This is a genomic window from Pseudomonas sp. MYb185 (assembly GCF_002979975.1).
In the GTDB taxonomy this organism is placed as follows: domain Bacteria; phylum Pseudomonadota; class Gammaproteobacteria; order Pseudomonadales; family Pseudomonadaceae; genus Halopseudomonas.
In genome coordinates this window covers 1-43,073 of the sequence record NZ_PCQD01000018.1, presented here as the reverse complement: position 1 = coordinate 43,073, position 43,073 = coordinate 1, and the positions used below count along the sequence as shown (strand labels likewise).

The window sequence follows — 43,073 nt, the reverse complement described above, 5'->3', positions numbered from 1 at the left end:
CCCGACAAACAGATTTGCCGGAAACATTGATCCACACTGAAGCTCAAGAGCCGGGTCAGGTACCGCCTGGGGCGGACCGTCGGTTGCCAGGGATGGCAACCGCGAGCTACATGGATGTACCTGTGCGTGTCCGCCCCAGGCGGTACCTGACCCGGCCACTTCACAAGCCAACAAGATCAATGTTTCCTTGCACGACAACGAGCAACGAGCAACGAGCAACGAGCAACGAGCAACGAGCAACGAGCAGAACGTGGCGGCAAACAGCACAACAGGGAGCACCGCATGGCGGTAAAACAGAGCGAGCAATACCAACTGGTCATTCGCAGCCTGTCCGACCGGATCGTCGAGGCCCAGGCGCCGATTCGGGTGCTGGATGCGATCAAGTGGGATGACAGCATCCGCGATCAGTTCTTCCGCGATGGTTGCAAGAAGCTCCCGGATGTCGGCCCGGATTATTACAAGCGCCGCCCGATGGCCTTCGACCCGGCCGAGCGCCTTCAGCTGTTTCAGGACATAGAACGCGATATCACCCGTCAGCTCGGCACCTTCAACCCGGTGGGCCAGATCATGCGGCGTATGTGCCGCGAGTACCGCATGGTCATCCGCATGCTCGAAGCCCGTGGCACCCCGGAGATGGGGCGGATTTCCCAGGAACTGTACGGCTCGGCCTCCGATGCTTTCCATGCTGGCGACCCGACCATCACCGACCTGGGCATCATGCTCAGCGAGTCGCTGAGCAATATCGGCAACGATCTGGGGCGCGAGCCCAAGACCATCGCTGCGCCCGAGGCGGTAGCCATCCTGCAGGAACAGATGAACCGGGTGTTTCCGGACGATCAGGCGGTGCGGGTGTTCGAGTCCGACGGTATCGTCGCCGATGCCGCTGCCGGTGCCGACTACATCAAGATCCGCAGCGATGCGATGTTCAACCAGCGGGATCTGAAGATACTCGCGGTGCACGAGGGCATGGTGCATGTGGCCACCAGCCTCAACGGCCAGCACCAGCCGATCTGTACCTTCCTGGCCAAGGGGCCGCCGTCCTCCACCGTGACCCAGGAGGGGCTGGCGATCCTGATGGAAGTGATCACCTTCGCTTCCTACCCCTCGCGCCTGCGCAAGCTGACCAATCGCACCCGGGCGATTCAGCTGGCCGAATCCGGTGGTGATTTTCTCGATGTGTTCGGCTTCTACCAGGGCGAAGGCTACAGCGAGGAAGACAGCTACAACAACGCCAGCCGCGTATTCCGCGGTTCCAGCAGCGACGGGTTGCCGTTCACCAAGGACCTGGCCTACCTCAAGGGTTTCATCCTGACCTACAACTACATCCAGTTGGCGGTGCGCCAGGGCAAGCTGCAGCAGATTCCCCTGCTGTTCTGCGGCAAGACCACCCTGGAGGACATGCGCACCCTCGGCCAACTGGTGGAGGAGGGGCTGGTGGTGCCGCCGCGCTATCTGCCGGAACCCTTCGCCGATCTCAATGCCCTGAGTGCCTGGATGTGCTTTTCCGGGTTCCTGACCAATCTCAGCCTCGACCGTATCGAGGCTGACTATGCCAATATCCTCTAGGCTACTATTCTGTAAGGAGTTTTTTGCATGAGCGAGAAGCAGGAAGTCAACAAGCTACCATTTATCTTCACTGCCCTGGGCACCCTGTTCCTGACCATGGCCGTGCTGCATTTCTACGGCTACCTGAATTTTGCGCGGGAGGAAGAGGGCCTGCTGGTGGCGGAGTTCAGCCTGGTGACCATTGGTTCGACCGAAGCCGGTCAACTGCAGGCCAAGGCGGCCAATCATGTTGCCGAGTGCGTGGATGGGGTGATGATCCTGCATGATACGCGGCACAACGGCCTGTCCGGCCTGCTGGTGGATAATCGCCAGCGTGTGGTGCGCTGCAGCGCCCAGTCCGTTCCGCTGGCGCAATGATCATGGGCAGTCGCACCGTACAGTTGGCCGAGGACTGGAAACAGGCGCTGGGCGATGAGTTCGAGCAGCCTTACATGCAGCAACTGCGTGAATTCCTGCTGGCCGAGAAGGCCGCCGGCAAGGTGGTCTATCCGCCCGGACCCTTGATCTTCAATGCGTTGAACAGCACGCCGCTGCACAGCGTCAAGGTGGTCATCATCGGCCAGGACCCCTACCACGGGCCAGGACAGGCGCATGGGTTGAGCTTTTCCGTGCAGCCGGGCGTGCGCACGCCGCCGTCACTGCAGAACATCTTCAAGGAAATCCAGCGCGATCTGGGCTACCCGATACCCTCGCACGGTGACCTGCAGCATTGGGCCGATCAGGGTGTGCTGCTGCTCAATGCGGTGCTGACGGTGACCCAGGGGCAGGCCGGTGCCCATGCCAACCGGGGCTGGGAGCGTTTCACCTCGAAGATCATCGATATTCTCAATACCCAGTGCGAGCACCTGGTGTTCATGCTCTGGGGCAGCTATGCGCAGAAGAAGGGCCAGCAGATCGACCGCTCCCGCCATCTGATACTCAAGAGCGTGCATCCATCGCCGCTGTCGGCGCATCGCGGCTTCATCGGCTCCGGGCATTTCTCGGCGGCCAATGCCTACCTGATCGAGCAGGGCCGTCAGCCCATCGATTGGAGCCTGCCGGAACCCTAGGGCCTGTGGAGGTCCATCTTCCCGCCCTGCTTGTGCGCCCGGATATTCGTAGGCTCGAACTTTGTGCGGGGAGGGGCGGGCGTGACTCAAAACAAGGCACTAACTGGCATAAAAGGCACTGAATTCAACGCCTGAAGCCTGGCACGCATCCTGCTTTAGAGAATGTATACATGATTGAACACATGAATACATACTCAACAGGAACGTGCCCATGTCGGATTTTGATCGTCGTAAGTTTCTCAAACTGGCTGGTCTGATCGGCGTCACTGCAGCCATGCCATTCAGCTTTGCCCGCGCAGCGGACAAGCCGCTGGTGGTCGGCTTCGTCTACGTTGGCGCGCGCGATGACTTCGGTTACAACCAGGCCCACGCCCAGGCCGCGCGCATCATCCGCAGCATGCCCAACGTCAAGGTGATCGAGGAAGAGAACGTTCCGGAAACCTCTGCGGTGCAGCAGGCGATGGAAGCGATGATTCGCCAGGATGGTGCGGAGCTGATTTTTGCCACGTCCTTCGGTTATTTCGATCCCCATGTGCTGCGCGTGGCCCAGCGCTATCCGGATGTGCGCTTCGCGCATTGCGGTGGCCTGTGGGACGAGAGCAAGCACCCGAAGAATGTCGGCAGCTTCTTTGGCTATATCGATGAGGGCCAGTACCTCAATGGTGTGGTCGCCGGCCACATGAGCAAGACCAAGCGCATCGGCTTTATCGCGGCCAAACCGGTGGCCCAGGTGCTGCGCAATATCAACGCCTTTACCTTGGGTGCACGTTCGGTGGATCCGGAGATCACCACCACCGTGATTTTCACCGGTGACTGGTCGCTGCCGGTGCGCGAAGCAGAAGCTGCCAATGGGCTGATCGACCAGGGCTGTGACGTGCTGACCTGCCATGTGGACGGCCCCAAGGTCATTGTCGAAACGGCTGAGCGCCGTGGTGCGATGAGTTGCGGCTACCACGCCAGCCAGGCGGCACTGGCCCCCAAGGGTTACCTGACCGGTGCCGAGTGGAACTGGGAGACGCCTTACCGCGCTCACGTCGAAGCGGCTCAGCAAGGTCAGGCCATGAACAACTTCCTGCGTGGCGGTCTGGCCGAAGGCTTCGTCAAGACCTCGGATTACGGCAGTAACGTCAGTGCGGCGGCGCGTGAGCAGGCGGATGCGGTCAAGGCGGCGATGATTGCCGGCGAGTTCACCCTGTTCAAGGGCCCGCTCAACGACAACAAGGGCAATATGGTGCTGGCCGAGGGTGAGTCGCTGGGTCAGACCGATGTGGTGCTGGAGCAGATGAACTACCTCGTCGAAGGCGTGCGCGGCGATATCTGATCAATGAATCCACATTATCTCGCAAGCAGGTTGGCCAGGCTGGCATTGCCAGGCCTGCCTACCGTGCTGTCAATCATCAGCTCCTTCGCGTTGTTCGTGCTGTTCCTCGCTTTCCAGGGTAAACCGGCATTCGAGGCGGTGCGGCTGGTGTTCGAAGGTGCCTTCGGCTCGTCCTTCGCCTGGGAAAATACATTGCAACGCGCCGCGCCGTTGATGCTGACGGCGCTGTGCGTGGCGCTACCGGCGCGTGCGGGGCTGATCATCATCGGCGGCGAAGGGGCGCTGGTGCTGGGTGGGCTGGCGGCCGCGACGCTACCGCTGTGGCTGACCGGGTTGCCGCCACTGGCGACGCTGATTGCCATGGGCATGGCGGCGATGCTCGTCGGCGGGTTCTGGATCGGTCTCAACGGCTGGTTGCGGCAGAAACGTGGGCTGAACGAGACCATCGGCAGTCTGCTGCTGTCCTATATTGCCATTGCGCTGTTCAATCATCTGGTCGAAGGACCGCTGCGTGATCCTTCCAGCCTGAACAAACCCTCCACCGTGGGGCTGGACTATTCGCTGATGATCGGTGTGATCAGTGAAGACGCCTTCCGCGTTCACTGGGGGCTGGTCGCCGGCCTCATTACCTGCCTGATGGCCTACGTGCTGGTGCGTCACAGCGTCAAGGGTTTTGCACTGGACGTGGTCGGCGGCAACGTACGGACCGCGCGCATGCTCGGCCTGCCGGTCAACCGACTGGTGATTCTCACCTGTGTGCTGGGTGGTGCGGCAGCCGGGCTGGCGGGTATGTACGAGGTCAGTGCGGTGCAGGGCAGCGCCAATGCTTCGCTGATCGTCGGCTATGGCATCAGCGGCATTCTGGTGTCCTTTGCCGCCCGGCATAACCCGCTGGCGATCATCGTCTGCGCGACCCTGGTCGGCGGCATCGAGGCCAGTGGCAGCCTGCTGCAACGGCGGCTGGATCTGCCCGATGCCACCACATTGATTCTGCAGGGTCTGCTGTTCACCAATCTGCTCGCCTGGGAGGCGTTGGTGGGCAGGATCACGCGATGGCGCATCGCGTTGGAGGAGCATGCCAGCAAGGTGAAGGGGATCGAGGTGCAACATGGGTGATCTGGATTTCGTGACCTTCCTGCTGGCCCTGCTGGCGGGCGCGGTACGGGTCGGCACACCGTTCCTGTTCGTCAGCCTCGGCGAGTGCCTGACCGAGAAGAGTGGCCGCATCAACCTGGGCCTGGAAGGCATTCTGGTGGCCGGCGCGATGACCGGTTACGCGGTGGCCTACCTGTCCGGCTCGGCCTGGAACGGGGTGCTGGCGGCAGGTGGCGCGGGGCTGTTGCTCGGTCTGCTGCACGGCATCGTCTGCTCGCTACCGCGGGTCAATGACATTGCCTTCGGTATAGCACTGATGCTGCTCGGTACCGGCTTGGCGTTCTTTCTCGGCAAGGCCTTCATCCAACCACAGGCGCCGATGCTGCCGTCGATCTCCCTCGGTGCCTGGAGTGACGACGGGCGTATTCGTTCGGCTCTGAACATCAACATGCTGTTCTTCATCGGTGTGGCGCTGGCGGTCTTCCTGCACTGGGGCTTGCGCAGCACGCGCTGGGGATTGGTGCTGCGGCTGGTCGGGGACCACTCCGAGTCGGCTCAGGCGCTGGGCTACCGGCCACTGCGGGTGCGCGTCATGGCCACGGCGGTGGGCGGTTTTCTGGCGGGTATAGGCGGCTCCTACCTGTCGCTCTATTACCCAGGCAGTTGGAACGAAGGTCTGTCCAGCGGTCAGGGCCTGATGGCCGTGGCGCTGGTGATCTTTGCCCGCTGGCAACCGCTGAACTGCCTATGGGCCTCGATGGTTTTCGGCGCGGCTGGCGCCATCGGCCCGGCACTGCAATCGGTAGGCATCAGCTCCGGTTACTACCTGTACAGCGCCGCACCCTACATCCTGACGATGGCCGTGATGCTTGCGACCTGTCGTCCGAATCGCACACTGACAGGGGCTCCCGGCGAGCTCAGTCTCAACCGATAGAGGAAATGACCATGGCAAGTGGACTTGGTGGGCTGAACAAATCACCCAATGGCGTCGTGATCGGATTGGCACAGCTGAAGCTGCCGGACCCGCATACCCGCGATGAGCTCTGGACCCAGACGCAGAAGGTCGTGTCGATGATCGGCAAGGCGCGGCGCAGCATGCCGAGCATGGACCTGATTGTGTTTCCGGAGTACTCGCTGCACGGTCTGTCGATGGATACCTCGCCGGATATCATGTGCACGCTGGACGGGCCCGAAGTGGCCGCGTTGAAGCAGGCCTGCATCGACCACACCATCTGGGGCTGCTTCTCGATCATGGAAGCCAACCCGCACGGCAACCCCTACAACAGCGGCATCATCGTCGATGACACCGGCGAAGTGCGCCTCTATTACCGCAAGCTGCACCCCTGGGTGCCGGTCGAGCCCTGGGAGCCGGGCAACCTCGGTATTCCGGTCTGCGATGGGCCACGCGGCAGCAAACTGGCCCTGATCATCTGCCATGACGGCATGTTTCCGGAAATGGCTCGTGAGTGCGCCTACAAGGGAGCGGAAATCATGATTCGCACCGCAGGCTATACCGCGCCGATCCGCCACTCATGGAGGATCACCAATCAGGTCAATTCCTTCACCAACCTGATGCAGACCGCCAGTGTGTGCATGTGCGGTTCCGACGGCACTTTCGATTCCATGGGCGAAGCCATGTTCGTCGATTTCGATGGCATACCGATGGCCGAGGGCGGCGGGCGCGCGGATGAGATCGTGTCCTGCGAGCTGCGTCCGGACCTGGTGCGCGAGGCGCGCAAGCACTGGGGCGTGGAAAACAACATCTATCAGTTTGGTCACCGTGGTTACGTGGCGGTCAAGGGTGGAGCACAGGATTGCCCCTACACCTACATGCATGATCTCGCTGCCGGCCAGTACCGCCTGCCCTGGGAAGACGAGGTCGTGCATACCGACGGCAGCGCCTGCGGCTTTGCCGCGCCCGAGCGACTCTACAATCCGGACAGTCAGGAGTAACCACAGTGAGCGAACGTTTTCTTGCTTCCAGCCCTTACCCCTGGCCGTACAACGGTCAGCTGCACCCGGCCAATACCGCGCTGATCATCATCGACATGCAGATCGACTTCTGTGGTGAAGGCGGCTACGTCGATACCATGGGTTATGATCTGGCGGCCGTGCGTGCACCCATCGAGCCGATCAGCCGGGTGCTGCAGGTCATGCGTAAACAGGGCTTTCACATCATCCACACCCGCGAGGGACATCGTCCAGACCTATCTGACCTGCCGGTGAACAAGCGCTGGCGGTCCCAGCGCATCGGTGCCGGTATCGGTGATGCGGGCCCCTGTGGTCGCATTCTGGTGCGTGGTGAGCCGGGCTGGGAGTTGATCCCGGAACTGCAACCGCTGGACGGCGAAATAATCATCGACAAACCCGGCAAGGGCTCGTTCTGCGCCACTGACCTGGAACTGATCCTGCGTACCCGAGGCATCGAGAATCTGATTCTGTGCGGCATTACCACTGACGTCTGCGTGCATACCACCATGCGTGAGGCCAACGATCGCGGCTTCGAGTGCCTGTTGCTGGAAGACTGCTGCGGCGCCACCGACCCGGGCAACCATCTGGCAGCACTGCACATGGTCAAGATGCAGGGCGGTGTGTTCGGCGCGGTGTCCGACTCGGTGTCGCTCGTCGAGCTGTTGAGCGAGTCTTGAACATGCGTGCAATCAGCCTGGAAATCATCAGTGCGAGCAAATCCTTCGGCAGCTTTCAGGCATTGGCGGAGGTGTCGCTGACCGTGCGTGCCGGTACCGTGCATGCGCTGCTGGGCGAGAACGGCGCGGGCAAGAGCACGCTGGTCAAGGGCATCGTCGGTTACGGGCCCCTGGACGATGGCGAGTTGCTGGTCAACAACCGTCAGCAGCAGATCCGCACACCTCGCGATTCCCATGCGTTGGGTATCGGCATGGTCTACCAGCACTTTACTGTGGCGCCGGGTCTGAGCGTGGCGGAGAATCTGGTGCTGTCGCGTGGCGACCTCGGCTGGCGCATCGACTGGCCACTGGAGCGCAGGCGGCTCAACGACTTCATGCAGCGCATGCCGTTCCGGCTGGATATCGAGCGCTCGGTCAGTTCGCTGGCGGCGGGCGAGAAGCAGAAGCTGGAAATCCTCAAGCAGCTGTATCTGGACCGACACCTGATCATTCTCGACGAGCCCACCTCGGTGCTGACGCCGCAGGAAGCCGAAGAGGTGCTGGGCCTGATGCGCGACATGGCCCATAGGGGCGATATTTCGGTACTGATGATTACCCACAAGTTCGGCGAGGTGTCGCGCTTCGCCGACGACGTCAGTGTGCTGCGCAAGGGCCGTCTGGTCGGCAGCACCCAGGTCAGCGCTACCTCCCAGGAGGAACTGGCGACCTGGATGATGGGCGCCTCCGGATTGGCTGCCGAGCCGGTCATCCAGCAACCGGTCGACCGCGGTGCCGTACCGCGGCTGGAGGTGCGGGAGCTAAGCGTGGCCAACGACAAGGGTACGCTGGCAGTCAGCAATCTGTCGCTGGATGTGCGCCCTGGTGAAATAGTCGGCATTGCCGGCATTTCCGGTAACGGCCAGCGTGAACTGACCGAGGCACTGCTCGGTCAGCGGCAGTCGGTCAGTGGCGAGATTCGCATCAACGGTAGTCGTTATGGGGCTAGCCGCCGGGAGATGCAACGGGAGAAGGTCTTCAGTCTGCCGGAAGAGCCGTTGCGCAATGCCTGTATCGCTGGGATGAGCGTGGCGGACAACCTGGCGCTGCGCAATTTCGACCAGCCGCCGCTGTGCCGCCAGGGCTGGCTGATTAATCGTCGGGCGATCCAGACGCAGGCCGCAGCGCTGATTCAGCAGTTCAATGTACGCCCGGCGGACCCGTTGCGGCCGATAGGCACGCTGTCCGGTGGTAACGTGCAGCGCGCGGTACTGGCCCGGGAGCTGACCCATGACGTGCGCACGTTGATCGTCTCCAACCCGGTATTCGGGCTGGATTTCGCCTCGGTGGCGATCATCCACCAGCGTCTGCGTGACGCCCGGGCGCAGGGCGCCGCAGTCCTGCTACTGAGCGAGGATCTGGACGAACTGCTGGAAATGTCCGACCGCATCCTGGTGATTCATGAGGGGGAAATCAACTTCGAGGTGGCCGCCGAACAGGCAGACCGCGCCACGCTCGGCCACTACATGGCCGGCGGTGACCATGTGGCAGGTGCGGCATGATTGCCGTGGTGGCCAGACCTGCGGTTTTCAGCTTCGATCCGGCGCGCGCTGCGCTGGTCATCATCGATATGCAGCGAGACTTCCTCGAACCTGGTGGCTTTGGGGCTGCTCTGGGCAATGATGTGAGCCTGCTGCGGGCCATCATCCCGGCGGTGGAGTCGTTGCTGGCTCTGGCTCGGGAGAAGGGCATGCTGGTCATCCATACCCGCGAGTCTCACCTGCCGGACCTGTCGGACTGTCCTGCGGCCAAGCGGGAAGGTAGCGCCACCGGATTGCGCATCGGCGACCCGGGTCCGATGGGGCGGATTCTGGTGCGCGGCGAGCCGGGTAATCAGATCATCGCGCCACTGGCGCCGATCAGTGGCGAATGGGAGATCGACAAGCCGGGCAAGGGGATGTTCTACGCGACCGGTCTGCAGGACAAATTGGCTGCACAGGGTATTGAGTCTCTGATCTTCGCCGGCGTGACCACCGAAGTCTGCGTGCAGACCAGCATGCGTGAGGCGAATGATCGGGGTTACCGCTGCCTGCTGATCGAAGAGGCGACCGAAAGCTATTTCCCGGCCTACAAGCAGGCGACTCTCGATATGGTCGTCGCCCAGGGCGGGATCGTCGGGTATACCGCCAGCCTGACAGCGCTGCGGGCCGCAATGAATGAGGAGGGGCTGTGAGCAAGGATCCGCTGATCAATCTGCCTCATGTGGTCGAGGCCGTGCGCCTGGCCTTCGAGGATTATGAGTGTGCCCTGCTGGCAAACCAGCTGGAGGTGCTGGACGACTACTTCTGGAGCACCGAACATACCGTGCGTTACGGCATTGCGGAGAATCTCTACGGTGCCCGGGATATCGCCGCCTACCGGCGGGTCTGTGTACCGGTAGGGCCAGGGCGGAAGTTGCGCAATACGGTCATCTGCACCTTTGATGAAAACTATGCCACCGTCAGCACGGAATTCAGCGACGCTGAAACCCGGCGTACTGGTCGACAGATGCAGACCTGGGTACGTTTTGCCGATGGCTGGAAAGTGGTCGCGGCGCATGTGAGTGTCGACCTCAGTACGCTTTGACAAATGCGATACCGAAGGCTGAGGTGCGCAACAGCGTTCAACAGACCTCAGGGTCGGCTTGAAGCCGGCGCCGGGATGTTCAATGATGAGGGCTTCGTCATCTGAAGGAGTTCGTCATGGAGCACGCCCTGCAGCCTTATACCGCACTGGTTCCGCGTACCGACAAGCTGGTGGTGCAGAAGGCCGGTCACACGGCCCTGCTGACCATCGACAATCCACCGGCCAATACCTGGGATACCGATACGCTTCATGGCCTGTATGAGCTGATCGGCCATTTGAGCGATGATCCGGATATCTACGCGCTGGTCATCACCGGGCGTGGCGAACGGTTCTTTTCCGCTGGTGCCGACCTGCAGATGTTCGCCGAGGGCGACAAGGCCCATGCCCGTCTGGTGGCCCGGCTGTTCGGCCAGGCATTCGAGGCGTTACGGGATTTTTCCGGTGTGACCATCGCAGCGTTGAATGGATACGCCCTGGGCGGCGGGCTGGAATGTGCGTTGGCCTGCGATATCCGTATCGCTGAGCGCCAGGTGCAACTGGGCCTGCCGGAAGCCGGTGTCGGGCTGCTGCCCTGTGCCGGCGGCACCCAGGCGCTGGCCTGGCTGGTGGGTGAGGGCTGGGCCAAGCGCATGATTCTCTGCGGTGAACGTATCGACGGGGTCAAGGCCGAGCGCATCGGTCTGGTCGAGGAAGTGGTCGAACAGGATCAGGCGCTGGCCACCGCGTTGCGCCTGGCGGCCCAGGTGAGTCGCCAGAGCCCGCAGGCGGTCAAGGCCTGCAAGCAACTGATCCATGGCGCCCGCAGCCAGCCGCTGAACAGCCTGCTGGCCGCCGAGCGCGAACGCTTCGTCGATCTGTTCGATCTGGAAGATACCCGTGAGGGTGTCAGCGCCTTCCTGGAAAAACGCCCGCCGCAGTGGACCAACCGCTGAACCGGGCAAGCCGCGGTGCCGTTCAGGCGCCGCGCCATTCCGCGACCAGTTGCTGTACCAGTTCGGTTGCCGGCAGCTCACGGGCCAGCGGTGCTCCCTGACCGGCCCATTGTGCGGCGAACTCATGGTTGCCGCGCTGGCTGGCGGCAGCGTTCAGCTGTTTGGCCGCATCGTAGGCGATGGGATAGTCAGCCGGGGGCGGGCTGCCAGCGGCCTCGCCGTGGCGGATCAGGTCATTGAGCATGCCCCGTGCCGGACGGCCCGAGATGCAGGCGGTCAACCGCGTGCTGGCTGCCCGTTCGCTTTGCAGCGCCTGTCGATAGGCGGCATTGGCTGAGGATTCGGGGCAGAGAATGAAGGCAGTACCGAGCTGGGCGGCAGCGGCGCCCAGGTCCAGGGCAGCGCGGATGCCGGCACCATCCATGATGCCGCCGGCGGCTATGACCGGAAGCCTGGTGTGCTGCACCAGCAGCCGTACCAGCACCGAGGTGCTCAATTGCTCATCATCCGCCTCGGGGTCGAACATGCCCCGGTGGCCACCAGCCTCGATACCCTGGGCAACGATGGCGTCAATGCCGGCCTGCTCGATCAGTCTGGCTTCATGCAGATTGGTGGCGGTGGCCAGCAGGCAGATACCGGCCTGTTGCAGCGCCTCGATACGGTCGGCGCTGGGCAGGCCGAAATGGAAGCTGACTATCGGTGGGCACAGCTCCAGCAGCATGTCGAATGTCTGGTCATCTTCGATGAAGCTCTGGTAACCGGCGTTGATCGCGCTGGGTGGTGCCATCCCGGCTGCGGTGAACAGCGGTGCCAGATGCTGCAACCAGGCGGCTTCTCGGGCCGTGTCTGGTTGCGCCGCTGCGTGGCAGAACAGGTTGATGTTGAAGGGTCGCGAGGTCAGGGCGCGGGTCTGTTCGATCATCTGCCGGGCCTGTGCTACCGGGCTTGGCCCTATGCCCAGCGAGCCGAGCCCGCCGGCATTGGATACCGCCGCTGCCAGTTGCGGTGTGGCTACGCCGGCCATCGGCGCCTGGATGATGGGTAGCTGGATGCCGAGGCGGGTCAGGAAAGGGGGAATGCCGTGCATGAGGTCTCCTTGCGCTGCGGGGATGGTGGCCGGGCGGATGCCGAGCCTGGCCATTCTACTCCCTCAGCCGAGCAGTAGCATGGCGGCTTCCATTTCCGCGGACAGATCCTCCTGCTCCTGGTCGCCGGCCGGATCGAGTCCGAGGCGGGTGAATGAGGAGATCTGGCTCCAGTCCATCTGCGCATGGGGATGCTCGCTGCCATCCAGGCTCTGCAACATGGCCACCTGCACTATGTCGGCATAATCCACCTGGCCTGGGTCGCGCTGGAAGTCCAGATGCTGGCTGGGGACGTGGCGCAGCGGCTGGGGGAAATCCCAGGCGGCCAGGATGCGATCGCCGAGCAGCGGATGAATACGCTCGATGATGATGCCCAGGCTGATGGAGTCATTCAGCAACTGGCTATGTTCCTCGGCGTAGCTGAGAATCGGCAGCACGCCGATCTGGTGTACCAGCCCGGCGAGGGTCGCCTGGTCCGGCTTGAGCCGGGTGTAATGCTGACACAGTACATGGCTGATGCCGGCCACCTCGGTACTGCGTGCCCAGACCTCGCGCATCTTCTGATCGATGATGTCGGTGGTAGCCTGGAACAGCTGGGACATCGCCAGGCCGGTGGCCAGGTTGGCGGTATAGACGATGCCCAGGCGGTTGACCGCCATGGTCAGGTCGGTGATTTCCTGACGAGAGCGCAGCAGCGGGCTGTTCACCACCTTGATCAGGCGCGCGCTCAGCGCGGTATCGGTGCTGATCTGGCGGACCAGCTCGCCGATGCTGATATCCGGGTCCTCAGCGGCCTCGCGGATGCGCAGGGCGACCTCGGGCAGGGTCGGCAGCACCAGTTGGTCGCGGTCGATCGCCTGAAGCAATTCTTCCTGTACTCGCAGGGCCAGATCAGTCATGACATTCTTCCTTGATTATTCCCCGGCGGCCTCGGCGGCCATTTGTTCTTCATAGGGTAATGTAGCCAATTCCAATGATGGCTCAGTGACATTGGAGAGGCTCAATGTAGCCAATTGTGCCGCTTCGTTCTGCAGTACCGCAAGCAATTCGACGCGCTCCTCGCCGTGAGCGGCCATCACGACCTCGCCCAGGGTCTGGCCGCTGTTGCTATCGAGGATCGGCGTCGCCGGTTCCGGCAGGCTGTCGCCGGCCCAGGTCAGGCGATACATGCGTCGCTTGAGCTTGCCCAGATACTGCATCCGCGCCACGATCTCCTGCCCGGTATAGCAGCCTTTCTTGAAACTGACGCCGCCCAGCTGCTGCAGATTGAGCATCTGCGGGATGAAGCTGTCCCGGGTCTGGCTGCAGACCTGACCGATCCCGGCGCGTATCTGCTGCAGCCGCCAGTCGTTCAGGGCAGCCGGCTGGGCGGATTGCGCCAGTGCGGAGACGGCTTCCGCGGCGCGATTGGCTGGCAGCCAGATCTCCAGTGCCGCCTCGCTCACCGGCAGGGCCAGTCCCTGTGCGGGGTCAGACGCATCCCGGTCGATACCCGCTGCCGCCAGGCTGGCATCGCGCTGTTCGCCCCACAGACCCAGGCGCAGCCACTGGTCGCTGGCCTCGCCCAGTTGCACTTTGAAAAACACTGCATACTTGGTCAGGTCAGCCTGCTGCGACTCCAGCAGCTCAGCGTCCATGGCCAGCAGGTAGTGCTCCTCGCTGAGCTTGAGCAGGCGGAAGCTCGACTGCATGCGGCCCTTGGGGTTGCAGCGCGCACCCAGGGTGCTGGCGCCCGGCGGCAGGGCGACGACATCACAGGTCAGCTGACCCTGCAGGAAGCGGGTGGCATCCGCGCCGCTGACGCTGAGAATGCGCTCCTGATCGAGCAGGGCCAGTGCCGTGGCGGGGAAGGGCGAAGGCGACTGCTGTGGAAACAGCGCGGACAGATCGTTGGTCTCGTGCATGGTTCTGACAGACTCCCGGTAGCTAGGTTGGACTGAATGCATTCTGCCACAGATGGGGCTTGTCCGTGCCGGCTGGCGCGGTAACGGTTATACTGCAGCTTGTGCCTGGAGGCGTTTCAATTGACTGGAGATGGTGATGTCGGCAGAGGTGGAAAAGAAGCGATTGTACTGGCATAGCCGGCGCGGCATGCTCGAGCTGGATGTTCTGCTGCTGCCTTTTCTGGAAGAGGTCTATTCATCGCTGGATGAGGCGGACCAGGCCCGCTACCGTCGTTTGCTGGAATGCGAGGACCAGGACATGTTCGTCTGGTTCATGCAGCGCGGCGAGCCGGAAGACCCCGATCTCAAACGCATTGTGAGGATGATACTGGATCGTGTCCAACCCGACTGATTCACTGCTGCTCAAGCGCCAGCCTTCGCGCTGGCTGGGCGGCCTGATCATATTCATGACCATGCTTGGTTGCATGGCGCTGTACCGTAGCGCGCTGCCGCCGGTGCCGGCGGCGCTGTGCGCGGTGCTGCTGTGGGCGTATTGCTTCTGGGTGTGGCCGCGTCAGGTGAGCCTGCGGCATGCCGATTCGGTAACCGGATTGCGCTTTGACAGCCAGGGTTGGCATATCCTGCGTCGCGACGGTACGGAGATGGGCGCCTGGCTGCTGGCCGATACCTATGTCAGCGCCCTGCTGACGGTGGTGCGCCTGCGCCAGCCGGGGCGCTGGTTGCCGATATCGGTGATCCTGCCGGCGGATGCTGCCACCGAGGACTCGCTACGCCGGCTGCGTCTGCGCCTGCGTTTCAGTCGCCAGCGCTGGGCGGCTGCAGAATAGTATCCAGCGGCTGCTCCAGCTGCTGCGGATAATCCAGGGTGTAATGCAGACCACGACTTTCCTGGCGCTGCATGGCCGAGCGAATGATCAGGTCGGCCACCAGCGCCAGGTTGCGCAGCTCCAGCAGGTCGCGGGAGACGGTGTAGTTGCTGTAGAACTCATGGATTTCGGCCAGCAGCATGTCGACCCGATGCTTGGCCCGTTGCAGCCGCTTGGTGGTACGCACTATGCCCACGTAATCCCACATGAAGCGGCGCAGCTCCTCCCAGTTGTGCGAGATGATCACATCCTCATCCGAGTCGGTGACCAGGCTCTCGTCCCAGGTGGGCAGGTCGGTGGGCAGGGCGGAGCCGGGCAGCTTGCTCAGGATGTCGCGGCTGGCGGCACGACCATAGACGATGCATTCGAGCAGGGAGTTGCTGGCCATGCGGTTGGCGCCGTGCAGGCCGGTGAAGCTGGTCTCGCCGATGGCATAGAGACCCTCGACATCGGTCAGGCCGGCCTTGTCCACCATCACCCCGCCACAGGTGTAATGCGCCGCCGGCACCACCGGGATGGGTTCGCGGGTGATATCGATGCCGAAGCTCAGGCAGCGTTCATATACGGTAGGAAAATGTTCGCGGATGAATGCGGCCGGCTTGTGACTGATGTCCAGATAGACGCAGTCCAGGCCCAGGCGCTTCATTTCATGGTCGATGGCCCGGGCGACGATATCACGGGGTGCCAGCTCGGCGCGCTCATCGAAGCGTGGCATGAAGCGGCTGCCGTCCGGCAGCTTGAGCAGCGCACCTTCGCCGCGCAGGGCTTCGGTGATCAGGAAGCTCTTGGCTCTGGGGTGATAGAGGCAGGTGGGGTGGAACTGGTTGAATTCCATGTTGGCCACCCGGCAGCCGGCGCGCCAGGCCATGGCAATGCCGTCGCCCGACGCGCTGTCCGGGTTGCTGGTATACAGGTAGACCTTGCTCGCTCCGCCAGTGGCCAGCACGGTAAAGCGGGCACCGAAGGTGTCCACGTGGCCGGTATCACGGTCCAGGATATAGGCACCCAGGCAGTGGTTACCCGGTTGACCCAGTTTGGCACTGGTGATCAGGTCGATGGCGACCCGGTTCTCCAGCAGTTCGATGTTGCTGTGCGCCTGGGCCTGCAGGAGCAGGGTGTTGAATATTGCTGCACCGGTGGCATCGGCAGCGTGAATGATGCGCCTGTGGCTGTGACCCCCTTCGCGGGTGAGGTGAAAGTCATCGGTTTCGCTGCCGTCTTCCCGCCGTTCGCGGGTAAAGGGTACGCCCTGTTCCACCAGCCAGCCGATCGCATCGCGGCTGTCGCCGACGATCTGACGCACGGCATCCTCATGGCACAGCCCGGCGCCGGCAATCAGCGTATCCTGCACGTGGGCATCGACCGTGTCGGCGTCATCCAGCACCGCCGCCACGCCACCCTGGGCCCAGAACGTCGATCCCTCCGAGAGTCGCCCCTTGCTGAGCACGGCAACACGCAGATTTTCCGCCAGATGCAAGGCTAGCGTCAGTCCCGCTGCACCACTGCCGATTACCAGTACATCGTATTGCTGTTGTCGGGTCATTGGGGTCTCATCTGTCCGGGTTGGTCGGCACGAGCTGGCCGCGCGGGGCGGTCAGGCATCAGGTAGTATATAGAAGGCAGGTGATTCACAATACTGCCAGATCCAGTTGGCATTGCCGCGCTGCCGGGTGCTGAAATATGATCATCGTGCCATCCTGCCGCGGAACTTTTCTTCGGCCAGAGGCTCTTAGAGCTGAACCTGAGTGAGGGGAGAACTTTTGGTTACATCGCGGGTCTATCGCAATAGATTGAGTCCGGCAGGTCAGTGCGGCGGTGCCAGCACATGACTGAACAAACCGACCAGCAGCTGGTCGAACGGGTGCAACAGGGAGATAAGCGTGCCTTCGACTTGCTGGTGCTCAAGTATCAGCACAAGATTCTGGCCCTGGTGACGCGTTTTGTGCACGACTCGCATGAGGCACAGGATGTTGCCCAGGAAGCTTTCATCAAGGCTTACCGAGCCTTGGCAAATTTCAGAGGTGACAGCGCCTTTTATACCTGGTTGTACCGGATTGCGATCAATACCGCCAAGAACTATCTGGTAGCCAGAGGGCGGCGTCCACCTGACTCTGACATAGCGGCCGAAGATGCCGAATATTACGACGGCGATAGTGCTCTCAAGGATATCCACTCACCCGAGCGGGATCTGCTGCGAGACGAGATCGAGCAGGTAGTCAATCGAACCCTGCAGCTGTTGCCCGGTGATTTGCGAATGGCTCTGACCCTGCGGGAGTTCGAGGGCCTGAGCTACGAAGACATAGCCAATGTGATGGAGTGCCCGGTGGGGACTGTGCGGTCAAGGATCTTCAGAGCGCGGGAAGCCATCGACAAAGCCCTGAAACCGCTGCTTGAAGCGTGATCTCGGGGAAACCGTGATGCCCTGTGGGGCCAATATGATAGAGGTAGTGCAATGAGAAGCGAATCCTTGCGGGAGACTCTCTCCGCGCTCATGGATGACGAGGCAGAGCAATTGGAACTGCGCCGCGTCCTTCATGCCGGTGATCAGGACCCTGACGTCCGTCGCAGCTGGGAGCGTTACCAGCTTGCGCGGTCTGTCATGCACAAGGAGCCGTGGCAAACGGGTATCGATCTGTCTGCCGGCATTGCTGCGGCGCTGGCTGATGAGCCAACCCCGTCAGCCGCCTCGACCAGCCCCTCGCCTCGCTGGAAATTGCAGCTTGGCCGGGTCGCCGTAGCCGCTTCGGTCACTGTGGCGGTGCTGGTGGGCGTGCGCATGGTCAATCAGGACCCTACCTCCGACAACACCATGGCTGCGGTCGAGCGTAGCGCACCGGCAACCGCCAGTGTGCCGGCAATGGCAGCGGCCCCGGCGCGTTCGGGTGCGGTACTGGCAGGCTTCTCGTCACTGGCCGATCAGGACAAGCAGGCTCAGCCGAGTGGCCCTTCCGCCTGGCAGGAGCAGCGGATTGGCAACTACCTGCGCCGGCATGCAGAGAACAACGCGCAGGCAGCGCCGCAACTGGTTCCCTACGCCCGCGCAGCGAGCCTGGAAAATAATTAGTGTCGCGATTGAAAGGCGTGTTGGGGTGGTCCGGACTGGCTGCCCTGCTGGTTGCCCCCAGCCTCTGGGCCGAGGAAAGCAGCCATTGGCTGGAGCGTATGGCACAGGCAGTGCGGGAACAGAGTTATCACGGTTCCTATATATATGAGCGCTCCGGTATTTTCACCACTCAGGATATCTGGCGTCAGGTCGATAGCGACGGCATTCATGAGCGCCTGCTGCAAACCGCCGGTCGACATCAGGAGTGGGTCCGTCATGATGGCCAACTGGTCTGCGCCAGCTCCCTGTCCCAGAACCGGGCCCCGCAGAATATTCCGGTACGCGAAGCCGACCCGAAGCAGTTGACCGAATGGTACAGCCTGCGGGTACTGGGCGGTACGCGTGTCGCGTCGCGACCGGTGACGGTCGTTTCGGTACAGCCGCGCGATGCTTTTCGCTATGCCTACGAGCTGTACCTGGATAACGAAACCGGCTTGATGCTCAAGTCCCTGCTGGTCGATGAAAGCCGGGAACTGCTCGAACGCTTCCAGTTCGCAGCGATCTCCTTCGATGCAGTCGACTACCAGGCCGGGATCAAACCCAGTAGCTCCTGCCTGGAGCTGGATGCGCCGCAGAGTGCATCCAGTGATGTGGGTCGCTTCTGGGAGCCGGGCTGGGTGCCGCCGGGCTTCGTGCTGGGGGACCAGCAGGTGCAGGCGCTCAAGGGCGATGCCCATATCACCTCGCAGATCTACAGTGATGGTCTGGTCAGCTTCACCCTGTTCGTCGAACCGCTGGGCAAGGGCAGTCTGGCCGAGGATCTGCGCGCCCAGCTGGGGCCGACAGTGGCCGTCAGTCGCCGGTTGATGACCGAGAATGATCTGTACCTGGCGACCGTGGTCGGCGAGATCCCGCCGCGGACCGCCGAGCGCATCGCCGAATCTCTCAGTCAGCCGCTGGCCGAGGCGCAGCCGTGATCGAGGAGCGTGGGCGGGTGCTGAGCGTGGAGCAGGGTGCGGTGTGGGTCGAAACCGTACGCCACAGTGCTTGCAGCAGTTGCCAGGCCCGCGCTGGCTGTGGCCAGTCCTTGCTGCAGCGTCTGGGTGTGGGTGCTCGCCAGGGTTTCATTCGCGCGCTCGACGACGGTCGTTGCCGGGTCGGGGACGAAGTGCTCATTGCCATCCCGGAAAGTGCTGTGCTGCGCGGCTCGGCGTTGGTATATATGTTGCCACTGCTGGCGCTGTTTGCCGGTGCGTTGCTGGCACATGGCGTAGGTGCCGGCGAGCCGTCGATCATCCTGGCGGGATTTCTTGCCATGGCCGCCGGTTTTGCGGCGGTACACTGGTACAGCCACCGTCTGGGCAGCGACCCGGCGTTCATGCCTCGGGTGCAGAATACGGCGGTGGTCGGTTCGGACATTGTCAGCGATATACAAGAAAGGAGTGGATATTGATATGACAGCAGTACAGCGATGGTTGCTCGTAGTGGTTGGTGTCTGGTTGATGACCTGGCAGATGCTGGCTAGCGCACAGGAACTACCCGACTTCACCGAACTGGTCGAAGAAGCCTCCCCTGCGGTGGTCAATATCAGTACCCGGCAGACCGTGACCCGCCGTTCCTCGGCGATGGGACCGATGGTTCCCGACCTGGAAGGCCTGCCGCCGATCTTTCGCGAGTTTTTCGAGCGCAGCTTCCCCGATGAGTCGCAGTCCGCTCCCCAGCGCCAGGCGCAGTCACTGGGCTCGGGCTTCATTATCTCCAAGGACGGCTATGTACTGACCAACAACCACGTCGTCAGCGGGGCCGACGAGATCTTCGTGCGTCTGTCGGACCGCCGCGAACTGGAAGCCTCGCTGGTCGGCGCAGACCCGCGCTCGGACCTGGCGCTGCTGAAGATCGACGCCGGTGCCGATCTGCCAGTGGTGCGGATGGGCAAGTCCGCCGACCTGAAGACCGGTGAGTGGGTGCTGGCCATAGGTTCGCCATTCGGCTTCGAATATTCCGTGACCGCGGGTATCGTCAGTGCCAAGGGTCGTAGCCTGCCCAACGAAAGCTATGTTCCCTTCATCCAGACCGACGTCGCCATCAACCCGGGTAACTCCGGTGGCCCGCTGTTCAACCTCAAGGGTGAGGTGATCGGTATCAACTCACAGATCTTCACCCGCTCCGGTGGCTTCATGGGCCTGTCCTTCGCGATTCCGGTGGATGTGGCGATGGATGTCGTCGAGCAGCTGAAAAGCGATGGCGCGGTTCGCCGCGGCTGGCTGGGCGTGGTGATCCAGGAGGTCAACAAGGACCTCGCCGAATCCTTCGGGCTGGAACGGCCGGCCGGGGCGCTGGTTGCCCAGATCATGCCTGAGGGGCCTGGTGCCAAGGGTGGCCTGCAGGTGGGTGATGTGATCCTCAAACTCGATGATCAGGACATCATCATGTCCTCCGATCTGCCCCATGCCGTTGGCCGTCTGCGCCCAGGTAGCAAGGCGACCATGCAGATCATGCGTGGTGGCAAGCGCCAGCAACTGACCCTGGAGATCGGTGCGTTGCCGGATGACAATGCCCTGGCTGCCGCGTCGGGCTCGTCTTCGCCACAGGCTCCGAGCGTCTCGGACAATCGTCTCGGGTTGGCGGTGGTAGAGCTGACCGAGGAGCAGAAGAAGGCACTGGACGTCTCGGCTGGCGTGGCGGTGCGCGAGGTGCGTCCCGGCCCCGGTGCGATGATCGGGCTGCGTCCCGGTGATGTCATCACCAATCTGAACAATCGTGCTATCGAATCGGCGGCGGACTTCGAGAAGATCGCTGGTGCCCTGCCGGTCAATCGCTCCATTTCCATGCGCGTGATTCGTCAGGGGCGGGCCAGCTACATCACCTTCCGTCTGTCCGAATAACCCGGCCAGTTGGTCGCGGGGCAGGGGAAAGCCGGTGCGCAGCACCGGTAATCCCTTGCCGGCACAGATGGCGCGGCGCAGTGTAATCGGGTAAACTCGCGGGCTGTTTTCGGGGGAGCCCCCGGTCACCGCCATGTCTGGCACACCACGTCTGGAAGAACCCTGCAGTGAGCGACCTGAGCCTGATCCGCAATTTCTCAATTATTGCCCATATCGACCACGGCAAGTCGACGCTTGCCGACCGCTTCATCCAGATCTGCGGCGGGCTGACCGAGCGTGAAATGGCCGCCCAGGTACTGGACTCGATGGACCTGGAGCGTGAGCGTGGCATCACCATCAAGGCCCACAGCGTCACCCTGTACTACCCCGCGAAGGACGGCAAGACCTACCAGCTCAACTTCATCGATACTCCCGGTCACGTGGACTTCCACTACGAGGTGAGCCGTTCGTTGGCCGCCTGTGAAGGTGCTCTGCTGGTGGTGGATGCGGCGCAGGGTGTCGAGGCGCAATCGGTTGCCAACTGCTATACGGCCATCGAGCAGGGGCTGGAAGTCATGCCGGTGCTGAACAAGATCGACCTGCCGCAGGCCGAGCCCGAGCGGGTCATGGCCGAGATCGAGAGCGTGATCGGCATCGATGCTACGGACGCCGTGACCTGCAGTGCCAAGAGCGGTATGGGTGTCGAAGACGTGCTGGAGCGCCTGATCAAGGTGATTCCGCCACCGCAAGGTGAGATCGAGGCACCGCTGCAGGCGCTGATCATCGATTCCTGGTTCGACAACTATCTCGGCGTGGTGTCGCTGGTACGGGTCAAGCAGGGGCGTATCAAGAAGGGCGACAAGGTGTTGGTCAAGTCCACCGGTCGGATCCACCAGGTGGATAGCGTGGGCGTGTTCAATCCCAAGCACACCGAGACGGTCGATCTCAAGGCCGGGGAAGTGGGCTTCATCATTGCTGGTATCAAGGAGATTCAGGGTGCGCCGGTGGGCGATACCCTGACCCTGTCCAGTACGCCCGACGTCGATATGTTGCCGGGCTTCAAGCAGGTCCAGCCCCAGGTCTACGCTGGTCTGTTTCCGGTCAGTTCCGATGATTTCGAGGACTTCCGTGATGCCCTGGAGAAACTCACGCTCAACGACGCCGCGCTGCAGTACGAGCCGGAAAGCTCGGACGCATTGGGTTTCGGTTTCCGCATCGGCTTCCTCGGCATGCTGCACATGGAGATCATCCAGGAGCGGCTGGAGCGTGAATACGACCTGGACCTGATCACCACTGCGCCCACCGTGGTGTTCGAGGTGGTGAAAAAGGACGGCGAGGTCATCTATGTGGACAACCCGTCACGCCTGCCTGACCCCTCGCTCATCGAGGAAATGCGTGAACCCATCGTCCGGGCCAATATCCTTGTGCCCCAGGACCATCTGGGCAGCGTCATCACACTGTGTATCGAAAAGCGTGGCGTACAGCAGGACATGGTGTTTCTCGGTACCCAGGTGCAGGTGATCTATGACCTGCCGATGAATGAGGTGGTACTGGACTTCTTCGACCGTCTGAAATCGGTCAGCCGGGGTTATGCCTCCCTCGATTATGCGTTCGATCGCTTCCAGGCCGCCAAACTGGTGCGCCTGGATATACTGATCAACAACGACAAGGTCGATGCCCTGGCGCTGATCGTGCACCGTGACAACGCGGCTTTCCGCGGGCGGCAACTGGTCGAGAAGATGAAGGAACTGATTCCGCGGCAGATGTTCGACGTGGCTATCCAGGCGGCCATGGGCGGGCAGATCGTCGCGCGCTCGACGGTCAAGGCGCTGCGCAAGAACGTTCTGGCCAAGTGTTATGGTGGCGATGCCAGCCGCAAGAAGAAGCTGCTGGAGAAACAGAAAGCCGGCAAGAAGCGGATGAAGCAGGTTGGTAACGTGGAGATTCCGCAGGAAGCCTTCCTGGCCGTCCTGAAAGTAGACAACTAGGGGCATCGCAAGACTGATTATGCATATCAACTTTCCGCTGTTGCTGGTGATCGCAGTGGCCGTCACCGGCTTGTTGGCATTGCTGGACTTCATCTGGTTTGCACCCAGGCGGCGGCGCGCCGTGGCTACCTACCAGGCACAGGTACAGGTTACCGATGCCGGCGCCATGCAGCGGCTGAACAAGGAGCCGCTGCTGGTCGAGTACGGCAAGTCCTTCTTCCCGGTGCTGGCGGTGGTGCTGATCCTGCGCTCGTTCCTGGTGGAGCCGTTCCAGATTCCCTCCGGCTCGATGAAGCCGACCCTGGAAATCGGTGATTTCATCCTGGTCAACAAGTTCGCCTACGGCATACGCCTGCCGGTGCTGGAAACCAAGGTCATCCCAGTGGGTGACCCGCAGCGCGGTGATGTGATGGTGTTCCGCTATCCGAACGATCCGCGTATCAACTACATCAAGCGGGTGATCGGCCTGCCGGGCGACCGCATCGGTTATGCCGACAAGCAGCTGTACGTCAATGGCGAGGTGGTGCCGCGCGAGCTGTTGCGCACCGAGGCTGACGATGAAGTACCCGTCGGGCATCCGCTGCAGGCCATGGCCCAGGTCGATATCTACCTCGAGGAGCTGGCCGACGAGCCCCATGAGGCGCGTTACAAGCGTCTGTCGCAGACCCCGCCAGCGCGCGAGTGGGTCGTCCCTGAAGGGCACTATTTCATGGTTGGCGACAACCGTGACAATTCCAACGACAGCCGCTACTGGTCTGCGCCGGATATGCCCCAGGAGTTGTGGGGAATGGTTCCGGACAACTATATTGTCGGCAAGGCCTTCGCCGTATGGATGCATTGGCCTGAACCGAAACTGAGCAATCTGCCGAGCTTTTCCAGAGTTGGTCTGATCAATTAGGGTTAACCCTTCAGCCATGGATGGTGGCAGGACATAACATCAACAACGGACGTACGAGGTTATCCATGCGCCAATCTCAGAAAGGCATGTCATTTTTCGGCTGGCTGGCAGTCATAGCGCTGGTGGTGTTCGCTGGGGTCATCGCGATGAAGCTGATCCCCATCTACCTGGACCATTTTGCCCTGCGCAAGGTCGTCACGTCGGTGAATGAGGATCCGAGCATCAAGATCGGTTCCCTGCGCGACATGCATTCCCATATCAACAAGGGCATGCAGATCAACAGTATCCGCGATATCAAGGCGGCGGATGCAGTTACCGTGATCAGCAGCGGAACCAATACCTATACTGTCACCATCAAGTATGAGGTGCGTGCGCCCATGCTCAAGACCGTGGACCTGCTGGTCCATTTCGATGAAACCCATATTGTCAGACCCTTAATGTGAGCAACAAGCTAGACCGACTGGAAAGAAGAATAGGGTACAGTTTCAAGGATCAGGACCTGCTGGTTCTGGCGCTGACCCACCGTAGCCTGGGTGGGCGGAACAATGAGCGTCTGGAATTTCTCGGCGACTCGATTCTCAACTTCGTTGCGGCCGAGGCGCTGTTCGAGCGCTTCCCGCAGGCCCGGGAAGGCCAGCTGTCGCGTCTGCGCGCGCGGCTGGTCAAGGGCGTCACCCTGGCCGAACTGGCCAAGGGCTTCGACCTTGGTGACTACCTGCGCCTGGGCTCGGGTGAGCTCAAGAGCGGCGGCTTTCGCCGTGAGTCCATTCTCGCCGATACCACCGAAGCCATCATCGGTGCCATCTATCTGGACAGTGGCATGGAGGCCGCGCGGGAACGCATTCTGCTGTGGCTGGCCAGCCATATCGAATCCCTGACCCTGGTGGACAACAACAAGGATCCGAAGACCCGCCTGCAGGAATACCTGCAGGGCCAGCACAGCGAACTGCCGCAGTACGAAGTGATTGACGAAAGCGGTGAGGCCCATTGCCGGGTATTCCGCGTTGAGTGTCGGGTCGCACTGATGACCGGACAGACCTTTGGTGTCGGCAGCAGTCGGCGCCTGGCCGAGCAGGAAGCGGCAAGACAAGCCCTGATCGCCATGGGCGTGGAGAAAAATGAATGACTGATACAGCACCGCGCTGCGGCTATGTGGCTCTGGTCGGCCGCCCGAATGTCGGCAAATCGACCCTGCTCAACCACATCCTCGGGCAGAAGCTGGCGATTACCTCGCGCAAGCCGCAGACCACCCGTCACACCCTGCTCGGCATCAAGACCGACGACAATGTGCAGGCCATCTATGTGGATACCCCCGGCCTGCACAAGGACAACGACAAGGCGCTGAACCGCTTCATGAACAAGAGCGCCTCGCAGGTGTTGCGCGAGGTGGATGTGGTGCTGTTCGTGGTGGATCGCACGCGCTGGACCGACGAGGACGAGCTGGTCTGGAACAAGGTGCGCCATCTGGAGTGCCCGGTCGTGGTGGTGGTCAACAAGGTCGACCGCCTGGACGACAAGAAGGACATGCTGCCGCACCTGGAATGGCTGACAGCACAGTTGCCCAGTGCCGAGGTGGTGCCGGTGTCGGCCTTGCATGGCCGCAATATCGACCGTCTGCAGCAACTGATCGCCAGCCTGCTGCCGGAGGGCGAGCACTTCTATCCGGAAGACCAGTTGACCGACCGCAGCTCGCGCTTTCTCGCCGCCGAGCTGGTGCGGGAGAAGGTCATGCGCCAGCTCGGCGCGGAGATTCCCTATCAGGTTGCGGTGGAGATCGAGCAGTTCAAGCAGGAAGGCAAGGTGCTGCACATTCACGCACTGATCCTGGTCGAGCGCGAAGGGCAGAAGAAGATCATCATCGGCGATGGTGGTGCGCGGATGAAGAAGATCGGCCAGGAGGCCCGGCTGGACATGCAGAAACTGTTCGGCAGCAAGATCATGCTCAATCTGTGGGTCAAGGTGCGGCGCGGCTGGTCCGATGATGAGCGTGCATTGAATTCGCTGGGTTATCGTTTCGACTGATCCATGCAGCCATCGCTGACTCCGGCCTATGTACTGCATAGCCGCCCCTACCGCGACAGCAGCGCGCTGGTCGATCTGCTGACCCTGCACCAGGGGCTGCAGCGGGTGGTCTGGCGCGGTGCCCGTGGGCAGCGACGCAGACTGGCACCGCAACCCTTCGTGCCCTTGCTGGTGGGCCTGGCCGGGCGCAGCGAGCTGAAGACCCTGACCCAGGCCGAGGTGGCTGGTGGTTTCGCCCTGTTGCAGGGCCAGACGCTGTTCAGCGGTCTGTATCTGAATGAACTGCTGGTGCGTCTGCTGGCCAGCGGTGATCCCCAACCCCTGCTGTTCGCCGCTTATCAGCATGCACTGGAACAACTGGCCACGGGTGTGGCGGTAGAGCCGGTGCTGCGCCGTTTCGAATGGCAACTGCTGGACATTCTGGGCTATGGTTTCAGCTTGACCGAAGATGCCAGTGGCCAACCGGTCCGCGCCGAGCAGCGCTACGTCTGGCATGCCGCCGATGGTCTGCAGGCGCTGCATGATCCGCTGCTGGCCAACGCCGGGTTGCCCGGCGCGGCACTGCTGGCCATGGCTGCCGATGACTGGAGCGCGACGGTCACCTTGCGCGCCGCCAAGCATCTGATGCGTCAGGCGCTGGGCGTTCATCTGGGCGATCGCCCGCTGGTCAGCCGGCAGCTGTTTGCCCGGCAACCCGATTTCAGAAAAGGAGAGTGACAGTGACTCAACCGCAGCGCGTACTGCTTGGGGTGAATATCGATCATGTGGCGACCCTGCGCCAGGCCCGTGGCACCCGCTATCCGGATCCGATCCAGGCGGCCATCGAGGCGGAGCAGGCTGGGGCTGACGGCATTACCGTGCATCTGCGCGAGGATCGTCGGCACATCCAGGATCGCGACGTGCGGCTGCTGGCAGAGGTGCTGCAGACGCGGATGAACCTGGAGATGGCGGTCACTGAGGAGATGCTGGCTTTCGCCGGGGAAATTCGTCCGGCGCATGTGTGCCTGGTGCCCGAGCGGCGTGAGGAGCTGACTACCGAAGGTGGCCTGGACGTGGCCGGCAGCCCGGCACGCATCCAACAGGCGGTGGAGCAACTGGCCGGCTATGGTTGCGAGGTATCGCTGTTCATCGATGCCGACCCGCGCCAGATCGAAGCGGCCCGGGATGCCGGTGCGCCGGTGATCGAGCTGCATACCGGGCACTACGCCGAGGCCAGTGGCCGCGAGCAGGAGCAGGCGCTGCAGCGTATCCGCGAGGGTGTGGCCTATGCCCGCAAGCTGGGCCTGGTGGTCAATGCCGGGCACGGCCTGCATTACCACAATGTCGAGCCGATCGCTGCGATTGCCGGCATCAACGAGCTGAACATCGGCCATGCGATCATCGCCCGGGCGCTGTTTGCCGGGCTGGCTGGCGCTGTGGCCGAGATGCGGGCGCTGATCATGGCGGCAGAAACGCCCAGATGATCATCGGCATAGGCACCGACATGGTGCTGGTCAGTCGCATCGAGGCGGTACTCGGGCGCCAGGGTGAACGCTTCGCCCGGCGCATCCTCACCCCGGCCGAGCTGCAGCGGTTTCTCACCCACTCCCAGCCGGCGCGGTACCTGGCCAAGCGCTATGCTGCCAAGGAGGCCATCCTCAAGGCGCTGGGTACCGGGCTGGCCAAGGGTATGTCCTGGCAGCACATGCAGATCGATAATGATGCCCAGGGCGCACCCCAGGTGATCCTCAGCGGGGTGGCCCTGCAGCGGCTGCAACAGGGCGGTGGTGGACGCATGCTATTGTCGCTCAGCGACGAGCGTGAGCAGGCCCTGGCCTTTGCCGTGTGGTCAGGCGACTGAGGCGCTGCGCAGGCGTTCGATAGCTTCCAGCACCGCGCTCACCGCAGCGCGGCTGTCCTGTCCTTTTTTCAGCTGGGTTTCCGCCGCCTGGCAGCATGCACGCAGTTGCGGAACACCGCAGTAGCGGCTGGCGCCGTGCAGCTTGTGGATGATCTCCAGCAGCGTTTCCCGGTCGTCCCGCTCCAGGGCGGCGCTGATATTGCGGCTGTCGTCGGGCAGGCCGTCGAGCAGCATTCGCAACATGTCGCTGGCCAGATCGGCCTTGCCGGCGGCCAGGCGCAACCCTTCCTCCAGATCGATGATCCGCGGCGCGGCGCTGTCCTGCGTTGCCGGGGCCGGTTCGACCTCCGGGACGGGCCTGGTGGGGGGAGCGCCGTGGTCCGCCATGCTCGGCAGGAGCGGTGCCGGCACGCTGGAGACCAGGCCGGTCCATTTATTCAGGCTGTGGCGCAGCTGTTCGGCGGTGATCGGCTTGGTCAGGTAATCATTCATGCCACACTGCAGCAACTGGCGGCGTTCGCTGGTCAGCGCATGGGCGGTCAGGGCTATGATGGGAACCGGATCGAAGCCGGCAATCTCCTCACGCAGGCGCAGCTCGGCAGTAGTCTGGCGGCCGTCCAGGCCGGGCATCTGCACATCCATGAAGATCAGGTCGACACTTTGCTCGGTAAGCAGCTCCAGGGCCTCTTCGCCGCTGCCGGCGAGCAGGGTGGTCGCGCCGATATCGCTGAGAAACGCCTCCAGCAGCTGCAGGTTGGCCGGCTGGTCATCGACACACAGCACGCGGGGTTGGCGTGGCTGGTGCGGGGCGGGCGTCCTGGCTGTCACCGGATCGTTACCCAGCAGGTGCATGACCGCCCGGTACAGCTTGCGGGTATATACCGGCTTGGACAGGGTCTGGCACAGCGAGCGCGGCATCTGGTCGAGCAGCGGGTAGTGCTCGGTGGTGTCGGTCAGCACTATGGTCTTGCAGATATTCAGCTCCGACCACTGACGTACCATCTCCAGCGCCTCGCCCGGCGGTGTGCTGATGTGCCGTACGCTGATCAGCGCCAGTTGCAGGGAGTCATCGCGGTTGGTGGATGAGGTCAATGCTTCGTGCAGTTCGTGGGGACTGTCGAATACCCGCACGGAGAGGCCGATGTCTTCCAGACTGTGCAGCAACATCTGTCGGCTCAGCAACTGCGGCTCGACCAGCGCGGCGCGCATGCCCAGCAACGGCCGTTCCGGCAGATCGTCGTCGCCATGGGCCGAGCGCCCCAGGCGCAGGGTCAGCCAGAACTCGGAGCCTTCCCCCGGCTGGCTGCGCAGGCCGATCTCGCCCTGCATCTGCTCGACCAGGCGCTTGGAGATGACCAGTCCCAGGCCGGTGCCGCCGGTCTGCCGCGAGATCGAGTTGTCGGCCTGGCTGAAGGCCTTGAACAATGACTTCTGCTGGCTGGGCGACAGGCCGACACCGGTGTCGTTGACGCTGATGCGCAGCAGTACCTGATCGGCGTCCTGCTGTTCGGCCATGACCCGTACGCTGACCGAGCCTTCATGGGTGAACTTGATCGCGTTGCTGATCAGGTTGGCCAGAATCTGCTTGAGACGCATGGGGTCGCCGCTGAGTCCCAGCGGCGTGTCCCGGTAGATGATGCTGACCAGTTCCAGGCCCTTGTCATGGGCGCTGGGCGCGAGCATGGTCAGGGTCTCGTCGATCAGGTCGCGCAGGTTGAACGAGAGGTTTTCCAGGATCAGCTTGCCGGCCTCGATCTTGGAGAAATCGAGGATCTCGTTGATGATCGCCAGCAGGCTGTCGGCGGATTTCTCGATGGTAGAAAGGTATTCCTGCTGGCGCCCGCTCAGCTCGCTGCGCTGCAGCAGGCTGCCGAAGCCGAGGATGCTGTTGAGCGGTGTGCGCAGCTCGTGACTCATGTTGGCGAGGAATTCGGACTTGATGCGGCTGGCTTCCTGAGCGGTCTTGCGCGCCAGGTCCAGCTCGATGTTCTGGATCTCGATGGTTTCCAGGGTCTGGCGCAGGTCGTCGGTGGCCTGGTCGATATTCTGCTGCAGCTCACCCTGGGCGCTCTGCATGGTCTGCGCCATGTTGTTGATACCGGTTGCCAGGTCATCCAGCTCGCGGCTGCCCTGTTCGGCCAGGCGTACATCGAAGTGGCCCTGGCTGATGCGGGCGATGGCGGCATTGATGCGCAGCACCGGATCGGTAATGCGCCGGCCCATGATCGCCACTACCAATGCGGTGAGTGCCAGGCCGAGGATGATGGTGACCAGGGTGGCGAGCAGGCTCTGGTACTGGCGCAGCAGCATGTTGCCATGGCTCAGCTCGACTTCCAGCCAGCCGAGCAGGCTATCGGCCTCGACCTGTGGGTGCGCTTCGCGCTGGGGCAGGTCGGCGCTGGCCAGCAGCGGCATGAGAAACCGGCTGCTGTGCTCGCCACGCTGGATCTGCAGGCCGGTGCCGGCGGCCAGCTCGATGCCGGTCAGCGGTGTGCCAGCCGGATACATCAGCGGGCCATGATGCTCGAGTTGCCGCATGTCGGCGTCATATAGGGTCAACGCGCGCACATCGATATGGTTGAGAGCGGCGCCGAGCATGGGACCGAAGCGCTCGGCCTCACTGCTGAGCAGGGCGCTGGCGGCGGGACGCTGCAGGTACTCGACGGTCATCAGGCCCCGTTGCAGCAGCTGTTGCTCGACCTCGCGCAACTGCTGCCAGCTGAAGTAGCCGCCGATCGCCAGCGCCATCAGGCCAGTGGGCAACAATGTCATCAGCAGCAAGCGGGCCTTGATACCCAGGGTCTGTTCCCGTTTCATTGGCCACCGCGTTGCTGCGTCAAATCGCACCAGGCTAGGCGTGGGACGCAGGTAATGGTCGCTCCCTTGCCAAGTCCCTCAACGACGCATGGTGCGATTTGACGCGCAACCCGAAGGGCCGGGCCTGTGTTTGCGCGATGCTGCGTTACTCGTCGTTCATTTGGAATGACCACAAAAACGCCTGGAGCGTTTTTGTGCGCTAGCCCCGGAGGGGTGAAGCATATGGATGTGCTGAACAAACTTCTCTCCTCGTGTCTTGCCTCGCGCAAACACAGGTGCCGGCGCGGTGGCCAATGAAACGGGAACAGACCCTGACATTATGCAATGTGTGTATCCCTTTCCCTGTTGCCGTTATCATAGGCCGATTGATCAAAAAGCACAGCTGGACCGATCTGTCTCACCCGAAGGATGAACGATGAATAGCGAGTTTCCCACCATTGCCGACTGCATAGGCAATACGCCCCTGGTTCGCCTGCAGCGCATGACGGGTGATACCGGCAACACCATCCTGCTGAAGCTGGAAGGCAACAACCCTGCTGGCTCGGTCAAGGACCGGCCAGCCCTGTCGATGATCCAGTTGGCCGAGCAACGCGGTGCGATCAAGCCCGGCGACACCCTGATCGAGGCCACTTCCGGCAATACCGGCATCGCCCTGGCGATGGCGGCGGCGATCATGGGCTACCGCATGGTGCTGATCATGCCGGAGAACTCCAGCGACGAGCGCAAATGGGCGATGTCGGCCTACGGCGCGGAACTGATCCTGGTCAGCAAGGAGCAGGGTATGGAAGGCGCCCGGGACCTGGCCGCGCAGATGCAGCGGGAAGGCAAGGGCAAGGTGCTGGACCAGTTCGGCAACATGGACAACCCCGAGGCGCATTATCGTGGCACCGGCCCGGAGATCTGGCGTGATACCGGCGGCCGGGTGACCCATTTCGTCAGCTCCATGGGTACCACCGGCACCATCATGGGGGTGTCGCGCTACCTGAAGGAGCAGAACCCCGAAGTGCAGATCATCGGCCTGCAGCCGACCGAAGGCGCGGCCATCCCCGGGATCCGCCGCTGGCCCCAGGAGTACCTGCCGAGCATCTATGATGATGCACGGGTCGACCAGGTGGTGGACATGAGCCAGCAGGAAGCCGAGATCACCATGCGTCGCCTGGCGCGTGAAGAGGGCATCTTCTGCGGTGTATCCTCCGGCGGCGCGGTGGCTGCGGCCCTGCGTCTGAATGAGGAGGTGCGCGATGCGGTCATCGTGGTGATCATCTGTGACCGGGGGGACCGTTATCTGTCCACCGGAGTGTTCGACGCCCAGCCATGACCAGACTCCGTGGCAAACCGAGGCGCGCACCGGATGCGCCGGCCGCCGTGGGACAACGGATCGAACTGACGCTGGAGCGCTTGACCCATGATGGCCGGGGTATTGGTCGCTGGCACGGGCGTACGGTCTTCGTCGAGGGTGGCTTGCCCGGCGAACAGGTCATGGCCCGCGTGGTGCGGGCGCGCAGCAAGCTGATCGAGGCGCGTCTGGAGCAGCTGTTACAGACCAGCGCAGAACGCCGCGCTCCGGCCTGTCGGCATGTCGAGCTCTGTGGCGGCTGCAGCCTGCAGCACATGCCGCAGCAGACCCAACTGCAGGTCAAGCAGCAGGCGCTGGCGCAGCAGTTGCAACATTTTGCCGGGCTGCAGCCGCAGCGCTGGATGCCGCCGCTGATCGGGCCCGAGTACGGCTATCGCCAGCGCACCCGATTGTCCGTGCGCTGGGATCCCCGGGCCCGACGTCTGATGGTTGGCTATCGGCAACGGGCCAGCAGTGAACTGGTGGAGGTCAGCCAGTGTCCGATATTGACGCCAGTGCTGGAGCGGCTGCTGCAGGAACTGCCCGAGGTGTTGCAGCAATTGGAGGCGCGCGCCGGGCTGGGCCACGTGGAGTTGATCGGCGGGGCCTGTCCTAGCATGCTGGTGCGTCATCTGCAGCCATTGCCACCGGCGGATATCGAGCGCCTGCTGGCGCTGGCCGGGCGACATGCTGTGGTCTGTCATCTGCAGTCAGGTACCGAGGGGCTCCGGCAGACACTGCAGGAGGAAGCCGGGCAACCGCTCTACCGGTTGCCGGACCAGCAACTGGAATTTCGCTTCGCCGCGGGTGATTTCACCCAGGTGAATGCCGACATCAACCAGCAGATGGTCAACCAGGCGCTGGACTGGCTGGCGGTGCGGCCGGGCGAGCGGGTACTGGACCTGTTCTGCGGGGTGGGCAACTTCGCCTTGCCGCTGGCACAGGCCGGGGCGCTGGTCACTGGGGTCGAGGGCAGTGCCGAGATGGTCGAGCGGGCCGCCGGTAACGCCTCGTTGAATGGGCTTGAGAATGTGCACTTTTTTCAGGCGGACTTGTCGAAAAGCCTTGAAACGGACTGGCTGAAGGTCGAGTTTCAGGCTGCTCTGCTGGATCCGCCGAGGGATGGGGCCGCGGAACTCGTTGCCACGCTGGCGCGGAAGAAATTGCAGCGGATACTCTATGTATCCTGCAATCCGGCCACACTGGCCCGCGATGCGGGCATCCTCGCGGCAGCGGGTTACCGGTTGGTGCAGCTGGGCATTATGGACATGTTCCCCCAGACTGCGCATGTGGAAGCCATGGCACTGTTCGTGTCGGGCAAGGACAAAACGTAATGGTACAAGTCAGAGCAGAACATCCGGTCAATCAGGATGGCACTGTGGATATCGACGCCTGGATCGAGCGTATTCAGCAGCGCGTGCCGCTGCCTGAACCGCAGGTGCTGAAGCAGGCCTGCGAATGGGCCAGCGAGCTGGACCAGGCGGCCAGCAAGACCGAGCACCGTTGGGCCAATGGTGCCAGCAGCTATCGTACCGGCCTGGAAATGGCCGAAATTCTCGCCGACCTCAAGCTCGACCAGGACTCGCTGGTGGCCGCGGTGATCTACCGCGCGGTACGCGAGCGCAAGACCGATCTGACCGAAGTGCAGCGCTGCCTGGGACCGGATGTGGCGGCGCTGGTCGATGGCGTGCAGCGCATGGCGGCGATCAGCGTGTCGCAGAACCCGGTCAAGGCCAACGCCTTCAATACCCAGTCGCAGGTGGACAACCTGCGCAAGATGCTGGTCACCATGGTCGACGATGTGCGCGTGGCGCTGATCAAGCTGGCCGAGCGTACCTGTGCCATCCGTGCGGTCAAGGATGCCGATGACGAAAAACGCTACCGCGTGGCGCGGGAGGTGTTCGATATCTATGCGCCGCTCGCCCACCGTCTGGGCATCGGCCATATCAAGTGGGAGCTGGAGGACCTGTCCTTCCGCTACCTGGAGCCACACAAGTACAAGCAGATCGCCCGGCTGCTGGATGAACGCCGGCTGGATCGCCAGGAGTACATCGAGGCGGTCATGACGCAGCTGCGCCATGAGCTGGAGCAGGCCGGTATCGAGGGGGATATCTCCGGACGGGTCAAGCACATCTATTCGATCTGGCGCAAGATGCAGAACAAGGGCATCGACTTCAACCAGGTCTATGATGTGCGTGCGGTGCGGGTGCTGGTGCCGCAGGTGCGGGACTGCTATACGGCGCTGGGCATAGTGCACAGCCTGTGGCGACACATTCCCAATGAGTTCGACGATTATATCGCCAATCCCAAGGAGAACGGCTACCGTTCCCTGCATACGGCGGTGATCGGTCCGGAGGGCAAGGCCCTCGAAGTACAGATCCGTACCCATGCCATGCATGAGGAAGCGGAGTTGGGCGTGTGCGCGCATTGGCGCTACAAGGGCACCGACGTGGACAGCAACTCCACCGCCTACGAGGACAAGATCGCCTGGTTGCGGCAGGTGCTGGAATGGCACGAGGAGATGGGCGATATCGGCGGCCTGGCCGAGCAGTTGCGGGTGGACTTCGAGCCGGACCGCATCTACCTGTTCACGCCCGACGGCCACGTGCTGGACGTGCCCAAGGGCGCCACGCCGCTGGACTTCGCCTATCGCATCCATACCGAGGTCGGTCACCATTGCCGCGGGGCCAAGGTCAACGGCCGTATCGTGCCGCTGAACTATGTGCTCAAGACCGGCGAGCAGGTCGAGATCATCACCGGCAAGAGCGGCGGCCCGAGCCGTGACTGGCTGAATGCCAACCTGGGCTATCTGCACACCTCACGGGCACGGGCCAAGGTCCAGCACTGGTTCAAGCAGCAGGACCGGGGGCAGAACGTACAGGCCGGCAAGCTCATGCTCGAGCGCGAGCTGACACGCATGGCGCTCAACGGTGCCGACTATGCCAAGCTGATCGAGCGCCTGGGGATCCGCAGCCAGGAAGACCTGTTCGCCGCAGTTGGCTCGGGCGACATTCGCATGGCCCATGTGGTCAATATCGCCCATCAACTGGTCGAGCCGGATCGCCACAGCGAGCAACTGGAACTGATTCCACGCCGGCCGAGCAAACCCGGGCGGCGTGGCGATGTGCATATCCAGGGGGTCGGTAACCTGCTCACGCAATTGGCCGGCTGCTGCCAGCCGGTGCCGGGGGATCCGATCATCGGCTATATCACCGTCGGTCGCGGGGTCACCGTGCACCGTGCCGATTGCGCCACCGCCATGCAGTTGCAGGATCGCGAGTCCGAGCGGCTGATCGAGGTGAGCTGGGGGGGCGAGCCGGTGCAGACCTACCCGGTGGAGATCTATATCAAGGCCTACGATCGTTCCGGGTTGCTGCGTGATGTATCGCAATTGCTGGCCAATGAGAAGATCAACGTGCTGGAGGCCAGTACCCGTACCAACCGGGACGACAACTACGCCAGCATGCTGCTGACCCTGGAGATCCCCAACCTGCACCTGCTCGGGCGTCTGTTGGCGCGGATCGGTCAACTGCCCAACGTGGTCGAGGTGCGACGCAACCGCCAGGAGCGCCGGGCATGAGTTATCAGCTGGATGACCTGCTGTACCTGATGGAGCGCCTGCGCGACCCCGAGCACGGCTGCCCCTGGGACCTGCAGCAGTCCTTCGCCAGCATCGCTCCGCACACGCTGGAAGAGGCCTACGAGGTGGCTGACGCCATTGCCGAGGAGGATTTCGGGCAGCTGGCCGGCGAAGTGGGTGATCTGCTGTTCCAGGTGGTGTACTACGCCCAGTTGGGCCGTGAAGCCGGCTATTTCGACTGGCGGGATGTGGTCGATGGCATTACCCGCAAGCTGGTGCGCCGCCATCCCCATGTATTTCCCGACGGTAACCTGCGCACCCCGCCGGGCACCTTGAAGCTGGAAGAGCGGCAGATCAAGGAGCGCTGGGAGCAGATCAAGGCCGAGGAGCGGGCCGAGCGCGCGTCAGCGCCGCAGCAGCTATCCTTGTTGGACGACGTGCCACGGGCGCTGCCGGCCCTGAGCCGCGCGCAGAAGCTGCAGAAGCGCGCCTCCAGCAACGGTTTCGACTGGTCCAGCGTGACCCCGGTGATCGACAAGATCGCCGAGGAGCTGGATGAGGTGCGCGAGGCCATTGGTCATCGCGAGCAGCAGGCCATCGAGGAGGAGGTCGGTGACCTGCTGTTTGCCATGGTCAACCTGGCGCGGCATCTGAAAGTAGATGCCGAGACGGCGCTGCGCGGGGGCAACGAGAAGTTCGAACGGCGGCTGCGCTATATCGAGCGGACCCTGGCCGCCGCCGGAGAGTCCTTTGCCGATACCGGGCTGCAGCGGCTGGATGAGTTGTGGGATGAGGCCAAGCGGCAGGGGTTGTAAGGTCGTGCAAGGCCTGCTCCCTGGATTGCCACGCCCTGTGGGCTCGCAATGACGGATCATCCCCTCCTCGTCATTGCGAACCGCAGAGCGGTGAAGCAATCCACAAACTCGGAGCTGATGGGGAATCTACATGACAGAGATTGACGCACGTCTGCGCCGGGACGTCCACGACCTGGGCGAGTTGCTCGGCAACACCATCGAGGCCCATCTGGGCGCGCAATTCCTGCAGCGCATCGAGCGTATCCGGCTGGGTGCCAAACGCGGCCGGAGCCAGGACCAGGACAGCCACGAAGACCTGCTGCAGGTGCTGCAGCAACTGCCCGACAGCCAGTTGTTGCCGGTGTGTCGCGCCTTCAACCAATTCCTCAACCTGGCCAATATCGCCGAACAGCATCACCGCATTCGCCGCCGTCGCGCCGATGAACCGCTGCCGTTCGAGGAACGCTGTATCGCCGAACTGCTTGATCGCCTGCGCGCCGCGGGCCATTCCGGTGCCGATATCGCCCGGCAGGTGGCGCAGCTGGACATCGAGCTGGTCCTCACCGCCCATCCCACCGAGGTTACCCGGCGCACGCTGATCCAGAAATACGATGCCATCGCCGCCGCCCTGGCCCGCGCCGATCATGACGACCTGAGCGCCGCCGAACAGCGGGGGTTGCGTCAGGACCTCGCCCGGCTGATCAGTGAGGCCTGGTTCACCGACGAGATTCGCCGCCAGCGACCGACGCCCATCGACGAGGCGAAATGGGGCTTCGCCGTCATCGAACACTCGCTGTGGCAGGCCTTGCCCGGCTTCCTGCGGCGGCTCGACGAGCATCTGCAGGACAGTTGCGGCCAGCGCCTGCCGCTGCATGCCGCACCGGTACGTATCGCCAGCTGGATGGGCGGCGACCGTGATGGCAACCCCAATGTCACCGCCCGTATTACCCGCGAGGTATTGTTGCTGGGGCGTTGGATGGCTGCCGATCTGTACCTGGGCGATATCAACCAGTTGATCAATCAGTTGTCGATGCAGGCTGCCAGCCCGGCATTGTGTGAGCGGGTTGCTGGTGCCGACGAGCCCTATCGCGCCCTGCTCAAGCAACTGCGCTCCCGGTTGCAGGCCACCCGTGCCTGGGCCGAGGCGTCGTTGGCGGATGAACTGGAGCCGCCGCCAGGCGTGCTGCGCAGGGTAGAGGAATTGCGCGAGCCGTTGGAATGCTGCCACGCCTCGTTGTGCGAGCAGGGCATGCAACTGATCGCCGATGGCCCGCTGCTGGACACCCTGCGCCGGGTCAACGCCTTCGGTCTGGGATTGGCGCGGCTGGATATCCGCCAGGACGCCACGCGCCACGAACAGGTGTTCTGCGAACTGACCGAATATCTGCAGCTGGGCAATTACGCCGAGTGGGACGAAGCCCGGCGTTGCCAGTTCCTGCTCGACGAGCTGCATAGCCGGCGACCGCTACTGCCGCCGGACTGGGAGCCGTCGGCCGAGTGCCGCGAAGTGCTGGATAGCTGCCGGGTGCTGGCCGGTCAGCCGACGGAGCTGTTGGGCTCCTATGTGATCTCCATGGCTGCCAGTGCCGCCGATGTGCTGGCGGTCAAACTGCTGCTCAAGGAGGCTGGGGTCAGATGGCCGATGCGGGTGGTGCCGCTATTCGAGACCCTGGAGGACCTGGACAACGCTGCCCCGGTGATCGAGCGGCTGCTGGCCCTGGATGGCTACCGGCAACTGGTCGGTGATGAGCAGGAGGTGATGATCGGCTACTCGGACTCGGCCAAGGATGCCGGCGCGCTGGCCGCCGGTTGGGCGCAATACCGTGCCCAGGAGCAACTGGTCGAGGTCGCCCGTCGTCATGGCGTGCGCCTGCGGCTGTTCCACGGTCGCGGTGGCACCGTCGGCCGCGGCGGGGCGCCAGCGCACATGGCGATCCTGTCGCAACCACCGGGTTCAGTGAACGGCCAGTTGCGGGTCACCGAGCAGGGCGAGATGATCCGCTTCAAGTTCGGCTTGCCGGGGGTAGCCATGCACAGCCTGCAGCTGTACACCAGTGCCGTGCTGGAGGCCACCCTGTTGCCGCCACCGGTGCCCGAGCCGGCCTGGCGAGCGCTGATGCAGCGCCTGGCCGACCGTTCGGTCGAGCGATATCGCGCGGTGGTGCGCGATGATCCGCAGTTCGTCGAATATTTCCGTCAGGCCACGCCGGAACAGGAGCTGGCGCGGTTGCCGCTGGGCAGTCGGCCGGCGCGGCGGCGCAGCCAGGGCGGGGTGGAAAGCCTGCGCGCTATCCCGTGGATCTTCGCCTGGACCCAGACCCGCCTCATGTTGCCGGCCTGGCTCGGTGCCGGCCAGGCTCTGCAGGAAGCGATCGAGGCCGGTGAAACGGACATGCTCCGCGACATGATGTCGCGGTGGCCGTTCTTCCTGACCCGCATCGAGATGCTGGAAATGGTGCTGTCCAAGGCCGATGGTGGCATCGCTCGGTTCTATGAACAGCGCCTGGCCGACCCCGCCCTGTGGCCGCTCGGTGAGCGGCTGCGCCAGGCTCTGGAGCAGGTCATCGATACCGTGCTGGAGCTGCGCCAGAGTGCCACTCTGCTGGCACAGAACCCGGCGCTTGACGAATCGGTGGCGGTGCGCAACCCCTATACCGATCCGCTGCATCTGCTGCAGGTGGAGTTGCTGCAACGCACCCGTGCGCATCCGCAGCAGGGCCTCGATCCGGAGCTGGAACGGGCCTTGCTGGTGACGGTCGCAGGGATTGCCGCCGGCATGCGCAACACGGGATGAGGGCACGATACCGATGCCTGGGGCACCAATTGACAATTGCGAAAGCGGCTTGTGCGCAGCCAACTCAGAGTGTATGTTGAACGCCTTTTTCGCTTTGCGCAGTACAGAATTTTTGCTGCTTCAGCCGTCCGCTGGGGTATGCCAGTCAGTCGGCGGCAGCTGTCGCCGGCGGCCCGATTTCCGTTAGATTGAGGAGTTCAATATGCGCGTCATCCTTTTGGGTGCCCCCGGCGCGGGCAAGGGCACGCAGGCCCAGTTCATCTGCCAGCGGTTTGGCATTCCACAGATATCCACCGGCGACATGCTGCGTGCTGCAGTCAAGGCCGGTACCGAGCTGGGCAAGCAGGTCAAGGAAGTCATGGACAGCGGCGGGCTGGTGTCCGATGAGCTGATCATCGGTCTGATCCGTGAACGCATTGCCCAGGACGACTGCGCCAAGGGTTTTCTGCTGGATGGCTTCCCGCGCACCATTCCCCAGGCCGAAGCCCTGGTGGAAGCCCAGGTCAGCATCGATCACGTCCTGGAAATCGCCGTTGATGACGAGGAAATCGTTGGCCGCATCTCCGGTCGCCGCGTGCATCCCGGTTCCGGTCGCGTCTACCACCTGCAATACAATCCGCCGAAAGAAGACGGCAAGGACGACGTTACCGGTGAAGCGCTGATCCAGCGTGAGGACGACAAGGAAGAGACCGTGCGCAAGCGTCTGCAGGTGTATCACACCCAGACCAAGCCGCTGGTCGACTTCTACCAGACACTTTCCGCTGCCCATGGCGTGCCGAAATGCTCGCGCGTCGAGGGTGTTGGCAGTGTCGAAGAGATCACCGCCCGTGTGCTCGCTGCCCTGAGCTGAGGCTCGCCCGGTAGTATCAGAGGCCCGTGTCGATACGCATCGCACGGGCCTTGTCGTTTGTTACAATCCCGCCTCTGCCATCGCCTGTGAAAATTCATGACCACCACATTGCTCGCCCTGGATACCGCCACTGAAGCCTGCTCCGCCGCACTGCTGCACGATGGGCGCATCTACCACCGCGCCGAGGTGATTCCGCGCCTGCATGCCCAGCGCCTGTTGCCAATGATCGAGGAACTGCTGGAGGAGGCCGGTATCGGCCTGGCCGAGGTCGATGCGCTGGTGTTCGGCCGCGGTCCGGGAGCCTTCACCGGGGTGCGGATCGCCACTGGCATGGTGCAGGGGCTGGCGTTCGCCACTGGCAAGCCGGTGATCGCCGTGTCCAACCTTGCAGCCCTGGCCCAGCGTGCCTGGCGCGAGCATGCTGCCGAGCAGGTCTGCGCGGCGATCGATGCGCGCATGGACGAGGTGTACTGGGGCTGCTATCACCTGCAGGATGGTGTCATGACGCTGGCTGGTGAGGAGTCGGTCAGCGCGCCGGAACAGGTCAGTCTGGCAGCACCGCTGCAGACCCCGGTGGGTGCGGGAACCGGTTGGCAGTATGCCGAGCGCCTGGCAGTGCCGGTCTCCTCCAGTTGGCCGCAGATGCTGCCCGATGCCACCGACCTGCTCAGCCTGGCGCTACCTGCCTGGCGGGCAGGGCAGGTGCTGGATGCCGCCGATGCCCAGCCAGTGTATCTGCGGGACAAGGTGGCCACACCGAAGGTCGGCTGATTTTGCGTTTTATCCAGCGGGAAGCTACTCTTTTCTCCTGGATTTCGAGCGGAGTTGAACATTGATGCGTGTGGACGGCTTCCACCCCGCCACGGCACTGCCGGTACGCCCAGCGCGTCCTGCATCGGCGCCGGCGGAGACCACCGTTGCCAATACCCCGTCACCGGCAGCCACGCCGGTGACGGCCATCGCTGCGCGCACAGTGGAACAGCCCGGCGCCGCCGGTGAATACATTCCCGCCCGCCAGGGGCAGACCCAGCCGGTGCATGGCCATGCCAACCAGGCGCTGGCCAGTTACCAGTCCATGGCCAGCCTGCCCGATGCGGACGCCGATGGCGTATTCGGTGTCGACCTGTTTGTCTGAAGTGTCTTTCCATGCCCCATAGTAGTCCGCGCCTGATCCTTGGCTGTCCCTTGTGGGCCGAGCCCGCCTGGCGTGGCGCCCTGTATACCCATGATACCGACGCCGACCAGCGTCTGTACGAATACTCCCGGGTGTTCGCGGCGGTCGAAGGCAATACCACTTTCTACGCATTGCCGTCGATCGATGGCGCCCGCCGCTGGGCCAGCCTGCTGCCGGCGGACTTCCACTTCTGCGCCAAGCTGCCCCGGGAGGTCAGTCACGGCGACCGGCTGGACCCTGAGCATCCCGATCTGCAACGCTTCTTCCAGTGCATGGCACCACTGGAGCAGCGGCTGGGTCCGGTCTGGTTGCAACTGCCGGCGCGTTTCGGGCCGCAGCAGCTGGCGCAACTGGGCCTGTTTCTCGATGCGCTGCCGAGCGACTACCGGTATGCGGTCGAGGTGCGCCATCTGGATTTCTTTCGCAAGGACGATAACGAGCGGCGGCTCAACCGTCTGCTGCATGAACGGGGGATCGAGCGGGTGATGTTCGACAGCCGTGGCCTGTTTGCCAGCAGCGCCCGCGATCCGGCGACCCTGGATGCCCAGCGACGCAAACCGCGCCTGCCGGTGCACGCGGTGGCGCTGGAGCAGTACCCGACGGTGCGCTTTATCGCCGGCCTGGATAATGAGCAGAGCCTGCGCTGGGCGGAACCCTGGTTGGGCAAGTGTGCGCAATGGCTGGGGGAGGGGCGCAGTCCCATGTTGTTCGTGCACACGCCGGACAACCGCCTGGCGCCGGAGCTGGCACGTCTGTTCCATGCCCGCCTGCAGCAACTGGTTCCGGATCTGCCGCCCATGCCGGCGTGGCCGGGTGAACAACAGCAGCAGGAATCACCCCAGCAGGGCGGTCTGTTCTGACGCCAGGGCTGTTCCCTTGCATCTGTTCGCCGCGTTCTGAGTAATATCTCGTCAGGCGCACCTGTCAAATGAAACGGGAACAGCCCATAGGGTAAACTGCGCGCCTTGCTTCCGACTATTTTCAGGTTCCGATTTCTTGATGAGCGATTTCTCTCCCTGCACAGTGGCTGTCAGCTGGCTGCTTCCAGAATTGGAACAGCCGGCGCGGGCATTGGCCACTCACCTGCAATTGCCGCTGCAGTCTGCCGACACCACGACAGCCGAGCTGCTGTTGCAGGTCGGCAGCGACGGCCTCAGCCTGCAGGCTACCGCTGCCGGAGCGCCGGGCGCGGTACGGGTGGACTTTGTCGAGGGGGCGCTGGCGCACCGCCGGCAATTCGGCGGTGGCACCGGGCAGATGGTAGCCAGGGCCGTCGGCCTGCGTGGCGCGCTGCGGCCGCGGGTGCTGGACGCTACCGCCGGGTTGGGGCGTGATGCCTTCGTGCTGGCCGCGCTGGGCTGCGAGGTGATCCTGATCGAACGCCAGCCGGTGATTGCCGCGCTGTTGGCCGATGGCCTGCAGCGGGCCGAGCAGGCCGGCGGCGAGGTGGCCGGGATTGCCGCGCGCATGCACTTGCTGCAGGGTGATGCGATCGAGCTTATGGCCAACTGGTCGGGTCCGATCCCCGAGGTAATCCACCTCGACCCGATGTTTCCGCACCGGGACAAGTCGGCACTGGTGAAAAAGGAAATGCGCCTGTTCCGCCCGCTGGCCGGAGACGACCTGGACGCCCCGGCGCTACTGGCGGCTGCCCTGCAACTGGCCAGTCACCGGGTAGCGGTCAAGCGCCCGCGCAAGGCCCCGGCCATCGATGGTCCGCCGCCCAGCGCACAACTGAGCGGGCAGTCCAGCCGCTACGATATCTACGGCAAGAAGAAGCTCTGATTTGGTACGCGCCTGCACTACGCAGGCCGTCGTAAGGTGACTCAACTTAAGCGTTTGAGAGTGGCATGGAACCATGGCGTATGTCTTTACACCGTGATTGCCTGCCTGCGACACGCCGTAAATACATCCCTGTAGGCTCGTTGATGTATAGACCGGGGACATGGGTTACAGAATGTTCGGAGACATGGGTAACGCTTTGATCCGTCCTTATCGTACTCGCT

General features: G+C 63.1%; 42 protein-coding genes. 37 read left to right on the top strand and 5 right to left on the bottom strand.

What is annotated here, in order from left to right; translation table 11 throughout:
• The first annotated feature begins 282 nt into the window (after positions 1-282).
• The 12 genes from CQ007_RS17885 (at position 283) to CQ007_RS17830 (ending at position 11,212) form a co-directional block, all read left to right on the top strand.
• The gene (locus CQ007_RS17885; protein ID WP_105647201.1) at positions 283-1,566 is read left to right on the top strand and encodes a flavohemoglobin expression-modulating QEGLA motif protein; all 1,284 of its coding nucleotides are present in this window, start codon (positions 283-285) and stop codon (positions 1,564-1,566) included.
• Between the two features lie 27 nt (positions 1,567-1,593).
• Positions 1,594-1,923 (top strand): hypothetical protein, encoded by a 330-nt coding sequence (locus CQ007_RS17880; protein ID WP_105647200.1) that lies wholly within the window; start codon positions 1,594-1,596, stop codon positions 1,921-1,923.
• Positions 1,924-1,925: 2 nt separating this feature from the next.
• Positions 1,926-2,615, top strand: a complete 690-nt coding sequence (gene ung / locus CQ007_RS17875) for a uracil-DNA glycosylase (protein ID WP_105647202.1) — start codon at positions 1,926-1,928, stop codon at positions 2,613-2,615.
• 211 nt (positions 2,616-2,826) lie between these two features.
• Positions 2,827-3,936, top strand: a complete 1,110-nt coding sequence (locus CQ007_RS17870; RefSeq protein WP_105647199.1) for a BMP family ABC transporter substrate-binding protein — start codon at positions 2,827-2,829, stop codon at positions 3,934-3,936.
• Positions 3,937-3,939: 3 nt separating this feature from the next.
• A complete protein-coding gene (locus CQ007_RS17865) occupies positions 3,940-5,052 on the top strand; it encodes an ABC transporter permease (RefSeq protein ID WP_105647198.1) in 1,113 nt (370 codons plus the stop codon).
• Positions 5,045-5,965, top strand: a complete 921-nt coding sequence (locus CQ007_RS17860) for an ABC transporter permease (protein WP_105647197.1) — start codon at positions 5,045-5,047, stop codon at positions 5,963-5,965. Before CQ007_RS17865 ends, CQ007_RS17860 begins: the two co-directional genes overlap by 8 nt.
• A gap of 11 nt (positions 5,966-5,976) precedes the next feature.
• On the top strand, positions 5,977-6,984 hold the full coding sequence (locus CQ007_RS17855; RefSeq protein WP_105647196.1) for a formamidase: 1,008 nt from the start codon (positions 5,977-5,979) through the stop codon (positions 6,982-6,984).
• Positions 6,985-6,989: 5 nt separating this feature from the next.
• Positions 6,990-7,679: a cysteine hydrolase family protein gene (locus CQ007_RS17850; protein ID WP_105647195.1), complete on the top strand. Its 690-nt coding sequence runs from the start codon at positions 6,990-6,992 to the stop codon at positions 7,677-7,679.
• Between the two features lie 2 nt (positions 7,680-7,681).
• Positions 7,682-9,217, top strand: coding sequence for an ABC transporter ATP-binding protein (locus CQ007_RS17845; RefSeq protein ID WP_105647194.1), 1,536 nt, complete (start codon positions 7,682-7,684; stop codon positions 9,215-9,217).
• Positions 9,214-9,888: a cysteine hydrolase family protein gene (locus CQ007_RS17840; protein ID WP_105647193.1), complete on the top strand. Its 675-nt coding sequence runs from the start codon at positions 9,214-9,216 to the stop codon at positions 9,886-9,888. Before CQ007_RS17845 ends, CQ007_RS17840 begins: the two co-directional genes overlap by 4 nt.
• Positions 9,885-10,280, top strand: coding sequence for an oxalurate catabolism protein HpxZ (hpxZ, locus tag CQ007_RS17835; protein ID WP_105647192.1), 396 nt, complete (start codon positions 9,885-9,887; stop codon positions 10,278-10,280). The genes CQ007_RS17840 and hpxZ overlap by 4 nt, the downstream gene beginning before the upstream one ends.
• 116 nt (positions 10,281-10,396) lie before the next feature.
• On the top strand, positions 10,397-11,212 hold the full coding sequence (locus CQ007_RS17830) for an enoyl-CoA hydratase (protein ID WP_105647191.1): 816 nt from the start codon (positions 10,397-10,399) through the stop codon (positions 11,210-11,212).
• Positions 11,213-11,234: 22 nt separating this feature from the next.
• On the opposite strand, the gene CQ007_RS17825 is transcribed toward CQ007_RS17830, so the two are convergent.
• The 3 genes from CQ007_RS17825 to CQ007_RS17815 form a co-directional block, all read right to left on the bottom strand.
• Positions 11,235-12,299 carry a nitronate monooxygenase family protein gene (locus CQ007_RS17825; RefSeq protein WP_105647190.1) on the bottom strand — a complete coding sequence of 355 codons (1,065 nt, stop codon included), beginning with the start codon at positions 12,297-12,299 and terminating at the stop codon, positions 11,235-11,237.
• Between the two features lie 63 nt (positions 12,300-12,362).
• Positions 12,363-13,196 (bottom strand): HDOD domain-containing protein, encoded by an 834-nt coding sequence (locus CQ007_RS17820; RefSeq protein ID WP_105647189.1) that lies wholly within the window; start codon positions 13,194-13,196, stop codon positions 12,363-12,365.
• A gap of 15 nt (positions 13,197-13,211) precedes the next feature.
• A complete protein-coding gene (locus CQ007_RS17815; RefSeq protein ID WP_105647188.1) occupies positions 13,212-14,201 on the bottom strand; it encodes a folate-binding protein YgfZ in 990 nt (329 codons plus the stop codon).
• 136 nt (positions 14,202-14,337) lie between these two features.
• On the opposite strand from CQ007_RS17815, the gene CQ007_RS17810 reads away from it, so the two are divergent.
• A complete protein-coding gene (locus CQ007_RS17810; protein ID WP_105647187.1) occupies positions 14,338-14,592 on the top strand; it encodes a succinate dehydrogenase assembly factor 2 in 255 nt (84 codons plus the stop codon).
• Positions 14,576-15,028 carry a hypothetical protein gene (locus CQ007_RS17805; protein WP_105647186.1) on the top strand — a complete coding sequence of 151 codons (453 nt, stop codon included), beginning with the start codon at positions 14,576-14,578 and terminating at the stop codon, positions 15,026-15,028. Before CQ007_RS17810 ends, CQ007_RS17805 begins: the two co-directional genes overlap by 17 nt.
• Here CQ007_RS17805 and nadB read toward each other — a convergent pair.
• The gene (gene nadB / locus CQ007_RS17800; RefSeq protein ID WP_105647185.1) at positions 14,997-16,610 is read right to left on the bottom strand and encodes an L-aspartate oxidase; all 1,614 of its coding nucleotides are present in this window, start codon (positions 16,608-16,610) and stop codon (positions 14,997-14,999) included. The genes CQ007_RS17805 and nadB overlap by 32 nt on opposite strands.
• Before the next feature lie 282 nt (positions 16,611-16,892).
• Between nadB and rpoE the strand changes: the two genes are divergently transcribed.
• From rpoE to acpS, 13 genes are all read left to right on the top strand, one after another.
• Positions 16,893-17,468: an RNA polymerase sigma factor RpoE gene (gene rpoE, locus CQ007_RS17795; RefSeq protein WP_105647184.1), complete on the top strand. Its 576-nt coding sequence runs from the start codon at positions 16,893-16,895 to the stop codon at positions 17,466-17,468.
• A 51-nt stretch (positions 17,469-17,519) separates the two neighbouring features.
• Positions 17,520-18,131, top strand: coding sequence for a sigma-E factor negative regulatory protein (locus tag CQ007_RS17790; RefSeq protein WP_105647183.1), 612 nt, complete (start codon positions 17,520-17,522; stop codon positions 18,129-18,131).
• Positions 18,131-19,087 (top strand): MucB/RseB C-terminal domain-containing protein, encoded by a 957-nt coding sequence (locus CQ007_RS17785; protein WP_105647182.1) that lies wholly within the window; start codon positions 18,131-18,133, stop codon positions 19,085-19,087. Before CQ007_RS17790 ends, CQ007_RS17785 begins: the two co-directional genes overlap by 1 nt.
• Positions 19,084-19,563, top strand: coding sequence for a SoxR reducing system RseC family protein (locus tag CQ007_RS17780; RefSeq protein ID WP_105647181.1), 480 nt, complete (start codon positions 19,084-19,086; stop codon positions 19,561-19,563). The genes CQ007_RS17785 and CQ007_RS17780 overlap by 4 nt, the downstream gene beginning before the upstream one ends.
• Position 19,564: 1 nt before the next feature.
• On the top strand, positions 19,565-20,995 hold the full coding sequence (locus tag CQ007_RS17775; protein ID WP_105647180.1) for a DegQ family serine endoprotease: 1,431 nt from the start codon (positions 19,565-19,567) through the stop codon (positions 20,993-20,995).
• Positions 20,996-21,162: 167 nt separating this feature from the next.
• The gene (gene lepA / locus CQ007_RS17770) at positions 21,163-22,962 is read left to right on the top strand and encodes a translation elongation factor 4 (RefSeq protein ID WP_105647179.1); all 1,800 of its coding nucleotides are present in this window, start codon (positions 21,163-21,165) and stop codon (positions 22,960-22,962) included.
• A gap of 19 nt (positions 22,963-22,981) precedes the next feature.
• Positions 22,982-23,860 carry a signal peptidase I gene (gene lepB / locus CQ007_RS17765; RefSeq protein ID WP_105647178.1) on the top strand — a complete coding sequence of 293 codons (879 nt, stop codon included), beginning with the start codon at positions 22,982-22,984 and terminating at the stop codon, positions 23,858-23,860.
• 65 nt (positions 23,861-23,925) lie between these two features.
• Positions 23,926-24,303, top strand: coding sequence for a DUF4845 domain-containing protein (locus CQ007_RS17760; RefSeq protein ID WP_158256802.1), 378 nt, complete (start codon positions 23,926-23,928; stop codon positions 24,301-24,303).
• Positions 24,300-24,986, top strand: a complete 687-nt coding sequence (rnc, locus tag CQ007_RS17755; RefSeq protein WP_105647176.1) for a ribonuclease III — start codon at positions 24,300-24,302, stop codon at positions 24,984-24,986. Before CQ007_RS17760 ends, rnc begins: the two co-directional genes overlap by 4 nt.
• Positions 24,983-25,882: a GTPase Era gene (gene era, locus CQ007_RS17750; protein ID WP_105647175.1), complete on the top strand. Its 900-nt coding sequence runs from the start codon at positions 24,983-24,985 to the stop codon at positions 25,880-25,882. Before rnc ends, era begins: the two co-directional genes overlap by 4 nt.
• Positions 25,883-25,885: 3 nt before the next feature.
• The gene (recO, locus tag CQ007_RS17745; protein ID WP_105647174.1) at positions 25,886-26,599 is read left to right on the top strand and encodes a DNA repair protein RecO; all 714 of its coding nucleotides are present in this window, start codon (positions 25,886-25,888) and stop codon (positions 26,597-26,599) included.
• A gap of 2 nt (positions 26,600-26,601) precedes the next feature.
• Positions 26,602-27,345 (top strand): pyridoxine 5'-phosphate synthase, encoded by a 744-nt coding sequence (pdxJ, locus tag CQ007_RS17740; RefSeq protein WP_105647173.1) that lies wholly within the window; start codon positions 26,602-26,604, stop codon positions 27,343-27,345.
• Positions 27,342-27,722 carry a holo-ACP synthase gene (gene acpS, locus CQ007_RS17735; RefSeq protein WP_105647172.1) on the top strand — a complete coding sequence of 127 codons (381 nt, stop codon included), beginning with the start codon at positions 27,342-27,344 and terminating at the stop codon, positions 27,720-27,722. Before pdxJ ends, acpS begins: the two co-directional genes overlap by 4 nt.
• Here the strand turns inward: acpS and CQ007_RS17730 are convergent.
• Positions 27,711-30,539 (bottom strand): ATP-binding protein, encoded by a 2,829-nt coding sequence (locus CQ007_RS17730; RefSeq protein ID WP_105647171.1) that lies wholly within the window; start codon positions 30,537-30,539, stop codon positions 27,711-27,713. The two genes, acpS and CQ007_RS17730, sit on opposite strands and share 12 nt — an antisense overlap.
• 415 nt (positions 30,540-30,954) lie before the next feature.
• On the opposite strand from CQ007_RS17730, the gene cysM reads away from it, so the two are divergent.
• From cysM to CQ007_RS17680, 10 genes are all read left to right on the top strand, one after another.
• On the top strand, positions 30,955-31,857 hold the full coding sequence (gene cysM, locus CQ007_RS17725; protein ID WP_105647170.1) for a cysteine synthase CysM: 903 nt from the start codon (positions 30,955-30,957) through the stop codon (positions 31,855-31,857).
• Positions 31,854-33,209, top strand: a complete 1,356-nt coding sequence (gene rlmD / locus CQ007_RS17720) for a 23S rRNA (uracil(1939)-C(5))-methyltransferase RlmD (RefSeq protein WP_105647169.1) — start codon at positions 31,854-31,856, stop codon at positions 33,207-33,209. Before cysM ends, rlmD begins: the two co-directional genes overlap by 4 nt.
• The gene (relA, locus tag CQ007_RS17715; RefSeq protein WP_105647168.1) at positions 33,209-35,455 is read left to right on the top strand and encodes a GTP diphosphokinase; all 2,247 of its coding nucleotides are present in this window, start codon (positions 33,209-33,211) and stop codon (positions 35,453-35,455) included. The genes rlmD and relA overlap by 1 nt, the downstream gene beginning before the upstream one ends.
• Entirely contained in the window at positions 35,452-36,270 is an 819-nt protein-coding gene (gene mazG, locus CQ007_RS17710) for a nucleoside triphosphate pyrophosphohydrolase (RefSeq protein ID WP_105647167.1), read from the top strand. Before relA ends, mazG begins: the two co-directional genes overlap by 4 nt.
• 130 nt (positions 36,271-36,400) lie before the next feature.
• Complete coding sequence (ppc, locus tag CQ007_RS17705) at positions 36,401-39,043, top strand: phosphoenolpyruvate carboxylase (protein ID WP_105647166.1); 2,643 nt, start codon at positions 36,401-36,403, stop codon at positions 39,041-39,043.
• Positions 39,044-39,245: 202 nt separating this feature from the next.
• On the top strand, positions 39,246-39,893 hold the full coding sequence (gene adk, locus CQ007_RS17700; RefSeq protein WP_105647165.1) for an adenylate kinase: 648 nt from the start codon (positions 39,246-39,248) through the stop codon (positions 39,891-39,893).
• A gap of 96 nt (positions 39,894-39,989) precedes the next feature.
• Complete coding sequence (gene tsaB, locus CQ007_RS17695; RefSeq protein ID WP_105647164.1) at positions 39,990-40,664, top strand: tRNA (adenosine(37)-N6)-threonylcarbamoyltransferase complex dimerization subunit type 1 TsaB; 675 nt, start codon at positions 39,990-39,992, stop codon at positions 40,662-40,664.
• 64 nt (positions 40,665-40,728) lie between these two features.
• Positions 40,729-41,028, top strand: a complete 300-nt coding sequence (locus CQ007_RS17690; RefSeq protein WP_105647163.1) for a hypothetical protein — start codon at positions 40,729-40,731, stop codon at positions 41,026-41,028.
• A gap of 11 nt (positions 41,029-41,039) precedes the next feature.
• Positions 41,040-41,927 carry a DUF72 domain-containing protein gene (locus CQ007_RS17685; protein ID WP_105647162.1) on the top strand — a complete coding sequence of 296 codons (888 nt, stop codon included), beginning with the start codon at positions 41,040-41,042 and terminating at the stop codon, positions 41,925-41,927.
• A 139-nt stretch (positions 41,928-42,066) separates the two neighbouring features.
• A complete protein-coding gene (locus CQ007_RS17680) occupies positions 42,067-42,852 on the top strand; it encodes a class I SAM-dependent methyltransferase (RefSeq protein WP_105647161.1) in 786 nt (261 codons plus the stop codon).
• Positions 42,853-43,073: the final 221 nt, after the last annotated feature.

Coding starts and splice junctions, on each gene's coding strand:
- CQ007_RS17840 (WP_105647193.1), top strand. CDS start 9,214: ATGATTGCCGTGGTGGCCAGACCTGCGGTTTTCAGCTTCGATCCGGCG.
- acpS (WP_105647172.1), top strand. CDS start 27,342: ATGATCATCGGCATAGGCACCGACATGGTGCTGGTCAGTCGCATCGAG.
- CQ007_RS17870 (WP_105647199.1), top strand. CDS start 2,827: ATGTCGGATTTTGATCGTCGTAAGTTTCTCAAACTGGCTGGTCTGATC.
- CQ007_RS17730 (WP_105647171.1), bottom strand. CDS start 30,539: ATGAAACGGGAACAGACCCTGGGTATCAAGGCCCGCTTGCTGCTGATG.
- CQ007_RS17760 (WP_158256802.1), top strand. CDS start 23,926: ATGCGCCAATCTCAGAAAGGCATGTCATTTTTCGGCTGGCTGGCAGTC.
- CQ007_RS17810 (WP_105647187.1), top strand. CDS start 14,338: ATGTCGGCAGAGGTGGAAAAGAAGCGATTGTACTGGCATAGCCGGCGC.
- lepB (WP_105647178.1), top strand. CDS start 22,982: ATGCATATCAACTTTCCGCTGTTGCTGGTGATCGCAGTGGCCGTCACC.
- CQ007_RS17865 (WP_105647198.1), top strand. CDS start 3,940: ATGAATCCACATTATCTCGCAAGCAGGTTGGCCAGGCTGGCATTGCCA.
- CQ007_RS17885 (WP_105647201.1), top strand. CDS start 283: ATGGCGGTAAAACAGAGCGAGCAATACCAACTGGTCATTCGCAGCCTG.
- CQ007_RS17775 (WP_105647180.1), top strand. CDS start 19,565: ATGACAGCAGTACAGCGATGGTTGCTCGTAGTGGTTGGTGTCTGGTTG.
- CQ007_RS17790 (WP_105647183.1), top strand. CDS start 17,520: ATGAGAAGCGAATCCTTGCGGGAGACTCTCTCCGCGCTCATGGATGAC.
- ung (WP_105647202.1), top strand. CDS start 1,926: ATGGGCAGTCGCACCGTACAGTTGGCCGAGGACTGGAAACAGGCGCTG.
- nadB (WP_105647185.1), bottom strand. CDS start 16,610: ATGACCCGACAACAGCAATACGATGTACTGGTAATCGGCAGTGGTGCA.
- era (WP_105647175.1), top strand. CDS start 24,983: ATGACTGATACAGCACCGCGCTGCGGCTATGTGGCTCTGGTCGGCCGC.
- CQ007_RS17815 (WP_105647188.1), bottom strand. CDS start 14,201: ATGCACGAGACCAACGATCTGTCCGCGCTGTTTCCACAGCAGTCGCCT.
- CQ007_RS17825 (WP_105647190.1), bottom strand. CDS start 12,299: ATGCACGGCATTCCCCCTTTCCTGACCCGCCTCGGCATCCAGCTACCC.
- CQ007_RS17820 (WP_105647189.1), bottom strand. CDS start 13,196: ATGACTGATCTGGCCCTGCGAGTACAGGAAGAATTGCTTCAGGCGATC.
- mazG (WP_105647167.1), top strand. CDS start 35,452: ATGAGTTATCAGCTGGATGACCTGCTGTACCTGATGGAGCGCCTGCGC.
- CQ007_RS17690 (WP_105647163.1), top strand. CDS start 40,729: ATGCGTGTGGACGGCTTCCACCCCGCCACGGCACTGCCGGTACGCCCA.
- rpoE (WP_105647184.1), top strand. CDS start 16,893: ATGACTGAACAAACCGACCAGCAGCTGGTCGAACGGGTGCAACAGGGA.
- CQ007_RS17830 (WP_105647191.1), top strand. CDS start 10,397: ATGGAGCACGCCCTGCAGCCTTATACCGCACTGGTTCCGCGTACCGAC.
- CQ007_RS17680 (WP_105647161.1), top strand. CDS start 42,067: ATGAGCGATTTCTCTCCCTGCACAGTGGCTGTCAGCTGGCTGCTTCCA.
- CQ007_RS17685 (WP_105647162.1), top strand. CDS start 41,040: ATGCCCCATAGTAGTCCGCGCCTGATCCTTGGCTGTCCCTTGTGGGCC.
- tsaB (WP_105647164.1), top strand. CDS start 39,990: ATGACCACCACATTGCTCGCCCTGGATACCGCCACTGAAGCCTGCTCC.
- recO (WP_105647174.1), top strand. CDS start 25,886: ATGCAGCCATCGCTGACTCCGGCCTATGTACTGCATAGCCGCCCCTAC.
- adk (WP_105647165.1), top strand. CDS start 39,246: ATGCGCGTCATCCTTTTGGGTGCCCCCGGCGCGGGCAAGGGCACGCAG.
- CQ007_RS17855 (WP_105647196.1), top strand. CDS start 5,977: ATGGCAAGTGGACTTGGTGGGCTGAACAAATCACCCAATGGCGTCGTG.
- CQ007_RS17860 (WP_105647197.1), top strand. CDS start 5,045: ATGGGTGATCTGGATTTCGTGACCTTCCTGCTGGCCCTGCTGGCGGGC.
- ppc (WP_105647166.1), top strand. CDS start 36,401: ATGACAGAGATTGACGCACGTCTGCGCCGGGACGTCCACGACCTGGGC.
- cysM (WP_105647170.1), top strand. CDS start 30,955: ATGAATAGCGAGTTTCCCACCATTGCCGACTGCATAGGCAATACGCCC.
- CQ007_RS17845 (WP_105647194.1), top strand. CDS start 7,682: ATGCGTGCAATCAGCCTGGAAATCATCAGTGCGAGCAAATCCTTCGGC.
- relA (WP_105647168.1), top strand. CDS start 33,209: ATGGTACAAGTCAGAGCAGAACATCCGGTCAATCAGGATGGCACTGTG.
- CQ007_RS17880 (WP_105647200.1), top strand. CDS start 1,594: ATGAGCGAGAAGCAGGAAGTCAACAAGCTACCATTTATCTTCACTGCC.
- rlmD (WP_105647169.1), top strand. CDS start 31,854: ATGACCAGACTCCGTGGCAAACCGAGGCGCGCACCGGATGCGCCGGCC.